The organism is Microbulbifer sp. THAF38 (genome assembly GCF_009363535.1).
Classification (GTDB): Bacteria; Pseudomonadota; Gammaproteobacteria; order Pseudomonadales; family Cellvibrionaceae; genus Microbulbifer.
Window position 1 is genome coordinate 2,758,148 of the sequence record NZ_CP045369.1, and the last position, 57,671, is coordinate 2,815,818.

The window sequence follows — 57,671 nt, forward strand, 5'->3', positions numbered from 1 at the left end:
CTTTTAGCATCGTTAACTTTGAGTTTAAGCTTGCGCTCAACAAAGCGTTTAATGCTCGCCATAAGCCGTTCGCCGGCACGTTTAGAGGAAACGACAATCACAAAATCATCCGCATAGCGGACAAAATCGTGCTGGCGTTTTTCCAGCTCTTTGTCGAGCAGGTCGAGTACAATATTGGAGAGCAGCGGCGATAAAGGGCCCCCTTGTGGCACCCCCTCATGACAGGCTTTCCAGCATCCATCTTCTACACTTCCTACACGCAAGTAACTTGCGATCAACTTGAGTAAACGCTTATCGCTGATTCTTTGGCCAAGTAAACTCATGAGGAAGTCATGGTTGACCCGGTCGAAGAACTTAGATAAATCGACATCTACGGCTATCCGCTTCCCGCCTTCGATATACTTCTGTAGCTTTTTCACCGCATGATGCTGTGATCGCTTTGGGCGGAACCCATAGCTGAACTCCGAAAAGGTTTTATCGAAACTGGGACCGATGATTTGGGCGATAGCCTGCTGTATAACACGATCAAAGATCGTAGGTATCCCGAGACCACGCTGGCCGCCATCTGGCTTGCGAATGTAGACGCGCCTGACGGGAAGCGGCTGGTAATGACCCTGTCGAATAGTCTCGATGAGGTCGTCGCCAACTGCCTTGAAGTGCTGCATAAAATTATCGACAGTAATCTCGTCAATGCCTGCGGCACCTTTGTTGCTTCGCACGTGTTTCCATGCAGCATTAAGATTTTCTTTGCTGAGGATGGTTTCAAGCAGATTTTCATTTGAGTTGAGTGTCATGGCAGTGCGCTACGTCAATTTTATATCCGGCTGGCAACATATCGGCAGGCTAGCCCTGTCTTTTAACTCGTGGATTTTGGGTTCAGGCCTTCACCGTATCCAAGGTATTAATCTTGGTATTAGGCTACTATGCCGTCGGCTGACTTCTGTTCAATCACCTTGGCCATTACTGGCCGAGGCGCCGCTGTGTTCCACCAATTTTGTTTACCCCCGCGATGGTGGCTAACGGGCTGGGCCTACTTATGAGTCAGCGGCCACGCTGACAGCTTTACAGCAGCAGGTTGAACAGATCTCCCCAGATAAGAACGTGAACTTTCACTACACAACTGCATCATTTACTCTACCCGTTAGACCACATGGCTTTGGTATCCTTGGCTACCTCGCCTCCAGGCTAAGCCTTATATGATGTTTCTGTCCGTCAGCTCGTAGTTTTGCTAGCGGCTTCCTCCCCACAAGACCTCGCGGTATTGCAGTTGCCATTCGCTAGTAGTTAGCATTTAATGGAAACCATTAAATGGTGATCCTCCTACAGAGGACTTTCACCCCATTAGTTCACGCCCATGCTGGGCGTACCAAACACGTCAATTAGGACGCTCGCAAGCTCGCGCCTATTACGCGGGCGTTGTTGTGGCGGTTATTTTTTAGGTAGTTTGAAGTTGTTACAAGCACCAATCTCTTCCTGAGCACATTTCTCCAGAGAGTTTTCCTGCAAGCTGGAACCGCAGTTTCGTTCAAGTGACTTCGTTTTAAGTCAACAAGTTCTGCAAGCCAGCTGCCTCATTGTGGAGTGCCAGCCAGGTAGTTAATTGGTGGGGAAAGTATGGTATTTTTCCTTTCAAATTTATCGAGCAGTGGCCAGCCAAAGGTGGCTGGCAAAGAGCAAGTCGGTTGTTCAGTGCGCGCTAGCTATAACTAGGCTAGGCTGGACAGTCTACGCTTCGCTTCGGCTGCCTTTGCTGGCAACGTTATCAACATAAGGACTGTTTGTGAAAATAGCTCAGGAATTGAATTCACGCCAAAAAGATATAGACCTTGAAGTCAAAGCTTTCGATGGTGCATCCATTTGGGTAAATTCAGAAGATTTTGGTATGGAAAAGAGCATTACCGAAAACTTCGAGTTCTATTTCAAGTTTCATAAGTTTTGCTTCAAGCACGCCGAGCTTGAGTATCTATATATTGAAACTACTCTTGGGATTGATTATCTCGGAGAAGAAGTTGGGTATTACTCCCTTTTCAGTGATTTAGACGGTGAGCCTGTTGATGATATGCTCGTAATTACAGATGAAGAACTTAAAAATAGCTAACAAGTTCAGGTTACGGAAAAGCGGACCTTCACCGAACGGAGTAAGATACGCTGCTTATCGAGATATTAGGAACAAATAGTATCAATGCATACACCAAACTACATGGATTCACACCACTACATGTCGCACACGCCTTATATGCCTCTCTCAAGAGTGAAAGGAGGTGAGTCATTTCTCTCGCTTAAGCTATCGGAAATTACTCCCTATGAAAAGTTTATTGAATATTTCCCACGCATTAAATGCGAACCATTAGAGTTTTTGTACCAAACGCATAGAACAATATGTGCAATGGACAAGTATCTTTATGAAGATCTAGTTCTACATTGTTGGAGATCTATAAGCTGGGCCGCATGGATTGCTTTAGTAACTCCTTATCCTGAAAGATATATGCTCAAATTCCTTAAGCGCACTGAGGGAAGAATTTCAGAGCAATGGAGTGTTAAGACTGCTATTTTAAGGCTCAGGAAAAGGAATCAAGGTAATGATGATTTAATTGCCAAGGCGAAAGTATTTGAAGGATATCTAGCTCGTTTACCATTTAAAAAAATACCTTTACGAAAAACGAATATCAAAGCACAGCTTGATCATAACATTGAAACCCAAATTAAATTGAGAAAAATTTACAGTGAAGGGGGCACGAATGCAGCAATTTCATACCTTCGTTGTCGCGAACCAAATGAACTAGAGATAAGCTATCAAGAATGGCTATCTAAACAAACTTAGCAAGTAAATGAGTATACGTTTCAGCCACAACAGCTTATTATCTATTAGCTCTAGGTGTATTTAGACTAAGTTTTATAATTGAACACTCTAGCTTATACATAGAATCATAATAGGATAAGTGGTGCAAATTTTTTTACCTACTCTTTATAGTGCAAAAGCACTTGCTCCGAGGATGGTCAAATGAAAGTGAAACGAATAGTTATAAATATCGCAGCTGAAAATCCAGATGATGCAAAAATATTCTATGAGTCTATCTTCGACCTTAATCTTGTTATGGATCACGGCTGGATCAAAACATATAGTTCAGGCGAAGAAATGACGACCCAGCTAAGTGTGGCATCTGAAGGCGGCTCCGGAACTGCTGTTCCTGACCTGTCGATTGAAGTTGATGATCTTGACATAGTATTAAAGAAGGTAATGACTGCCAACATTCAAATTGAATACGGGCCGACATCAGAACCCTGGGGCGTTCGCAGATTCTATATTCGTGACCCTTTTGGAAAACTTGTTAATGTACTCCAACACGAGCATTAAAAAATTACGCGATAAAAAGGCTAACTAATGGGACTATCAAACTGCTTTGACTATCCCTGCTGACGGCGCTAAGTACACATATGGAAAAATACTTCAAGTATAAAACTATGAGAAAGGCTTTACTATCTGTGATTCCATCCTTCTTCCAGAGGCCCGGTCGTGTAGCTCCATCCTACATATTCTGAGCATACGGGACGTAATTACCGAAAACTCCCAATTACCATAGGTAAAAAAGATCCTATCAAACTACCAAATGTACGGTAACAGGCGCCAACGAATCCGGTCCTGGTATTCTCGATAGCCTACGAGATGCTCTTGCAGTGTTTGATCTTCCCGTACTGTTCGCGCAACAAAAATTAGTACGCCTAATGCCGTTGGCACCAAGGCCCAAACAGAATCAAGTGCGAGTGGAAGGAACAGGTGGGCAACCAGTACACCAGCGTAGCCAGGATGTCGAATCAGGGCATAAGGGCCTGAAGAAATTACAGAATGGCCACGGTCCTCCTGAATACGAACAACAGATGAGAAAAATGGATTGGATTGAATAGCCCAATAGGCGAAACCATAACCCAATGCATAAATGAATAACGCAAAGATCTGAATCGATTGCGATATGGGGAGAGCGGGGCCGAAGCGAACAGCATCAAGGCCAGCCACGACGAACGTAGCTGGATACAAGGCTAGACAACCAAGGCTTGCAAGTACTACATCGATTCGATCGATACCCGGACCGGGAGCCACTCGCTCTCTGATAAGATTAGGATCGAGAAATGCCAAGCCTATTACCTTGAGCAGAAAGTAAATTCCCAGAACAGCCCACGCCATGGGCCATAAGAATTTTCCAGCGGCCCCGAATAGACACACTCCGAAGAGGAGTGCTTCGATGATGGTAAATACGATAGCACGAATCAAAGTCCTACCTTGTGGAATATTAGCCTATTAAAAAATCGGTATGCCAGAGCCATACTAGAAAATTGTGTGATAAATGAGCATAAAACCTAAGCTCTTTCCTGATTATATTGGAAGGTAGTGAATGTTATGAATGATGAAAAAAGACAAGGACTTCCAATACTGAAGCGCAAGGTTTTGAATCATCGGCTCATACTATTTTCTATAGGTTGAATGCAAGAGATAAAAGAGAAGAATAGACCTCAGATTATCGGCTGGAGTTTACAAACGTACAAAAACTCCAGCCGGATATGCTTTCGGTAGAATCTATAGATTAAGCCCCCGGTCTCTGAGGCGATGCACCTCGGTTGCTATCTGAAGGTTTTCCATGCTTCTTATCAGACCAATTACCGCCATTGACTGGCTGATTTGGAGCAAGCTTGGCTTTTTTGGCCGGAGTCTTTGCTGCTTTCTTCTTACCCATGATGTACCTCTCTTACTGAATTCACTGAACTTCCATGTTCACGGTAGCTGACGCGCTAAACTTTTTCGGACATATAGCTAGGAATTCTATAAATTATGACATATATACCAATTGGCAATATAAGATATAAACATGCGTCAATAGGTAAGTGAAAGTAATTCGCTTAATTCTGGCCCTATTAAGGCGTTTAGACCGGCCTTTAACTAACCAAAGAAGGGAGCTGATAATAATAGGCAAAGATCGTGCCCCTGGGATTGTCCGCAGCACCTCTGTCAAAACAGTTTAGGTTGGCGGACAGCTAACCTTGGTCGAAGATATGAAAGTGGCTCAAATTACTAATACGGAATTGGTAACCTAATCGTTAGGATAATCAGCGATTTAATTATCAGGTTATATCGCTTGCGGCTTAACATATCAAAAACGATAAGAATCTGATTCTCCTTTTAAGCTCGGCCGAGTATCAATACTGGGTACTGTAAATAGTATGGAGCCAGGACGAGATCGCTGAAGAACACAAATGAAATGGTGTGGTTAATGGGAAATTTCTATCCGAAAAGGGAAGATGCAATAGCAGATGTGAGAGCCTATATTGCTTGTAACAACTCGCGCAGAATACATACAACACTGGGGGACGTAACTCCCATCGAACTTGGGAAATGTGCTTAAAGAAGTGTTCGGTTGGAGTTGACCACAACACTTTTGGTACACCCGTTTAAAAACCAATCGCCTCCATTCAGCACATATGTACCAACTAATACCCCTGAAGGGTATACATTTTACTTAGGGCTGCCCAGCTTCTCGTACCTCAGGTTCAGATATACAATATGCACACTGTACGGTTCTAGTGTGCCAACAAGTAATTTAGGTTTGGGGAAAATATGTTAATGTTACTAGCGTTTATTGGTGGGACTGAATTACAGGGAGCCCGGTATGATCTTTATTCACATCATTACTGTGACCCTAAGCATTGTCTTACTCTTGGCATCAGAATCATAACCCCACCTTCTGTAACAGATTTCACATTTAAGTAACATTCACTCAATACTTTAACTACCCCACTTCATGAAAGGATTTAACATGGGTGCAGATATTTTTAATGATATAAAAATACAAGAGATGATTAAATTTTGCTCTACTGGCTATGATGCCTGGGATAAAATCATTAGAAAAGATGTTGCCAACAATTATGCTGCTGGTCGTGACCGTTCCGCCAAGGGGCAGGTTTACTGGAGCAATCTGAATAGTGAAGTTAGCTGTATTTTAGCTATCCATTCTTTCCTTAGAGAATACTTAACATCGAAAGTGCCAGCCAGTGAAATCGAACGACTAGACCAAATGCGAACCAATTTTAGGTTGGCTGCGGTCGACTATCAAAGGCGCTGCTCTACAACTCATCTAACAAATGATATAAACAAAAAAATCTCAAAGAACAACACTCTCATAAAAGATAGAGAAGACAATCTTGAGGTTTCAAATATATGTTTAGTCTCATCAATGCAGGATATTACGTCAAAAATTAATGGCGTTATTGCAACTTATCTTGCACTCATAGGCATGAGAAAGAATCTAGCTTCAGTGGATGCCTCTTGGAGCGAGTATTATAAAACGATCCGGCGTGATTTTCTGGCTGTCGCCTCAAATATAGTAGGCCTATTTGTACCAACGAGTGTGGGCAACTCAATCATTGTTGCCTGGATGTATAGTGATGTCAGAGATATTAGAAACTTCCAAAAAACAGGACAACAACTCGCTGAAAACAAGCAAGAAATCTTAAAGGCAGCGGGCAAATTTAATGGGGATACTTCCATCGGTGATTTTTATACCTATGTACTGGTAACCGCCTTAGCTGAGCACTACGGCTTTTCACCTAACAATGGAATAAGATACAATCCACAGCATCAACACTTAGATATGGCTAAAGGTATTGTAGGCTAATTTAGATCTATAGCTTATCTCACATTATATATGAGTAGGTTAATTTCAGTACAGAAACAGCATAAAACTACAACTGGGCTTGCTAATCTTGCGAGGTTGCGAGCCTGCTGTTCTTGACGCTACCATACTAAAAACGTTAATTAATACACCTTAAATCCCCATTCCTTATAATTTTAAGAAAGGTTACTTAGTTGGATAAGATACTAATTTTTGGAAATTCAGGCTCAGGCAAATCGACTCTAGCAAAGAAACTTTCAAAGAAAGGAGGGCTAGCCCACCTGGATTTAGACACCTTGGCATGGTTGCCAACCTCAACTCCGCAAAGAATGCCTTTGGAAAAATCAAGAGTTAAGATTGAGGCCTTTCTTAAAACGCATAAAAGCTGGGTAATAGAGGGCTGTTATACCGATTTGCTAGAGCTTCTTAGTGATCAGGCGACCGAGATTATATTTATGGATCTTAGTGTTGACCAATGTATTGAAAATGCCAGAAACAGGCCTTGGGAACCACATAAGTATGAATCCAAAGAAGCTCAGGATTCCAATCTAGATATGCTCGTTAACTGGATCAAGGAATATAAAAACAGGAATGATACTTTTTCTTACCAAGCCCATCTAAATTTTTACAATGTCTTTCAAAGGAAAAAAACAATTTACGCAGAGAATCAAGAGAACATATAAAACAACAACGAATCCACTCCCAATTATTAGGTTCTTTCTTGCATATAATAACTGTGCTTAACGATCTTAACTCTCCTGTAGGTGACCGCGAGGCCTGAATAGTAGATAGCTAACCAAAGCACCCACGCTAGCACCTACGAAAGGCATTAATAAATAATCCCAACTCCATGCTTTTGTGGCCAAGGCCACGGCGGGGTTTAAAATGCCGTATGAAGCATTATGGGATACAATCAACCCCAATAACAATGAGCTGCCGACAACAATCCCCGAAGTGGCTTTTCCAATATCCTTGTTATGGGCCGTAGCCATAACACCAAAGCTGAAAAATGCCGTACCCAGCCCCTCACCTATACCACTAAATATTGATGCCTTATGGGATACCAACCATCCCTCTTGCCCTAAAGGAACATAAATGGTCACCATTAGTAGCGCCAGAACTCCGCCACATACCTGAACGATTACGTAGCCGATAAAATCCTTAAAGCTTAACTTCTTAGAGATAAGCATGGAAAAAGAGATGGCAGGGTTGATATGGCAACCAGAAATCCCCCCTATGATATAGACACAGAGCCCCAACGCCAGTCCAGCAGCAATCGGCGTCGCTATAGGAAAAGGATTACTTGGTGTTAAAGAGGTCAATACCGCTGTCGCCAGTATGAAGGTACCGATGAGCTCTGCTGAAAGTTTTTGGACGAAGGAGTAGTTCATTGATTTACCCTCGACTAGTAAATGTTACTCTAAAAAAATTAAGAAATAACATAAGCGTCATCACTTATTTAAAAAGTATCAATATATTCAACTGCCTGTAGAACACAAAAAATGTGTGTATTCCAGTGAAAAAATCCGAACTAAAATCTAAAATTACTTTCCATCCGCTGTGCTTGGCACTAGACAAGGAGAGAAAGAGTAATATTTAGAGTCGCTTCCAAAGCGCATTTATAGAATACCCTCCTCCTCATAATCCACCTTCACATCTTTACCTGTCACAAATAATATACATACTACTAATCCCGCCAAAGCCAGGTAGGCATTCACAGTAAAGGCCCTATCTATACCGGAAGGCAGATCTGGGGCCATGGCAACGATGGTTGTGTTCATACCCAGCCCTATGGCGCCACCTGCTATTTGATACATATAAAGTATTGCCCCAGCCAGGCTTGCCCTGGAGGGGTCTACAACCGTTATTGCCGCAGTAGTTATAGTTGAATAAAAAAGCCCGACCCCCGCCCCCAGAATCATTAAGCCAGGTATAAGCACCGGATAGGTAGTATTTGTAGTCAGGTGTGAGAGCATAAACATTCCGACGCACATGCATATGGTACCGGCTGAAACGATTATCTTAGCCCCCAACTTCTCATATAGACTGCCCGAGATATAGGAAACAATGCCAAATACAGCCATCATTGGTAACAGGCCTATACCGGAAAAAGCGGCCGAGTAACCCCGAACCTTGGTGAGGAATTGTGGGATATACAGTAGAGCAGCAAAGAAAACCACAGAGAGCAGTAAGGTTGCCATGCCCGCCGCAAAGAATTTGTTATTTCTTGCCACATCCTCTGGGATTAGAGCATTCTTACCCGCATTGCGCTCCACAATAATAAAAAGCCCCAAGAACACCAAGAAAACTGCGAATAATGTGACAATCCAGGGGCTTTTAAAGCCAAGGTCTACCGCCAGATCCAAGGCAACAAGCAGACCAAACAAGGATACAGATAGTGTCGTTACGCCAGCGTAATCTATTTTTTCATCGACTTTTTCCGGACTGTCATCGGCGATCACTTTCCAGCAGACCAGACAAGCCAAAGCCGCAATGGGAATATTGATAAAAAAGATCCAGCGCCAGCTAGCTAAGTCGGTCAACACTCCCCCTAGCATTGGCCCTATGGCATTCGATGCACCACAGACTGTCATAATTAAACCGCCCGCCAACCCAGAGCGATCCTCGGGCATTAGCCCATAGATCATCCCTAATATGGCTGGCCACATCATGGCACCACCAATTCCCATTAATGCCCGTGATATCAATAGCATCCACATATCTACGGCTAGGCCACCAAGCAAAGAGAAGAACACAAAGATTGCAGTGCCTATAAAGAAGATGCGGCGACGCCCAAACATATCTGCCAGGCGTCCACCAGAGATAATAAGAACACCAAAAACCAGGGTATAGCCATTTATGACCCACTGGGCCGTTGTGATATCAGAGTTAAACTCCTTTTCCATAGCGGGTATCGCTACTGAGAAAGCGGTGAAATCATTCGCAATAAGGAATACCGCTAGACTGAGTGCTAACAAGCCAAGAAACTGGGTTTTTGTCAGGGGAGTCCTCGTTTCCGTCATTGTATTCTTCCTGGGGCTTGTTTCTATAGTTCAGATATTTAAATGTGGCCAAGAAAGTTTAAAGTTTGGTCTATTTCACTATTTAGTACTGATTTTTTTCGCGAGAACCTGACCTGAACATTTTTTCTTCTACTGCTTATATGCAAACTAATATGCCAACTGAAAAAGTTAAGATCTTCGACAGTCACTTCCATATCATTAGCCCTGGATTTCCACTGTACCCAAATGATGGATTCACTCCTGATTTTTTCACTACTAGCGACTATTTATCCCGACTTAAAGACTACGAGTTGATAGGTGGCGCAGTGGTTTCTGGATCCTTCCAGAAACAAGATAACACCTACCTTAGGGATGCACTGGCTAAGCTTGGCAAAAATTTCGTGGGCGTGATACAGCTACTAGCCGATACCGATGACGAGACGATCCTGGCATTAAGCACCAGCGGCGTCCGAGCCGTAAGGTTCAACCTCAAGCGTGGCGGCTCTGAGGACGTAGCAAAAATCAAGAATCTTGCTCAAAGAATCTATGAATTAGCCGGTTGGCATGTCGAGCTTTATGTTGATTCAACTCAGCTTGAACCTCTCGCACCCACCCTACTTGCCCTACCCTGCGTTTCTATTGATCACCTTGGACTGAGTAAAAGTGGCCTTGGATTGTTGCTGTCACTCGCAGAGAAAGGGGTAAAGGTCAAAGCGACTGGCTTTGGGCGTCTTGATTTCGATCCGGCTACCGCCATTACTGATTTTTACAAGGCAAATCCTGACGGCCTGATGTTTGGTTCAGATCTGCCTTCCACAAGGGCTCCAAGACCATTTAGAGACAAAGATGTGACTTTGATTCAAGAAACTCTGGGTGAACCTGGGGCCAATAAAGTCCTTTGGAAAAATGCTCAGGCGCTATACCTTCATCGGAATTAAGGGAGAAAGCCTTTTCGGAGAGGATACATTCCTTTCAGAACCCCATCAGGCATAGCACCATAAGATGTGAGGACCTTTAAGGGTTTTACTCTTCAACCTTTTCCTGATGTGCCTTACCGCTCACAAACAAAACAGACACAATGAGTGATGCCAAGGCTAGATATGCATTCACTGTAAATGCCCGGTCAATCCCGGTAGAGATATCTGGCGCCATAGCCACAATAGTGGTATTCATTCCCAGTCCCATTGCGCCTCCAGCAATTTGAAACATATAAAGAATCGCACCGGCAAGGCTGGCTCTGGTAGGGTCGACAGCGGTAATAGCTGCAGTTGTAATAGTTGGAAAGAAAAGGCTAACCCCAGCACCAAGAATAATTAAACCTGGAATTAACTGAATGTAAGAGGAGCCCTTATGCAGGTGCGACAATATAAACATGGACAGGCACATAAGCAGTACACCGATTGCCGCCATCAACCTGGCTCCTAGTTTTTCATACAGGTTCCCAGTGATAAATGAGCCTATACCCTGCACAATCATCATAGGCAACAACCCTAAACCAGCATATATTGCCGAGTAACCATGAACCTTAGATAAGTATTGGGGGATGAAAAAAAGTGCAGCGAAAAATATTACTGAGATCAGTAAGGTGGTAACCCCAGCGGCAAAAAATCTATGATTTCTGACAATATCCCTCGGTATCAACGCATCCAAATTTTCTCGCCTCTCCACCAAAATAAACAACCCAATAAATACCAGGAAGATTGATACCAAAGTCATGACTAGAGGACTTTTGAACCCGATATCTACCGCAAGATCTAATGCGACAAGAAGTCCAAACAAGGCTATCGATAAAGTGGCGACTCCCAAATAGTCAATTTTTTCTTCGACTTTTTCAACACTATCATTAGAAACCACCTTCCAGCACATCAGACAAGCAAGTATGGCGATAGGAACATTGATAAAAAATATCCAGCGCCAGCTTAGCCATTCAGTTAGAGCCCCACCAACCAAGGGTCCAATACAGTTGGAGAATCCACACACGGCAATAACCAACCCTCCGGCCAGGCCCGAACGATCTGACGGTATCATCCCATAGATCATGCCGAGAATTGCCGGCCACATCAGCGCACTGCCAACCCCCATTAAGGCTCTGGCACTTAGCAACATCCACATATCAACGGCTAGCCCACCGATAAGAGAGAAAAAAACAAATATTGCAGATCCAATGAAGAAAATTTTCCGTCGCCCAAACATGTCCGCCAGGCGGCCACCACTGATAATCATCACCCCAAAAACCAGGGTATAACCATTCATTACCCATTGGGCCGTAGTGATATCAGAATTGAACTCTTTCTCCATGGAGGGGATGGCTACAGAAAAGGCGGTAATATCGTTGGCGATCAGAAATATCGCAAAGCTCAATGCCATTAATCCAAGCAGTTGGCTTTTTAGGAGAGGGGTCTGGGATTCCACTATTTAACCCTGCCAAGGGCCCACTCTTGGCGGGCAAATATAGAGAAAGGTATCCTGACAGTTTGGCCTATTAGGGTATTGAGCAGCGGATTAGGTCAAAGATTGGCGCGCCTGGAGAGGCTGAGTGAAACCCCAGAGAAGAGAAAGCAGCTCCGCCGGGGAGCTGCAAAAGAGCTATTGCTGATTGTATTCCTGAATCGGTTGATAGTTAGGGTTGGCACCACAGGAAGAACGTACTACCAGTTCAGTCGGTAGCACTTCAGGCTCTGCTGTTTTATCACCGATCAATTGCATCATCTTCTCCACCATCAGCTCACCGCCTCGCTGGATATTCTGACGCACAGTCGTTAGTGGAGGCGTATAGAAAGGGGCGATGGGAATATCATCAAATCCAACTACTGCAATATCGTCAGGGACCTTATAGCCCTGGCTCTGCAAGGCCTTAATGGCGCCCATAGCGATGCTATCACTCGCTGCGAAGATCGCATCGAAGGTCAAACCTTCGGCTTTTAATAGGCCTGCAATGGACTGGTAACCACTTTCACTGGAGAAAGAAACCTTGATTTGGCGCGCACTAATATCAAGCCCTTCTTCGGCAAGGGCGGCTCTGTAGCCCTCGTAGCGCCCGTTAATCTCAGGGTGTGCAGTATCACCCAGAAAGAGGATTTTACGGCGGCCCTGCTTGAGCAGATGTTCGGTAGCCTGGCGCCCTCCCATCTGATTGTCACTACTTACGATACAGTAATCGAGACCTGGCTTGGCAGTCCCTCCCCATACCACCAACGGATCGCCCTGGCGCTGTAACTCACGCAGTGGGCTGTCATCGATACCCTGACCAATCACGATTACCCCATCGGCGCGGCGAGACCCCATTAAGTAGGCATGCCAATCGTCATTTGTAGCGATGCGGTTGGAGAACAGTAGATCGTACCGGTGCTCGGCCAGGCGATCGGCAATCGCACCAATCATGTCCAACATAAAAGGGTCGGAAAAGGTTTGGCCCCCGGCGCTGCCGGTATTGATCACCACAGAAATGGTATGGCTGCGCTTTAAACGCAGATTGCGTGCACTCTCGTTGATTTTGTAATTCATACTGCGCGCAATCTGCTGAATACGCTCCCGGGTCTTTTCATTGATCAGCGGGTTGTTATTCAGCGCGCGAGAAACAGTGGATTCAGAAACTCCCGCCAGCCGTGCAATATCGGACATGGAGACGGGAGAGGAGGAATCCTTAGGCATGCGTACTTCACCTTATTCGCGGGAAATACGCCATCTTAGGCGTGCTACAAGAGTTTGTAAAACTGCCGCTGCCAACTCATACCGCAAGCCTGGCAGAATTTTCAACTGTCCCACCCTCCACCGCACGACGGAAAAAGTACAGGCTGATCAGAATTACCGAGATCGGCACCAGTGATAGGTAAAAGGCCACCTGGCCATCAAAGGCTTCAAAAACCGAACCGGTAATCAGGGAACCCGTGGTGCCCCCCAGCGCAGAAAAAATCACCAGCAAGCCGGTCATTGCCGAGTGCTGATGGGTCGGTAGTGAACTCAGCATCACCGAGTTGATTGCCGGATAAATGGGCGCCATAAACAGGCCAATCAGTGGCAGAATAAAGGCCGCAATCGGCGCATTGAACCAGTTGATATCGGGGTTGGCCTGCACATCACTCGATAGCGGCAGAGTCAGCACCACCAATAGCGCCATTGCCAGCAGACAGACATTCAACACCGGATACCAGTGTAAACGCCGCATAATAGCCCCTGCCCCCAAACGGCCCAAGGCGAGCCCTGCAGCAAAAATACTGGCAGCCTGGACGCTCATCGCCGCTGGTAGCTTCAAAATTTCATTGTTAAACGTGGGCAGCCAGCTGCCGATACCCTGTTCGATCAACACATAGATAAAAACGGAAATGACATAAATGTAAACCAGGGGCTTGGCCATCAGTTTTATCATTGCCCAGAAGTCCTGCCGTGGACTGGTGCCCTCAACCCGGGTACCCGACTCATCCATTTTTGTCAGCGACAATAAAATAAAGGCAAACAGGCAAATCGCAGCCAGCACCCAATACACATTCAGCCAAGCTGTGGAACCTGGATTGGCTGAGTCAATAAAGGCACTAAACAGCCAATACCCACTAAGAACCCCCACCATAAATACCCCCTCCAGGGTATTTACCATACTCGCATGTTCATTTGGACCACGGGTTAACAGGCCCACAGTTGAATAAACCGCGACCTTCACCAAGGCAAAGGCGACTCCCACGGAAAGGAACAGTAGTTTTGCTGTCCAGAAACCTGGCAATAGGGGCATGGCAATACAAGCCCCGGTCACAATGGCGAGCCCCATCAGCATGGCCCGCTTAAATCCGAAACGCGGCAGTTGCGAAGCCACCAGAAAAGATACGATGCCGATAGGAATATCCTTAAAACCCTCCAATACACTGGCTGCAGATTTACTCACGCCGTAAGTATTAATCACCTGCAGTATCACAGTGCCGACACTGTTCAAGAGAATGGCGAACACAAAGTAAATGGCAAATAGGGAAAGCAGTATGCGCTGATTGTTCATAAGGAAATCTTTATCGGTCTATGGCTCAGGCGTACAGCCGTACCAGCCTGTTATTGTACATTTTTTGATCTTTCAGTGTGGGTTGATGACTGCAAATTTTCACGCCCCTACAACTCAGCAGTATGACTTACCACAAAAGAATTGCAATCGTTTGCAATATTTCAAGCTGCCAAACAGAGACCATTCAGCGATCGCCGGTCAGACTAGCGGGTTACTAGATAACAACAATGCTAATAAATTTATTATTATCAATGAGTTAAAGAATATTTTCACTCACAAATAGCACATAGTTACCGTACAAGGAGATTTTTTTACCCTCGCATTGCAATCGATTGCATTTCAATATGTACAAGCGATAGACTGCAGGCAGTTGCCCGAAGTGCTAATCACTTCGGCAAAGCGCCTAACCATCAGTTTCTGTGTAAGTGGTATGAAGAAAGAACAACAACATAAGCTTGAAATTCACCCTTGGGGCCTGCTGGAAAGAGAGTTTCAAGCGGATGACTACCCTCTTAACGCCACCCTATTCTCCCTGGGCAATGGTTTTATTGGCCTGAGAGGCACCTTTGAGGAAGGCTTTGAGCCCGAGCCCTTTTCTGATGGCTGTTACCTCAATGGGGTCTATGCCAGTGAACCTATTCGCTACGGCGAGGCTGCTTACGGCTACGCCCGCAATAATCAGCGCATGCTAACGGTACCGGACGGCAAGGGTATTCAAATCTGGATTGATGGGGAGCGTTTCAGCCTCGCGGAGGGCGAACTACTCGAATATGAGCGTCACTTGGATATGGCCAGTGCAACCCTTACGCGCAGCCTCACTTGGCGTTCACCTCTTGGGAAAACCCTCAGGCTCAAAACCCAGCGCCAAGTCTGCCTAACTGAAAAACACCTAGTGCTCATCCATGTTGAAGTCACTACACTGGATTTTGATGGGGAAATACGCCTGCTGACGGGGCTGGATGGCAATCTCGATCAAGCCGAGCACAGTGACGATCCACGCTTGGCCTCCCCCATCAATCAGGAAGATATCCAATGGCTGGATAAGGTCGCTGATGGTGACTACTTGGCATTGCCACTCTCAGTCAGAAGTAGCGGCTATGAGATTCGCTGCGCAGCCATACACCGCTTGCAGACTAGTGCGGGCCACACCGTGACCAATCTACGCCATGAAAACCGGGTAACCACCGAATATCGCTGCAATGCCCAGCGGGACAAGCCCCTATGCTTGACCAAATACCTTGCCTACTTCGCAGAGCAAAGGGCTGAGCCGATTGAAGCTGGACCATTACGCCAATACCTTGAACTCAGCGCCAATAAAAGTTTTGCCGAATATGCCAAGACCCAACGCATAGAGATGGATAAATTCTGGCAAGAATCCGATATTCAGGTATTTGGCAACGACAGCCTACAGCAAGGTATTCGATTTAATCTTTTCCACCTATTCCAATCCCTGGGCAGGGATGGACGTACGAATATCGCTGCTAAAGGGCTCTCGGGAGATGGTTACGACGGCCATTATTTCTGGGATACAGAAATCTATGTATTGCCGTTTTTTCTCTACACCCAGCCCAATATGGCCCGCCACCTGCTGGAATATCGTCACTCGATTCTGGATGCCGCCCGTGCCCGTGCCCGAGAGCTGGCGATCAGTAAAGGCGCCCTCTTTCCCTGGCGCACCATTGGCGGGGAGGAGTGCTCTGCATACTACCCTGCCGGCACCGCCCAGTTTCATATCAATGCGGATATCGCCTATGCAGTGCGCCACTACAGCCGAGTCACTGGTGATACGGAGTTTCTGAGGGAAAAAGGGGCGGAGCTGGTTATTGAGGGGGCCCGCCTATGGATGGAAATCGGCCACTTCAATCCTCGCCGCAACCACCAATTTTGTATTAATGAAGTCACTGGCCCGGATGAATATACCGCGTTGGTAGATAACAACTTCTATACCAACCTGATGGCCCGTGTGCATTTGGAGTATGCTGCAGAGCTATACCAGTGGTTGCAATCCTTTGATCCAGAAGCGTGCCTGGCCTTGGCCCAACGTATACAACTGGGCCCACAGGAGCCCATGCTTTGGGCAAAAGCCGCAAAGGCCATGTACCTCCCCTACGACCAATCCCAAGGTATCCACCCGCAGGATGATGGCTTCCTCGACAAGCCAGTGTGGGACTTTGAGCAGACACCGGCAAATCATTACCCCCTGCTACTGCATTACCATCCACTGGTAATTTATCGACATCAGGTTTGCAAGCAGGCAGATGTAGTCTTGGGACTATTGCTCGAAAGTTCCGAGTTTTCCATCGAACAAAAACGCCGCGACTTCGACTTTTACGAACCGCTCACTACACACGATTCCACCCTATCCGCCTGCATCCACAGCATTATTGCCAGCGAGGTGGGATACCCGGAAAAAGCGCTCGACTACTTCCAGCAAGTAGCACGAATGGACCTGGACAATCACCACAATAATACTCAGCACGGTATCCATACTGCCTGTATGGGCGGCACCTGGATGTGCATGGTGCAGGGCTTTGCCGGTATGCGCCTGCATGGTACCGAATTGCACTTCGCCCCGTTTGTACCCGAGGATATGGAAGGTTATCGCTTCCGCCTGCAATTCCGTGGTCGCACCCTGGAAGTGGACATCAATTGCAGTAATGCCAGCTATACCCTGATAACTGGCGAGCCCATCAACCTACATCACGTCCATGAACCCGTATTTCTCGCAGTAGGCAAAACCCAAACATTTGAGATAGCACCGCCAGTGGAGGTAACACCGTGATCTATCGTGCTGCAATTTTTGATCTGGATGGTGTACTCGCAGATACCGCACGACTGCACCTGAAAGCCTGGTACCAACTAGCCCAGGAACTCAAGCGCCCATGGGCTGAAGATACCAGTGAAAGGCTTAAGGGGCTGGAGCGTATGGCCTCACTGGAAGTGATTCTTGGGGAAGAGAGCGATCGGTTTAGTGAAAAGGAAAAGATCGATCTAGCTAGCAGAAAGAATAGTTATTATCAGAAACTGATTCGCAGCTTATCTCCAAAAGATCTGCTGCCCGGTGCCGGGGAGCTTCTCGCCTGGTTAAACGAGAAACAAATCCCCATTGCCCTGGCCTCAGCCAGTAAGAATGCGCAGGCCGTTTTACAAGCATTGGAGATATCACATTACTTCTCAACAATTGCCGATCCAGAGCAGTCCGCACCTAAACCCTGCCCGGATATTTTCCTCGCAGCAGCGCAAGGCCTACAAGTTGGACCTGAATTCTGTGTTGCCTTTGAAGATGCTGCTGCTGGAGTCGCTGCCATTAAAGCAGCACAGGGCATGACTGCTATCGGAGTAGGCCATGAGAATTCTCTAAGAAACGCCGACTATATTGTGAATAGCCTGAAAGAATTCGACCCCAGGGACTTCTTTCTCTCAGCGATTAGAGCAGCGGCCATAAGTTAGGATTACTTAGGCAAGCCACATGCTGTGGTAGTTAATGGTCTTTTAGTGTGCTTACTGCCTCACAATCCGGCACAATCTATTAAGCTTCCTATTCATTTTTTGATTCAGTTTTCTATTCAGCTTTATCCGTTTTTAGCTTCTCAGAAAAACGGATAAAGCTCGTCCCACAATACTTATCCTACGAAACATCCGCTTTACATAAGGTTTTTCTTTATAATTAACGAGCGCTTACATTTCGCGCAAAAATAAGCCCTACCAACAAGTGCCCGAAGAGCAAGGCGGTGAGCAATATAGGGGCAGAAAACAAATCCATCCATAGAGCAAAGATCGCGTAAAAGTGAGCCACCATCAGAAGGATCCAACTACAGTGGCCCAGCCAGCCTAAAAATTTACCGTGTAGCTTGGCAAAGTTATTAACCCCTAGCCCCCACATAAAGAAAGCCCAAATTAGGGCCCAACTAATAATAAAAGTTAACGCTATATTAATTAATATACCCAACATATCTATTGAATCAACCATCTTGTTCAGATAGCGCTAAAGCAATGTTTTTAATCGCTAGCTCCATGGATACCTCTCCATCTATATACGGCATCCAATATTGATCAAGGATAGATTTATAATCCCAGGAGCCGAGATAAAGCCCATTCATTTCCGCATAGGGGATGTAATTTTTAACATCTTCAGATATCTCACTCTTGATGACCTGTCCAACGGTATAAAACTGGATTGGGTGCCATATACCTTTCTTGTCACCGAGCCCCAATGGATTAAACTCTTTAGCGATGATCTTCTGTAGCTTACTCTGCCTTCTTACTGCATTGGCATGAGAGATTTCATGGAAAAACATTTCCAATGCAAACCAATCCGCATAATCGGGATAAGTACTATTGATAATAGACTGAAAGCTTCTCCCTGAGGTGGTGGCACCCTGTCGCATCCCGGGCTTATAGACAACATTTACTGTATGTCTTTTAACGACCAATTTTTCACCAAATAAACCTTCGAGCCTGTCAGAAATACTATCCCCATAGATATTCAGCTTTTCCCTTAAGCTTTGATACCATTCAAGATTACTCTTTCTATGCTGCTCCCAAAAATTTTTATCATAGAGCGTTGAAAGCGCATGCACATGATCATACAAGGTATTACTATCTGGTTTAGCACCGACAGCATCACCACTTAAAATCATCGCTGTTAAATCTGCTATTTCTTCATTGGACCTAATGATATGAACATTTCGAGCAGCCCCGTGCTTTATATAATCCCTAACAGCAGCATCAAAAAGATATAGCTCACTATCGGAGATGCCACTCTCCTTTTTGAAAGCCGTATAAAAATGCTCATCTCTTGCCAGCTCATAGATAAAGAGATGTAAATTCAACAAAGGTTCACTTTTAAAGCTCACTGATCGCCAACTACCCATCTGGTTACCTGGCTGGTCCTGTGCAAGAGCTGGGAAAGCTGAAAGAATTAAAAACAGGGCAAGTAATAAATGACGCACCATCAGAAAGCACCAGCTAGTTATATTTTATAGGCAAAAGGGGCGGGTGATTTTGATAAACCACCCTATTTTGGTAAGCGATGAATATAACTTCCAGACAGTGTTCTTTGCAAATCGGTACAATTGCTCAAATTAGGAGAAAAGCACCATTAGCATTCATGGATATAAGATCAATTGGGTGCAACGAAATATGGCTAGTTTTTTCCCCGTATCCTTACAAACCACGGTAGCATCCCAAACCTGAGTGGTTCGCCCCTTATGAACAGGTGTTGCAGTACATGAAACAACGCCATCACGTACCGTCCCCAGATGATTGGATTTGAGTTCAATTGTGGTAAAACCAGAGGCCTTCTCTGGCAGGTTTGCCAAGCAGCCAATACCACAAGCCGTATCGGCTAAAGAAACGACACTACCAGCATGCAAATAGCCATTTGGTGCCAGGTGAGACTCGGCAACCCCCATTTCTGCCTTCACCTCCCCCTCTGCAACCTTAACAAGCTCAATACCGAGAAGCCCGGGAAACTTGTTTTTGCAGATATTATTGTAATAGCTATGGTCCTTCATCATTATTCCTTGCCAAACTTTAAAAAATAAATTAAATCGTTAACACACTATCAATAGCTTGCAATATTACCAATATCAGTTTCTTTGGTTTTTCGCAATCTCAGAAAAAAGACTCTTTAACGAGATTTTAACTACCCCTTTGATAAAAGTATTGCACATTGCGCCCCCGTGAGGAGTCACTCCTTTTGAAACTCAATAATCAACCCAGGGCAAAGATGAGCTAACTCAAATAGTGTTTTTTTCTAGCTTTAACTTTAATTCCATACGCCATCAAATATTGATCTATAGCCCTGGTAGTCCGCTCATAGACCGCTTTATTAACTGCAGATGAGCCGATACTCTTAAAGTACATTCCCAGTCTCTTTCTAACGAAAGCGGCCACTTCAGGGAACTCTAAGCCCCCTTCACGCAAAATAAATTATTCTGAAATTTCTTTTTTCTATTTAGAGAGCACCTTATAACAAGGAATATATTCCTTGCCGGGTAATTTCATTCTTTGCTGCTTTACAAAGGACTCCAGCATAACATCAATACTGTGCATTATGCCTGGGTCGCCACGCAATTCATACGGGCCATTTTTTTCCACCATACGGATACCTTCGTCTTTTACATTGCCAGATACAACTCCGGAGAATGCGCGCCTTAGGTTAGCGGCTAATAGGTAGGGCTTCTGGTTTTTATGCAGGGCAAGATTCAGCATGCTCTCATGGGTTGGTGAAAACGGTTGCTGAAATTCATTGGCTACCTTCAGCTTCCAGTTGAAATAATAAGCATCGCCTATCTCCTTACGATAGGACTTGACCTCCTGTATGCCCGCAGCCATTTGTTTAGCCACTTCCTGAGGGTTATCAATGATGATTTGATATCTTGACCGCGCTTCTTTACCCAAAGTGGAAGCAATAAACTCATCAATACGTACAAAATATTCCGTGGCACTAGGAGGCCCAGTAAAAATTACAGGAAAAGGTTGATCCTTATTCTCTTCGTGAAGGAGTATTCCCAAGAGATAGATGATTTCTTCCGCAGTGCCTGCGCCTCCAGGAAAAACCACGATTCCATGACCTGCGCGCACAAAGGCCTCTAATCGCTTTTCAATATCAGGCAGAATAACTAACTGGTTCACAATTGCATTTGGCGCTTCTGCAGCGATGATGCCAGGTTCAGTAACACCAAGATACTGACCATGTCGATCGCGCTGCTTGGCATGGCCGATAGTGGCGCCTTTCATTGGTCCTTTCATGGCTCCCGGACCGCAGCCAGTACAAATATCTAGATGTCGCAAGGCCAATTCATAACCAACTTGTTTAGTATAATCGTATTCCTCAGATAAGATAGAATGCCCTCCCCAACACACCACTAATCTGGGGCCACGCACCCGGTCAAAGGTGCCGGCATTACGCATAATATGAAACACTGCATCAGTGATGCCCTGGGAAGAGGTTAAATCGTGCAGTGGGCTACCGGTGATCTCACTATTAACATAAATTATATCCCTGAGCACCGCGAACAAATGCTCAGCGATACCGTTAATAATTTTTCCATCCACAAAAGCACTGGCAGGAGCACTTTTCAGCTGAAGTTTTATACTGCGCTCTGTTGGGACAACAGAGATATCAAAATTGGAATAGGTTTCTAAAAGCTCCTTGCCATCATCCATGTTACCGCCGCTATTAAGAACCGCCAGAGAGCAGTTCCGGAAGGTCTGATATTGAGAGCCACGGCTTTCATTACTAAGTCGATTAATTTCATACTTGGATAAAATATCGAACTGCCCTGTTGGTGAGACGCTTGCATCGATAAGATCTGTTGACATGCAACCCTCTTATTAAACTGGAACTTTGACCTACACAGTGAATACCGTGCGGCAGCTATAGAAGTGTAATCTAACATTATGTTTACACTTATTTTTTTATTTTACACGAAGATGCCCGACTCCATACTCAAAAATAATTGACGTACAATTGATCAATTCAGAGGGGGACAGAAGGCCGAATAGAGCTCCAAAATACCTCTACTCGAACTGAAGACGTAAAGAGCATTGAATTGACTTAAATTACGTCTTGTAACTTTAATAAAGCAAGTGATGCTTGGAAGAAAGGCGGAAGAAAATACACTAGTCGGGGATCATTATAAGGCACAGAAATTTATGGAGAATATCCAGAATGTTCTTGCAATCTGCCTGCAAAAGTAATTTTTACGTCTATCCAATTGTATCAAGGTAGCCTAGATACACGAATTTGATAGTTCTGACTTGATCTGGCAAAGACCGCTTACAAGCCTTACTCTGCCAGGTCAAGTCAAAATCAGCATACATCTAGGAGTTAATTATCTTGAATAGCTTACCAAAAAGCTATTCAACTTTAGATAAAAGTTGATCCAGCTCTTCAAGTACAATCCACGGATCGGTTTCATCGTACAGATGCGAGGAGTATTTCATAATTACATGCTTGGCGTTGTCGCTAATCTTGGTAAGTTCAACTTGCGATTGATTCCAAGTCCTGTTGTAAGCATCTACATCTGCGTAACTCATTTTAGTCTGGCGGATTGCGTTATGTGGCAACCCTCTACTCATTACCGTGATTGGAATCTCTTTCTTTAACTCATAACGCTCTGGCTTTGATGCAGATTCTTCGAAATCTTCGAAGGAATGCTTTTCCTTCTCCCACTCCATTATCCACTGCATTGTTGCCCAGCCCTCCTTGGATAAAGAAGACTTCAGGTTTCCATACCAGGATTCATGGGCTGCATCCACAAACAGAAGGGCAGAAACCCTACTCGGGTTTTCACTTGCAAATGCCCTTGCCACTAAACCACCAAATGAATGGGCCACAAGAACTACGGAATCCCATTTTTTAAACTCCACGAACGCCTCAAGCTCAGCAGAAAGCGCATCCATCGATCTAACTTTTGGAACGGCATGTGCACTTTTTCCAGCTCCAGGTCGGTCGTAGATACAGAGCATAAAATCATCAGAAGAGAATTTATGAAAGGTATTTTTATAGGTACTATGCGCATCTAAACCCATACCTGAAACCATCAATACGACTTTTTTACCCTCACCTTCCTCTTTACAAAGATAGGATATGGTATTCCCACCAATGGTAACAAACTCATATTTATGCTCATCCTGCGCCCAAACTGAGCAACAAAGGATACTGAGCAAAAATGCGCTGTAAATTTTCATAATCATCCTTGGAACCTATAGTTAATATTAGATCTACCGTAATTATCAACGCCCTAATCATTGTTAAACCAGTAACCCCTGCCCCTCATTCGCATGATTCAAATACACTATTTACCCGACGCAGAAGCAGCTTTCAATACTCTACATTTAACTGAATAATATACCTCTCGAAAGAATAATTCGTACAACTTACCAATTTAGCTTGCAACATCTACAGGCACTATCCCAGAAAAGCTTTTCTGGGGAAATCACTATAATGTTGACTTTATAAAAGTCTCGTTAATTGCTAGGGACAATAATCAATCTTAATAATGCTGCAAATTTGACCAAATCGGGCGCTTTAGAGACAAGTGGTAAGAAGGCAGGCATAAAAAAGCCGCACAAAAATAGTGTGCGGCAAAGCTCAGAAAGCCTATGGGAGAGGCTTGAGTCGAACTAGAAATCGTAGGCGATACTTAACTTGATGTTTCGCGGCAGGATATAACGAACATTGGTTGCCTGAGGATCCCGTGGGTCTCCCTCGGTAATGCCCTCCTCATCGGTGAGGTTATCCAGTGCAAGCTGAACGGTAACATCGTTCAGGTAAGCCACTGCACCAAAATCTACTTTGGTATAACCCGGCAATGTCACCGAGTTTTTACTGTCATTGAAACGATCACCCACTCGGCTTACTCCACCAAACACCGCCATATCAATATTGTTGATCGTGAAATCGTAGTTTTGGCTTAGGCGTACTTGGTATTCGGGCTGACGCATCACCTGATTGCCTTTAAAGTCGCCACTGGTGATTTCTGGCTTCTGCAGAGTTGCATTCAGGCCCAGAGTGAAGTCTCCCCAGTGGGCCTTACCATCCAACTCAAGACCCAGAGCCTCTGTTTCCAGACGGGCACAAGTAGTGCTACCAATAATGCAATCCGGCATTCCCTGGGTTTCATTGTAGAAAAGGGTGGCAAACAGCGAGTAGTCTTGATCCTGCAGCTTGTAGCCCAGCTCATATTGGTCGATATCGATAATCAGATCGGAACCCGCGCGGAAGCTCTCGCCAAACTCGCGATAATTATCAAAGTCCGCAAATTTGAAGCCTGAGTTTACACGGAAGAAAGTTCCCATATTCTCAGCAAAGGCCCAATCTACTGCAGCTGTAAAGGCAGTACCCTCTTCATCGGCCTTATAGGTAGTAAAAATACCATCACGCGAACCATCATCTACTGAGTAGTTAGTTTGGCGATTTGCAGAGCGTACGCCCAAATCAAACGTGAAATCGCCTAAGTAGAATTCACCAGCAATGTAGAATGCGTTTTCGCGGGCATCACCTACCGCTTCAAGGTCGTAGCTCCAGCAGAGAACTGGGTCGAGCTCTTCATCATCACAAGATATATCGCCAGCTACCTGCTCACCATCATGACCAAGCACATAGTACGCTTGGTTTCCAAGGCTCCACCACTCATCAACTTCCCAGCTAGAGGTGTAGTAGCCTGCAGTCACCTTAAAGTCATCCCACTCTTTGGCTAGGCTGATATCGTTGGTCGTTGCCTCAATATCTTTTCGTACGACCCAAGCACCAAATTGCTGCAACAAAGTATCATTACTGACCTCAGCCCCAGACACGGTAGTAGCTGAAGTCACGCCTGTAGCATCGTCGTATCGCAACTCGCTGGGTAATACCGGACGACCATTGGGGACAAAGCCCAAAGTATCGGCATTACCGCTGGTCAAACCAAAACGCTCAGTAAGACTCCAGCCATTGCCGAGATCCAATTCCAGATAAGCGCCAGCTACGCTACCGTCCCAACCACGGCCTTCTCCCATATCAAAAGTTTCCCAGCGGGTTTCAGAGCCACCGTTTCCGTCGGCCTGGGAAATGGGTACTAAAACCTTGCGATTGCTGGGACCCACTTGGGTGTAGTCCGTTGCCAGGAAGGAAGCATTTGGCAGATACCAGGTGCCAGTATCTTTAGTATCTCGTACGTAGAAACCGGCTTTGCCGTTGTCCATTTCTTTAGTCAGGTGCAAGGTGAACTGGTGACCTTCTTCCGCATCAAAACCGGCATCGCGAATACCGGGTGAGGAACTCACATACCCACCCATCATGTAGTACACATCTTCGCTGAGCTTCCCGGTCAACAGGGCATCAGCCCTTTGAAGATCATAGTCCGAAGTGGTGTATTTAAAGCGACCCTCGGTCTCTTCGGTCCCCTCCTTCAAAATGAAATTGGTCGTGAGGCCCGGCTGGCCGTTAGAGTAGACCGGATTAGGGCCACCGCGCAGGCCTTCTACGCGCTGGATCGTCTCATCCACACGGAATAGAGAGGAATTTTCCATGAAAGAAAGAGTCGGTGCCGGGTAAAGTGGCAAGCCACTCATAGAGACCGTCACAAACGGAGCATCACTGCCGCCCGGAAATCCCCGCACATCAATGTTTGCACCAGATACGCCGCCAGAGCTTTCAACCCAAAGACCTGGGATAGACTTCAGCAAATCTGCAGTGCTAGACGGGGAAGCTTTACCGATTTCATCGTCACTCAGGGTTGTAATTGAAAAGCTCGCATCTAATTTTCTTATGCCTGCGCCGCCTGGGGTTCCCGTGGTAATCACCTCTTCCATCACTCTGTCTTCAGAGGCTCCCGGTGAAATAGAACCCTGGGCAACGGCATGACTCAAGAAGCCCAGCGGCATAGCACCAAAGGAAATGGCCAGCACTAGAGGTTTCTTCTTCATTAAACTCCCCTCTCATCGTCATTCTTATTGGATTTATGGAGTGCCTGGTGCCCACGCACAATGCAATCGTTTGCATTTTGTGTGGGCACCCGTCCTGTGAGACGACACATTTCGGTCACTATAAATTAGCATTGCAATCGATTGCAATACACTTTTAATGCCATTTTGTGGCTATTTTTGAGTTTTAGTCACATTGGCTAAATAAGTAGGCTTCTGCCAGATATTCTCCCCCAGGGTCTATACGCCGTAACTTAGGCGGGGGAAAGTTATTAATTGCTTTGAAAGGGGCAAGGGCGTTTCTACAGTTTGAATAGGCTACAAAGGTTGGGTGGGATGCTCCTGACCCAAAACCAGGGATGCTAGGTAGGGGCTATTGCCATCAATCGAGGAACCAATATGACCAGCTCTTCCTGTCAACACGCTGACAACCACTCCCATAAACACGGCCCCCATTGTGGACATGCCGCCATCCGACACGGAGACCATGTGTGTTACGTGCATAATGGCCACCTACATCATCCCCATAGGGGTCACTACGATGAACATGTACTGGAAGTGAGCAACAAGAACCCCGATGACTGCAACCCCATCACCACCAGCACTCATGCTACCCATGTTCACGGAGAACACTGCGGACACGAGCGCATTCCCCACGGCGACCATTTCGATTACCTGGTGGATGGACGTCTGCACCATGTCCATGGTGATCACTGTGACGATCACGGGCCAGTGGAAGTCATTCATGAGCGGTAGGCTAGAATGCCAAAAAACCACACCCTGGCGGAGATGCACAAGGAAGCTGGCACCCTCCATGAGCTGGCTCAGTTTCCCATTCGCTGGACGCAGCGGATAAAAGTCATTGGACTGATAGCAGCTATAGGTTTCTACAAACTATGTATTCTTCCATGGAAGAAAAGAGAGCGACAGCAGCTTTTTGCCAAGCTGGATCAGCTAAAAAACTTAACGATCAACCTCCCTACCCCATCGGCCACCCAACAAGACAGCAAGTATTTCCTGAGTGCGCAAGACCGCAAGTTCTTCTCAAAAAAGGGTTACTTACCCCCCTTTAGGGTAATTTCCAGTGAGGAGGCAGGCGCGCTAAAAGAGCTTGCTATTCGGGAGTACCAAAATGGCTTCGGCGGTGTGTCCTACTTAGGCAGCAGGGTTCGAGAAATAGAGAAAAAATACAACCGTTGGACTATCGAGTATGCGGGCCTATATCAAGCTCTGCGGCTCAAACCGTTTAGAGAGCTTTTGCGAAAACCTCAAATTGCGGAACGCTTAGCGAGCCTGCTCGGTGATGAAATTCTCTGCTGGCGCACACAGTTTTTCGATAAAATGCCGGGGGCAGAAGGCACTGCCTGGCACCAAAATGCAACATTTCGCGAAGCAGGCAAATATGCGAAATTACAACCCACGCAAGAAACATCTCCCGCATTGATTCAGCTGAATGCTTGGGTAGCCTTGAGCGATACCACTAAAGAGAATGGCTGCCTTCGCATTTTGCCCGGATCTTTCAAAGATGCCAGAATCAATTACCTCTATGAATTTATCCCGGAAAATGAACTTTTCTTCTTTTCGCTTTTACCGTTCTCCCCCTCCTACCTCTATAAAATAGGTAAAATTGCTCTGTATGGAAGACTTTTCTATAAAAGCGCGGTTATTTTATTCAGCGCAGAAAAACTTTTGGGGGATAACTTTTTTGACCAATTTGAAGTCAAGGACCTGGAAATGAAAGCCGGTGAGTGCCTGATTTTTTCATCTCTAAATATGCATGCCTCCTACCCCAACACTTCCAGCCACGATGAACGTTTCTCTTTTGTCGGACGCTGTACCGCTAACCATGTAAAAGTCGCTCCACATGGCAAAGATAGCTACCCAAGCCTTGAAGGACCAATAGAGTACACATTACCCACAGTAAGTACTTTTCAAGTATATGGAAAGGACACCTATGGACTAAACAAAATCCTGGATGATTGACTCTGCCCCATCAATAGTAATCCAGTATCTCAGAAGTCTTTGTGATTAAATTTCTGTTAAATGACGGACATAAGCGCGGCGCACTGCGGGCACAACACCGATAGTTTTAGCCAAAATCCACAGCCCACACTTCATCAGTAAGTTGTTAGAAGTCACTACTTTTCGGGCAAATTCAGTTTTCCTTATTACCTGTTTAGCTATTTTGTGACGCTCACAGGCATATTGCTCAACTTCCCCTCGAATAATTGCACTGGCTGCGGCTACAGCATCGGCAATTCCCAAGTTCATTCCCTTGCCACCCACTGGTGAATGACAATGGGCCGCATCTCCGGCAAGTAGGACTCTATTTTTGCAATAGGTTTCCGCCTGCCTGACGGATATCTGAAAGCTGCCCTGGCTATATATTTTTTTGATATCGAGAGGCTGTGGAAGGGCAGAAAGCGCATCCTCTTTGGAAGAAACCACCCTGACATGTCCCTGGCCTAGTGGCAAAACAATACTCAGACTGTTGCCCGGTTCTTGCAAGTTAACCGTGACCAGGCTGGGAGGCATGTGCCCGTTGACCTCTACATCGGCAATCGACCACTTTTCTGGTAAATCCTGTCCAGGATACCTTATTTTCATTTTCTGGCGGACCAGAGAGTGAACGCCATCAGCACCAATCACCCAGTCGAAAGTCTCCTTATCATGATTAGAATATTCCACTATTGCCGCGGCGTTTTGACTAACAATATTGGTTAATTGCAAACCGTACTGAACATCAACCCCCCGCTTCCTTAGCACACCAGCCAAAATCGCTTCTGTTCTATTCTGGGGAAGAAAAAGTCCGGCCTTCCCCTGAAATTCCTTAGAGGAAAAGTCGAGAAACAACAGGCGCCGTCCATTTCTCAGATATTGGAGCCCCCGCATCGGCACCGCCTCAGAGAATAAATCCGCGGGAACGCCAATACTACTCAGTAGTTCAATAGTGGAAGGGAAGATTCCAACAGCACGAGAGAGCTGAGAAGGCTGACTGCGGCGCTCAATGATCTGGCAATCAATACCTTGAAACGATAATGCACAAGCGGCGGTGAGGCCCGTTGTCCCCGCTCCAACAATCAGAACCTTCATCTATCACTCACCGATCAGCAGACTTCTCTAGAGCATAGAAGAGCCCTCTTTAAGCATCATCCTGGTAACCTGGTACAAACCAATACCTATTAATATTGCGTGAGGTCACACCACGGATGCTGAAATTGTCCATCTAATAGCCAACTTAGAGAACTTACGCGCAAAAGGGTCAGGGACTCCAGGAGGTGACTCTGGTGCAATCGTATGACATTTATCTAAGGGGGGAGGTTGCGGGCATTACCGTTATAATGGCGCCCCAGAAAATTTCTCTGGAGTCAACTTAATGCCTGAAATCCCGATTTTAGTAACGTTCCTTGGCGCATCTGTCCTGCTGGCAATCTCTCCTGGACCAGACCTACTCTTAATATCCACCTACTCGACAGCCCGGGGCTTTATCGCTGGTTTTTTGCTCAGTATGGGTGTGTTTCTGGCAGGGCTAGCACAAACGTTCCTTGTGGCCTTTGGTCTCGGACACATCATGGAGACTATTCCTGTTGTTGCCCTTGCGGTAAAGACACTAGGAGCACTGTACCTGGCATGGCTGGGAATTCACTTAATACGCCAGTGGCGCTCGAATTTAGGGGGCACTCAAAGCCAAGCAGTCACTGAGTCTCTTAGCGCCTCACAACTCATCAGCAGAGGGCTGATCAACAACTTAATAAACCCAAAGGCTTTAGTATTTTTCAGTTTATTTTTACCGCAATTTACCAGTCATGCCCAGCCCATCACCCAGCAAATACTGCTACTAGGTTTTCTTCTCAGCACCATTGCACTCACTGTAAACACAATAATTGCCTTCTCTTTTAGCAAACTGAGGCAGACACTGAGCAATCAATCAGCATTCAGCCGACACTTCGACGGCTTATTGGGTATGTTATTCCTTGGCCTGGCCGGTCGCCTGGCATCAGAACACTGAGATCTAGAAACGGGGGATGGGAGAATAAGCAATAAAGAAATACAAGCGCGAGGTATCTTGCCGTCAAGGCAAGCAAGTAGCTATGATCCACTCAGTGAAGCGGGTCATTTCAGCAGTTAATTAACAAGAGTATGCAGTAATGGATAACTACAAACCATGGGGACTAGAAAGAAATACCTTTCTAATGCTTTTACACCTGAGCCAACTGGCCTGGATAATTATCCCTGGAGCGGGATTTGTATTACCTGTCATTATGTGGGCAACCACTAAAGATCAAGTCATTGAAGTTGATCGCCATGGCAAGATGATTTTCAATTGGATGATCAGCTTATTTATCTACTCCATCGTAAGCACTATTCTCATTATCTTAGGCGTCGGTCTCTTAGGGTTGTTAGCTCTAGCCTTAATCAATGTAATCTTTATCCTTATTGGCGCTATTCGAGCAAACGATGGGATATTCTGGCGTTACCCACTCAGCATTCGCTTTTTTAAATAAACTCAAAGATATCCCCTGCCCTTAATCACAAGGCTTTGCCAATTATCTTTGCACTTTTTAAACAGCGGAATATGAAAGCCAGGGAAAACCCTGGCTTTCTTCTAGTCGATGACTAGAGGTGCAAGCTGAGGCTAATATATATAAATAGCCAGCCTACTGCTTTTATCGTAAAGATAAAGCCGGTTATTAATAGTAACCAGCAATATCATCAACGATTGGGCCAAGTGCTTTATAGGCGTTAGAAATATCTTTACCGCCAGAACGCTCACCACAAGCCATGCCGCCACACTCATTCCAATCGGGATCAGAGAACCAATCGTACTGAGTGACATTGGAGCCGTACATCCAGGGGTAAGCCATAATGGTGGAGAACTTGTTGTCTACACCGTGACCCATACCATAGGAGTAAACGCCACCGGAAGTGTCACCCTGCTTGGTGGAGTGAGTCAGACCCATGTTGTGGCCCAGCTCATGCACGAAGGTGTTATAACCACAGTCAACACCGGTCACGCTGTAAGCACGCTCTTTAGCGCTGTTGTACATGGTGCCGTTGCTACCTTGGCCAACCCAGGCAATACCACAAGTAATGTAGGTGCCGCCATTTTGAACAACTTCTTCTGCTTTAGTTAAGAAAACCACCATGTCAGCTTTCTTGGAAGAGCGCCAGCTATTCACAGAGCTGTGGAAAGTGATCAGGTCCAGAGTTTCCTCATTAACGCGGAAATCAGAACTGGAAGCTTTCCAGCTATCAACCAGGTTCAGCTGAATATCAATACCATTCCTTTTGAAGGAATTGTTGGCATAGCTGATGTAGTTGTCGATTTTCGCAGAAATGTCACCAGTGTGCTGTGCAGCTGGATCGGTGTACATAATAGCGATGTCAACGGTTTTAGCACTTGCAGCGCCAGAAACTGTCAGTGCGGCAACAGCTGCCGCCAGGCTTTTCTTTAAACTCATTATAGACTCCTTTTATTATAAGTAGTGTATAAGCTACTTTTTACAATCAATAAATTCATTGATTGCCTGATAGTATGTTAGCTATACGCTATTAATACCCTGACTCGACTAAAAGATCGTCCTGAATTTTTTAACCGCCTGTGAAGATAAACTTCTGGTATCCGCAGGATTTACATCAGCTCTCCTTAGCTTGATTATCGATTTGGAAGATTACCCCCCAATCAATTCTTTCTACTCAAAATCATTTAGAGGAACGTCATTATCATTCCAGGTTTTTTTACGTTCGGCCTCGGATGACATGTCCTTATCATGCTTCTCAACATGATTGGATATCAGTGCACCATTGGGGGCAATCCATGCATATCCATCTCGAGCTTCCAATGAGTAGGACCCAGCAGGAGTATTGAGCTGAGCATAGACAGAATTTTTACCGATGGTAAAAGTTGCTCCATGTAAGCGGGCCTGCCCCAAGAAGTTCACCTGCAAACTTTTATTGCCACTGGCATGCTGCTCGACTTCGCCTACCTGGGCATCATAACTGCCTTCAATACCGGGCAAATCAATATCGATATAATCCCCAACCTCTAGGCTTCTCAGCATTTCTACATCGATCTCTAAATATGTCTCGCCTTTGAGGTCCACAGGTAGGCGATCATTCTCATGCAGAAACTCTTTTGCCAACTCGGATTCTGACCACAGAGGGCGTCCAGATTCATCAAGTTCTTCTTCAGCAATAGCAACTTCCTCAGCAACTCCTGAGGAAACAGCCTCAACCGGAACTCTGTCTACCACCATTTTGGGCTCAGGTAACTTGGCAGATTGACTCTCGGGAGCGGGCTGATTTTTCAACCAGAAAAAATAACCTGCACCTAAAGCAAGAACTAATACAGGAAATGCCAGCTTCTTCATGGCTCATACCCCAAATAATTATTCATCTAAAAACGCCTTAAAAAAAGGCACAAAAACAGCTTTATGATCCCTTGCACCAAATAAAATTGAGGTAAGAGCTGAGACAGCGAAGCCGCCCCATGAAGGACGCGCTATAGTACCAACACCTCAAAATTTATTTGGAAAGCACTTCACAGAAGAAAGTAAAAACCAAAAAATTTTTCCAATATATGCCCCTGAATAGCAACACCCTCATAGGGACAGCCGTAAGTCATCTAGCGCGACCGAAAGTTCAAAAATATTTTCAAAATTTTTAATTTCGACACCAAAGGACAAGAACTGGGAAGGCATTCTGAAAAACACATAAAAAATTTATCAGGAGGTGACGCCTCAACACCAGAAAAGATTGAGTAATTTTTGAGGCACCTCTCATTTATAGTCACCCTACCTTTCACAGGTTGAAAACAATCACACCTCAGCTGTGGCGTTACAACATCAGACATCTAAAAATTCTCGTGACAGAAATCATGCCAACAATGAGAACCACTTGTGATAAACGATTGATGCCCTGCATAAAACTTCAAACTGTGAATTATCCGACAACATCTAATTTACAAAGATTCAGTCAAAGGCACTGAGAGCTCCTTACTTTTCTTTCAGAACTCTCTCGGAACATCAAGAAATGCATGACTCACCTGTATCAATCCAATTTTTGACACACTCAAAAAATCGAGGCGCGACAAACTGCACCTCCAAAGGGCACCTGGATTTTTTATCTTTATGCGTCATTTTGGTTTTCATGCACTCCTCTACTGTCCTTCACGACAAAAACCTGCCACAAGTTTGAGAAAGTATCTGTGCCCAATAACACTCGCTGCCCCTTACTCGGGGCCATCCCTCAACCGTATGCTCATCAACACCAATCAACTGCCGCACTGAAATTCTTCTTGAGCAAGAAAACAAATGGAGGGCCCGCTTTAGAAAATCAGCTGGAGGAGATGAAAAAAAACGGATTGATATAAAAGCCAGGCAAAGCAACTGCAACAAAATTATTGGCATTTGGTGAAAAAGTTTCTCAGAAACAGCGGGGTTCACGCTCTGAAGGAGACATATGCCTGATAAATTGGCTTTAGGGAGAATGGTTTCAACTGGAACTATTTTTAGATTAGAGGCTGCAGGTTTTCTTATTCTGTGACACAGACTACGCCACTTAGCCCCACCTACACACAAAGAATGAATGCAACTACAGAAGGTGGCAAAATCGGAAACTTGTCTTACCATTATCTTTCTTCTAGGTAAAATTTTTTCACTGCAAGCTTAAGAGTTGAGTTCAGTGCTTCAAAATTGAGCACTTGATTAGGTTAAGACTTAACCCTTCTTAGCACTCCCTCTACTCTTGAGACGCTTTACACCGACTTCCACGCAATAAATTTTCAAAATTTTTTCACAAAATTGTCAAAGGGGCTGACTGCAACTTGAACAGTCCTTCTATAGTTTGCATCTTAGTGGTAGTAACAAGATCAAAAGACTCACCTGATAATCTTTTACTTTTGTTCTGAAAGGGAAGTACTTAATCAACAAAGACAGGTATGTACAGGTTAATTTTTGCACTTTTTATATTGCAACTGCAAAGTTGACTTCCGGCATCGGAATCATATAACGGTAGGGGCTAAAGCCTAACTCTAGGATTTACTTAGCTCTGCCTAGTGGACCGATAAATTATCCGAAACATCGTGCGCACTCGATGGTGCCGGCACAACATCCATTGAAAAAACTATAAAGGTGTGCTTCGGAGCTGCGGAAGATGGACTCAACTTTATCCAAAGTCATTCAGCGGTACTCTTAACAGAGTAGCGCGACATTATTGGCAGCAAAGTGTAAAGGTCACTAATGATCTGAGAGAAGTATTAATGAACGCTGCTATTACAAGTTGCGGCATTAAAAGTGTGAGGGTAAGCCATAATTGTAGTAATCTTATAATGTTTGTGGCTTGCCTTTCATTACTGGACTGCCCTCCCCCCCCGAATTAGTATCCGGCCTATAATAAAATCACAAGAACAGGAAATATCAGCTTCTTCACAGCTCATCACTTAAAACTTTATTGAAATAATACTTAAAAGCTAACTACCAGAACAGAAGCCATTAACCTACCCCCCAACCTCCAGCCAGAATAACCCTTCACCCAATATTTAATGTACCCAACCAGTTTTAGGAAAAGAATGATGACAAGGACTCCAACTACTTTTCAACAATATCTCACACACAAGAAAAACATTAAGAAACCTCAACAAACACCCATTATTCGTCATCAGGCCATTACCAAAAAAAGAAGTAATCACCCAAACAAAATAATGGAAATTTTCCCCACGCTAAAACAACCAATAAATGCAGTTAAAAAAGGGAGGACAAAGTCCTCCCAAAAACAATGGTGTCAGTCGTCAAATAAATGATCGAGAAAGAAAGAGAGGAAAATTAGGGTTAATTGTAACCTGCTATATCGTCGACAATCGGCCCCAAGGCTCTTTGTGCATCAGCATTATTTCTGATACCACAAGGAGATCCGTTACAGATTTTATCTGGATTAGAGAATGTATCGAGCCTCTCTGCATCGCCGAATGACTGAGGGTACCCCATGATTGTAGAAAAGCTATTATCTACACCATAACCTAAGCCATAGTAATAGACACCGCCGCTGGTATCGCCCTGCCTGCGGGAATGATTCAGCCCCATGTTGTGACCGAGCTCATGAACAAATGTCAGGTCAGTCGCCCCACAATCCACAGCAGTAATGCTATATGCAAGCCTATTTGAGCCAAGATCCATCACGCCATTACTACCTGTCCCTACGTATCCAACGCCACAGGTTAAGTAAGTTCCCTCTTCGGTAACTACACGATTCGCTTTACCCAGTAAAATAACCATGTCAGCTTCATACAGATCACGCTGCTGTTGGGCATAGCCATAGTCGAACCACTCCTCCCAGGTTGGAGTAGTATCAACATCCAAATATGTGGCTCCAGAAAACTCCGCAAGATTATCACCTGTCACCAAGAGATCGGACGATGAATATTGGCGTAAATCGACAAGCTCAAGCTGAATATCTAGATCATTATTCTCATAGATACGATTAGCTGTGCTAATCAAACTATCCACTCTGGTAGAGATATCTCCTGTGAGCTGAGCAGCTGGATCTGTGTACCAGACTGCGACTTTTACCGTATCTGCTATTGCGGCACCCGAAAAAGTCAAAGCTGCTATCGCAGCAGCCAAAGTGTTTTTCAAATTCATGATAGTTCCTTTTATTTTTAAGTTGCTTTCCCCAAGTTTTTCATAGATACAAATGAAACCGGTTACATTTGTAAGCAAATTACATCTTCCACAAAAAACTCAAATACCCTAACTCGACATTGAGAAGCTCCGTTCCTGACTGCCGCCTGAGAAAATTACTATTAATCTTCTGGTATCTTTCAGGCACCTCAAGCAGTACTCCCTGTACTGCCTATCAGCTCAATTCATTGAGCTAAAAAGTTACAACATCTACTTAACTGAAGAAAGATTAGGGTTTACCTCCTCTTCCACATGACTCCTGGTTAAATCTTTTTTCGAAGCCACCCAGGCATAATTTCCCTGCGCCTCCAGGGAGTATGAGCCTGAAGGCAATGTTAAGTTGCCATATACCGAGTTTTTACCAATTGTGAAATTTACAAAATACACACTGCCATAACCGGGCAAGTTCATTTGCACACTTTTATTACCGCTTGCGTGCTCCTGAACTTTATCCACTTGAGCATCGTAGCTTCCCTTCACTCCAGGCATTTCTATATCAACATAGTCTCCAAGAGATAAATTCCTTAGAGCTTCTACATCGATCTCAAGATATGTCTCTCCATTTAAATCGAGCGGCAAGCGTCCTGACTCATGTAAAACCTGCCTTGCGACATCCGATTCTGCCCACATCAAGGCACTATCAGGGTTCGCCTCTTGCTCTTGAGCAGAAGGCATCTCTACCACTTCTTCTGTAGATTTAGTTTCATTTGGAACAATTTTCTTGGAGGGAGGGGGGACTGATTTTTCAGTGACAGGTTGTGGGCTATCTGTTTGACTCTTTGCCCAGAAGAAATACCCTCCCGCACAGAGAAGGGCAATCAGTGGAATTATTTTTTTCATTAGCTTCTCACTGCAAGATATTTATGTTAACTCAAAGAAAGCTCCCAACGGTGGTGATTACTTAATGAGTTGCACCAAAATCGAGACTTAACTTTTCTTAACATGGACCACTATGCTGAGACGCTTAATGCTAATTTCCACGCAATTAATTTTTCAGAAATATTTCACAAAAATAACATCTCTGTATGGATAGCCTGCAAGCATTTTCCGACCTTCCCTGCTGGTTAAGAAAAGATATCGACAGATTCCCGAAAAATGACAACAACATTAGCTCAGATTTTTTTTGCCGACAAAGAAAAAAGGCCAGCAATACGGGGGAGAATTGCTGGCCTTAACTGTTCAAAAAGTGACTTTAGGGTTGGCTTTTATTGCCAAGGGAATTCCTAATGCCTAAGCATGGGTCACTCGCTGCCCTCCCCCCTCAAAAAAGCGCTCAAAAAATACGCTAGCAAATCCGCTGATAACAATTGCCAACAATAATAACCACAAGAAGTCCTGGGGTTTGTCCTGAGCTGCGGGCTCTTTTACTTGTTCTAGTTTCTGCCCACTCACTTGCTGAGACGCAGGAGCACTAGCGGTAACATTCTCCACTGCCTGGCTGCCCACAAGCGGGGCAAGACCAAAACCAAGCGCTTGCTCGCCAATAAAGTCAGTAAACTTCTCATTGTCTGTTGCGATATCGTACTGATTGGCAAGTTCGGTGTAAGTCTCCACCATTTTCTTAAGCGTTTCGGCATCGGCAGGCCAGTAGCCCTTGCGCACTGCTTCCAGCATGCGCTCCAGCATTTGTGCCAGAGCTTCCGCATTGTGCGTCTCAAAGAACTCACGCATATCCATTTGGTATTTATCATTCACGTAGACCTCAAACATCTCCTGCCATTGGTCATCGCGGATAGTTTCTGGGGTCATCACTTCCCAGCCCCACATATTGTTCACGCGATCCAGGATTGCTGTTGCGCCGGCATAGCCGGATTCCTGCATTGCCTCAATCCAGCGGGGGTGGAAGTAACGGCTGCGCATTTCCTGGTTGACAAACTCTCCTAAGGTCTGGGTTTTAATGTTGTCCTTACGGCGCAAGTTGGAGACATACATCTCCGGTGTCTTGCCGTCTAGATTACGCACCGCAAGTCCCATACCACCAAAATACTGGAAGGGATCATCGTTGGTCATCATGGCGTAGAGGTTGGTGGAGCGTGAGAAAATCACCCCATCGGTGCCGGAAAGTACCTTGCCATAGAGAGCAACATTGCGTTGGTCTTCGCTCCAGCGGGATTCATCCTTGCCATAAGCAAAGCCCATGCGACGCATATACAGATCGGCCAGTTTATCGTCTGTCTCCCAGCTGTCGGAAGCCAGGCTGGCACCATTCAGGCCCGTACCATAATTGCCACTTTCATTGGAGAAAATACGCACAGAGGAAAGATAGCGCGCGTCCTCTTCAGAACTCCCTTCCTCCTTTAGTTGCTTTAATAAGGCCTGGCTGTGGCGATAAACAAAATTGTTCTCCTCCTTCATCTGCGCCACTTTATCGATGGCTTCCGCCAGCCACAGCATCACATTAGGGAAAGCGTCGCGATAGAGGCCGGTAGCAGAGATCACCACATCAATACGAGGGCGCTTTAATTCAGAATAGGGAATCACTTCAGTTCCGGTAACATTACCCTGCTGATTCCATTTGGGCTTGAGGCCCAATGCATGCAGTATTTGCGCTTCAAGCGCACCTTGGTGGCGCATGGTCTCCAGGGACCAAAGGGAAAATGCCAGCTTATCCGGGAAGCGACCGTGCTTTTCCCGATAGTCGGCAATGGTCTGCTCCATCAGTTGAACACCGGCTGCATAGGCTTCCTTGGACGGCACCTTAGCCGGGTTAAATCCTATCAGGTTGCGACCAGTAGGCACCGCCTGCGGGTTGCGAATAGGATCACCCCCATGGCTCACTGGAATGTACTCACCATCGAGTGCCAGCATCAGGTTTTCTAGCTCAGCGATACCGGCAAAGTTATCGGCATACTCCCGGCCCAGCTCCAGTTGATTTTGCAGCTCTTCTGAAAGTTCCGGCAACTTGCGTCCAGCCAGGAAAGCATCCAAAAGCTGATAACCCGGCTGTGCTTCTAAGGCGACTACATTGCGCTCATCCAGCACCTGATCCTGCGGTAAACCCAAGCCCTGGTCGCTCTCATATTGGCCGGCGGCGGAGATAAAGTTTTCACCCAGCATTTGCAACATGGTACTGGTGAGATGCTCTGACTTGGGCAACTGACCGAAACGATGGATACCCAATGGCTGGCTCATTTCAGCCAGTTGGGCCAAGTGGTCCTGAAGACGACTGAGCTGGCCATCGAAATCAGCCTGCAGGGTTTCAGCGCTGATTTCCAGATCCTTGAGCATGTTCAGCTTGTCCGCCAGGGCAATAATACGCTCCTGGGTGTTCAAACGGGTTTGCCCTTCTTCCAGAATCAGGTAATTACCAATCAACTCAGAGAGTTCAGCCACTTCGGCGTAAAGACCCGCTTTAGCGAAGCCCGGAGTCAGGTGGCTGATCATGGTCGCGCGGCCGCGACGCTTGGCCTGCATGGCCTCGCCCACATTATCGATAATGTAGGGATAGAACACCGGGATATTGCCCAGGGCCAAATTTGGCGCGTCGTACACAGAGAGTCCACGCTCCTTACCCGTTAGCCACTCCTGGGAACCATGAGTGCCCAAATGAATATAGGCATCGGCCCCGAAAGTTTTGCGCGCGTAGAGATAAACCGCCAGGTAAGCATGATTTACCGGCGTTTTCATATCGTGATACAGGGAGGCATGGTCTTTGGCATTCTCCGCGCGCACCCCCTGTGGCAGAACAATCAAGTTACCCAATGTCATACGTGGGATTACGAACGCCCGCTCACCGTTATGATCTGCCAACATGGCGTTATCTTCCGGATTACCCCAGCGATCCACAATAGGATCGCGCACAGAAGCCGGCAAACGATTAAACCAATCGACGTAGGTTGAAAGTGGCATCCAGTCAGCCAAACCTTTATCAATCAGTGCAGCGCTGTCTTCACGGCGATAATAAGGGCGCAGCAATTGGCCGGCCCAATCGATTAGGGTCTTGGAGTCCTGCTGCTTTATTTGATAGCCACGCTCAGCCATGGCTTTGGCGATAGACTCAATAGAAGAAGGTACATTGAGGAAGGCCGCACCAATATTCTTCTCACCGGGAGGGTAGTTCCAAATAAAGGTAGCCACCTTTTTCTGGCTGTTTTTCTTGTAACCAAGTGAGGCATGGCTCCAGGCGCGTTCTACCAGCGCATTGAGCTGGTCTGCCATCACAACCTTATTGCCACCTTCACTTGCAGCGATAATTACCGGATCGATACTACCGGTATCTTCGGGCATTACCAGGAAGAAAGGCGTTAACGAAGGAGAAACCCCACTATTATCGGCAAGGTAATCCTCTTCACTGCCCTCGGTATAATTCAGGGCGTGAATCACCGGGACACCCAGCTTCTCGAACTCTGCGCGACGCTTACTCACATAATGGAGAGAGCGGTAATTGATCATCAAATCAATACGCGTTTGCCCCGCTTCGTCTTGCAGTAAATCCGGATAGGAAAGCGGCAGATCTTCTCCTTCAAAGAAAAAAGCAAAGGCCTTAGCGCCTTTCTCTTCCAGTCCAGCTAAGATTGCATCCACCACCTGCTGCTGCTCGTAATCCACCACCGAGCGATGAATAGCTACCGCAATAACCGGCTGGTCTGTAGATGCCTGCAGCCAATTAAAAAACACCTCTTCACTATCAGTCACCAGATTCGGCAGGCGCGGGTGATAAAAGCCCACTTTAGGCACAATAATTGGTTCAGCTACAGACTGCGCAGAGAGGCCAAAGACTCTGGCGGAGAGGAACTGCATTAAATGCCGGTAGTTTTGTCGCCCAGCATTATTAAAATACGCAGCGATGGATTGGTGCTGTTCAGAGGTCAGCCCCTGATTCATAGAGACGTTATCGGCATCCCCCAGAGCAACCACTGGTACATTGGGGTACTGGGTTAGCAGCGGCTGGTATTTACCAAACATAAATTGGGAGAGTGCCGGATTGATACCGTCAAGCAACACCAGGCTGGAAGATCCCCAGGCCTGTGCTATCTGCTCTTCACTCCTCCCTTTGCTGTTAAATATCTCCAGGGTAAACGGCTGGTCCGCAGCCAAATCAGATAACAGCGCTCCTTTGGCTTTCGCGGTATGGCTGGACATCATCAGCAAAACTTTGGGTTTATCGCTGGCCTGCACCATCACCGTAGTGAAAGCTACTAGCGCCAAGCATGCTAACTGCATGCAAACCTTTTTCAACATCGCTATTTACCCCCCACTGCTTTGTCTTTAGCGGACTCTTCTTTTCCTTCCGGCACATAGACCAGACTGCCATCGGCCATCTGGTAAGCAACACCAGCGCGAGTGCCCTCTCCCGAGCCAATTTCGCCAGTGGATTTGTACTGCTTAATTTCTTCCCCATCTTTTACGATGACTTCCATATTGGGCTCGCCAGCATTCTTGATCACCGTGACCTTTTCGTCGGAAAAAACGTTTAATGGGTTTTGAGCAATAGCGATGAGCAGCGCGGCGATAATCACCAGAAAGACATCAATCAAATTAACCGCACTCAAAATCGGGTTGAGCTCTTCATCTTCATCCAGGAAGCGCATCAGGCAACCTCCTTCAATTTCCGAATGTTTATCAGCTCAGCGGCAAACCAACGCTTCTTTACCGAGGCAGGCCAGAAAGTCAGGGTGGAAATTGCGAGGCCCCAGATCACAGCGGCAAAAGCGATAATCAGGTTTTCACTAATCCCCTGGATATTGCCATCGGCCAGGGCACGCAACGCCGGCCCCATAGGAATCATGGTGGCGATCAAGCCCAGCATGGGCGCGATGCGAGTGGCCATGCGCAACATTTCCAGTTTCTTCAGCGCAAATACTTCCAGCTCGTCATCACATGCCAAAGGATGTCGCACGTAATAATTGTGCACCTGATAGCCGGGCAGGCCCTCTTTCCGACCTTGCTTTAAGGCCAAGCTGTAGGCACCAGCATTGCGGCGGCGCAGCATCCATAGGGAGAGAAAGCGCCCCGTTGCGTACAACGAGTAAACAAAAAGAACCAGAATCGCCAGTAAAACCGGGGCCATAAACAAGTCGGCCACATCCGCCATCAGGTTCTCAATCATCGAAATATTCATTGCAAGCCTCCTCAGCCCAGCACTTTCGCTCTGTATCAATGGCCGCGGAAACTAGCGGAACTCCCCACTAACGTCAAATTTAATCTAATTGATATTGATTCGTATTTAGCTTTACATTAAGAAAATCATCCATATAATCCCCTCCAGCTGATAGCCGAGCTGATTTATCTCACCTATTGCTAACAGATACGGCTAACAGACAAAGCTGAAGTACAAAATTCACCCCAAGGACAACACCATGAAACTTCGCCCTCTCGCAGCGGCCTTACTGGGCTTGGCCTCCGCCACTAACCTGCATGCCGAAACCTCAAGTTCGGCTGCCAGCAGCGGCCTGGAACTGATCGTTGTCAGTGGCCGCGCGGAAAAACCGCTGAAAGATGTCGCAGGAAGCGTTTCTGTTGTCACCAATGATGAAATTGAACAGCTGCAGCTGAACGATATGAGCCAGCTGTTCCAATACGAGCCCGGAGTGGAAGTTACCGGTGCCGCCGGCAGCGCACAAAATATCCTGGTACGCGGCATGGGTGGCGATCGGGTACTGATTATCAAAGACGGTATGCGGGTTAACGAAGGCTATGGAGCCAATGGTAAAAATGACATCGTGGGCCGCGGCTTTATTGAAATAGATACCTTGAAACAGGTAGAGGTGGCCAAGGGCGCTGCGTCTTCTTTATACGGTTCTGACGCTCTGGCCGGCATCGTGGTATTCACCACCAAAGATGCCAGCGACTATCTGGAGGATGGAGAGCAGTTCGGCGGTGCGATTAAAACCGGATACACTGGTATTACCAATCAATCACACATCTCCCCTACCCTGGCTCTTCGCACCGGCAACTTTGAACAACTGCTGCATACCACCTTTCGCGATGGCGAAGAGCAACAAAATTTCGACGAGAACCAGGACCCCTTCGATATTGAATCCAAGAGTCTGCTCTACAAGGCCAAGTACAACTTGGGCGGCGAGGACTTTGTCAGTTTCAGCATCGATCACTGGAATCAGGAAAGCACCGGCAATAGCGCCGATGGCCTGCTCCACTACTTCCGTGGACTGGCCGATTACGGCTACAGCATCGTCAGGGAAGAATCGAACTCCGACAAAGAGGTCCGCGCTTACCAACTGCGCTACCACAGCGAGACCCCTAGTGCAGTCTATGACCAGTTAAATATCAGCCTGTATAAAAACGAATCCGAACAGCAAGACGAGCAGTATGGCCAGCTGGACATCAATGCCCCGATGTTCGGAGTTCTTGAAATTCGTGATATGTGGGAAACTGGCCTTTATAGCCAAGAGACTATTGGCTTTCTCTCCAATGCCAGCAAAGCCCTGAATGAGACTCACACCCTGGGATATGGCCTCGATCTGGAAAAAACCGAAAGCCGCCGTACCGTGCACCAGTACCGTGAAGTGGAAGGCAGTTCCACTTTGGATGTGACCACCGAAAAATTCCCGGAAAATACCGTCTCCCGCGCGGGCTTATTCCTGAACGATGAAATGACTTTTGCCAATGGCCAGCTGATTGTAACCCCCGGGGTACGCTACGACTGGTACGAAATGGACCCCGATGGTACAGAGAAAGCTGACGGCACAGCCTTTGCCACGATCGAAGAGAGCAACTTCTCCTTCAACCTGGGTGCCTTATACAAAATCAACTCCCGCTTGTCTGCCTTCGCGCAGTATGGCCAGGGATTCAAAGTACCGGCCTATGACCTGGCCTATATCGAGCATTATCTGCAACCAACTTCTACCTATGCTTATGAAGTATTGCCAGCGGACGACCTGTCCCCTGAAACCAGCGATACTTTTGAGCTCGGCTTGCGTGGACACCTGGGCCCAATCGCCTTCAGCGCTGCCGCCTTCTATACCGAGTACGACGACTTCCTAGAAACAGCACTCATTGACAGCGAAACTTTCTTTAACAACGATGGCAGTTTCTCCCACGTATTTGAGCAATACCAATACCAGAACATCGACTCTGTAACGATCAAAGGGGTTGAACTGAGCGCGAACTGGTATCTGACACCTGCATTCGAGCTATTTGCTAATGCCAGCTATCAGCGAGGTGAAAATGATACTACCGGCGAATACCTCACCAGTATCAGCCCGCTTTCCGGTGTAGTGGGTGCCAGCTACACAAGCGCGCAGCTTTCCAGCCAAGTGCTGGTGCGCTGGGCGGACCGCATGGAACGCGTCAATGAAGGCGAAGTAAAGACTCCAAATTATGGCTCTGTAGACTGGACGCTGGGCTATCAGTTGATGGAGCAGGTATCGCTCAACCTGGCCGTCAACAATCTATTCGACAAAGAGTATGTGCCCTACCTGAATGTCGCTGGCTGGGATGAAGACAGTGATATCTACGTAAACTCTGCTCCGGGCCGTACTTTCTCTGCATCGCTCAAGTACGACTTTTAAAGTTCATATTTTGATTATTAACCAGGCGAGATAGTGGACGCCGGGTTGATGCGACGCAAGGAAGCGTCGTCGCTGGTCACTGCCAGCAAAGCCCCTGAAATACAAGTCACTCTGCGCTTTTGCGCAATTTCAGGGGCCTAATCACACAGGTCAAGGATGACCTTTTTTTGATTAGCGGAGAACGCACGCTCCACTATTCATACTCTCCTATAAGTCCCTTGCGGCCGCCCCCATGCGGCCTTTTTTTATTCTCTTGCATCAATACAATATTTACCTGCGAAATAGGTTAATTAAGAGGCTCAATATCAGGCTAACAATAATCATCGAGACAATGGGAAAATAAAAACGCGTGCGCCCAGATTCAATACGAATATCCCCCGGCAACCGACCAAACCAATTAAATAGCCAGGGGGCAAAGTGCAGTGCTACACCTATTACTAGAAGAATCAACCCAGTAATCATCAGCCAGCGTGACATAGCGCCCTCTCATTTTGCTCTATTCAAGTTCCAATAAAATTTGTTTACTCCTCCAACCCCTTGAGTACACAGGATTAGGCAGCTAACATAAGTGACCAACTGACACTTAGTGAAGCAATGAACGAGAAAGAATTCCTCGCAGCTTACAACAAAGGTAGCTTTGAAGCCCCTCTAGTTACCGTAGATGCCGTCTTGTTTACTTATCAAGATGGACAACTCAAAGTATTGCTGGTGGAACGCTCCAATCATCCCGAGAAAGGGAAATGGGCGCTACCGGGCGGTTTTATTTCCGAGAGCGAAGATAAGACCCTAGAGGATACGGTCACCCGAAAGCTCAAGGAGAAAACCGGGGTTGTCCCTCCTTATGTTGAGCAGCTAGGCACCTTTGGTGGCGCCTGCAGAGATAAGCGGGGCTGGTCTGTAACCATCTGTTACACGGCTCTGATCGCTTACCAGGCCTGTGAAAGCAAATTAGAAACGATCTCCGATGTCGCCTGGCTTCCTATCGAGAAAGTCAAGAAAATGCACTTGGCCTTTGACCATCTCAAAATTATCAATAAGGCACATGAACGCCTTATTCAAAAGGCTCTATACAGCATTATCCCCGCCTACGCACTGCCAAGGAAATTCACCCTGCCCGAGCTTCAACAAGTGCATGAAGTCATTATTGGCAAGCCTCTACAGAAAAAATCATTCCGCAGGAGAATTGAGCAGGCGGAACTTCTGGTAGATACCGGTGAAAAACGCACTGAGCGAGGTCGTCCAGCCACGCTGTACAGTTTGCGTGCCGGCTCTGGGAAATATACGTTTGTGCGGAATCTGGAGCAATAACCCTGCCCTATGGCCACTGATTTAATTTAATAATCACACTCAAGCAGATTTAAGAAGGATTTTGCAGGTGAATATTGAAACAATAGACAAAGTAAAAGGCTGTTTAGTCGGACTCGCTTGCGGTGATGCCGTGGGCACCACGCTGGAGTTTAAACGCAAGGGGGATTTCACCCCTCTTTCGGATATGGAAGGTGGAGGTCCATTTGGGTTAGAAAAAGGGCAATGGACCGATGATACTTCCATGGCGCTCTGCCTGGGACACAGTTTACTCCAGAAAAAAGGCTTCAGTGCAACTGATCAGATGAATCGTTACTGTAACTGGTACCAGTATGGGTATATGAGCTCTACGGGTGAGTGTTTCGATATTGGTGCAACAGTTTCATCCGCTCTAAATCGATACCTGCAAACAGGTGATCCTTTTAGTGGTTCAACATCTACTCGCTCCTCAGGTAATGGATCACTCATGCGCTTAGCGCCAATTCCCATATTTTTTTCTTCAACAGTTTCAGACGCTATTTATTTTGCAGGGGAAAGTTCCAGAACCACTCATGGCTCGGACGAGTGCATCGAAAGCTGTAAACTGTTCTGCAACCTTATACTTTCCACATTTAATGGCATCGAAAGAAGCAACCTTCTAAGTTCTATCGAACAAACTCCAACTACCGAAAAGGTAAAAAACATTGCCAGTGGGCAATTTCTAGACCAGCGCTATGAAGAGTTGACCGGAAGTGGTTACGTGATTGAATCCCTGATATCAGCGCTTTGGTGTTTTTTCAATACCAATAGTTTTCGGGAAGCTATTCTTTTGGCCGCCAATATTGGCAACGATGCCGATACAACGGCGGCCATATGCGGACAAATAGCCGGAGCTTACTACGGAGTTTCTGGAATACCTGAGCAATGGACCCGGCAAATTTCTTTGTCGGAAGAAATTCACACCTTGGCAGAAGATCTCTATAAGGTTGGGCTATCAGTCGCCAATGAATGGTAAAGCCGGCATAAGCCGGCTCTTGACGCTATGTGATAAGAAGGGCTCAGACAGCTATTGCCAGCATCCCCTCCTGAGTGGGTATTTCTGCCAGTAAGCGGACGGCCTCAAAGTCCTGATCGATCAACAGCTTGCCATCGCGAAATACCGGGCGAAGTTGATTCACACATTCCCCTAATTGCTGTTCGCGGATCGTTTGGTACTGGCCATCGTGAACGCTTCCATAAAACTATATGACAAGAGTTCTACCAACCATCGTTGCGACGAAAGATCTATGGATCAATAAAAGAGCTACAAAAGGATCTGGATGAATGGCTCGTATTTTACAATAATGATCGAACTCATCAGGGTAAAAAGTGTTGGGGTCGCACAACGATAGCAACCCTTGAAGAGGGTAAAAGTATCTGGAAGGAGAAGCTCGTAAACTGAACTTGACCTGACAGAGCACCTTCTGAAAAACCGGTAACTGTCAGATCAAGTCTGAACTACTACAAATTAATAATTTGATATGTTTATTTATCTATCAATTTTGAGCGTCACCATTACCGTTACCGTTACCGCCTCGAGGAGGTTCTGAAATTTTAAGTACCGTCCAATTTTTTGCTAGGAGTTGACCTTGTAAAGTTTGCTCCTCATATCTGACGTAGGCATCGGGCCCAAACCTTAGATGGTCGGGTCCAACTGGATAAGCTATGAGTGCCCCCGTGTTAGCATAGGTGCTTAAAGAAGTGGCCATTTGGGTGTTTATCAATGGCGCATTTCTATTTTGTCCATATCTAGGATCATAACGCCTTCCTTGTTCTGCAGAAAAACGATAGGGCTGAGCATCAGTATTTAGACGATAGCCTTGATCAGCAAGTTCGGCGCTAATTGCACCTCTCAAAGAGGGGTCGTATGTAAGTAGGTTTTGATTACCAATTAATGATAATTGTCTCTGAGCCCCAGCATTGGAATAAAGTCTATCATTAACCTCAATAGGTTCTTCAACTGCTACCATCATGCCGGGAATATTTAAAATTGCAGCTGCAGTATTTCTTGCAGCTGTTCTTATATCCTGAGATTGTGCGCCATGCCTTTCTCCCATTATAAGAAGTGCACACCTGTCTCCTTCATGATACATAAGTATCGGAGGTGGCATTTGAAAGTCGGCTCCAGTGTCCGGTATTTGTGCCATAGCATCGCTCATTGTGGCGACCACATAAATATTGTACTGATCTATTGCACTCCAAATTGCGCGAGCATTAGGTAATTCACTAAGTTGTATTACTGGCATCATTAATTCCTATCTTAAAAAATTACAGAGTGTTCAATAAGCTACATTGACATAGCTAGCAGAAGTCTAGGGATAACTAGAAAGGTTTTTTGTTCTTATGCTTCTCCTTTTTTATACGCTTGGCATTTACCTTGTATCTTAATCCCTAGCTTGATTACATATACATTTATTTCATGGTGAATAGATCAAGCATAGAGAAGCCGCTAACGAGCGGTGTAGAAAACAGATTAACCAAGCCCTCTACCCAATCAATTGTCGCCCATCTTAATTGCTGAAGATGTTTTCTAGAGAACTAGAATTATCTCAATACATAAAAATTTGGTTTCTTGTAAGCGGCCTTAAATCACCGCCAAATGGCTAGAATGAAATGGCTGGAAACGGCCGAGAAAAACGGCAAAATCGTAATCTCTTTGCATTGCAGCAAACTCCTTGCTGTATTTTTCTCTCCCCAGTCTAACCAGAAAAGTCCATGAATTCATTGACCTTTTATCACTAAAGGTCAACCTGAACTTTATGTTATTTTTTTTCACCTTTTTGATTAACCATCTCAAGAGCATACTGATAGGCTTCTTTGACATCGTCCTTAAGTGAATTCACACCGATACCACTCAATACTTCCTTATAGCTAGTAATGGATGGATTCTGTAGCCACTTCATCATCACACTATTCTTTAACATGATGTTGCTAAGCCTTTCATCCCTTAAGGAGTCAAATTTCCCCTGTAAAATATGGATTCCTTGAAGCTCCACCGCATTTCTAACAATTTGCTTGGAAATGTTACTAACATCCGGCTGAAAAGTATTTTTAGTTTGGTTGCTCATTATCTTCACCTTGTCCCTTTTTTTCGTCATCCAGTTCAAAACCAGTAGTTGATATATCCGAGAAGGATTTTGTCAATGCATCATTGACCTCCTGGCAGATGTCTATGATTGACTGCTGCAGTTCTTTACCCAGGTCAACATCAGTCCCTTTGCTGCTAATCAGCTTATCCAGCTGGTCTTCAAAATCTGGAGGGAGGTAACTTTTACTTGTGGGTTTACTGTTAGACATAAGTTGAAATCCTTAACGCATAAACATTGAAAGCAACAGCATCAAGAAACTTTGAATAACGGCCACAATCAACTGTATATGTGCAACGATAATTATAAGTAGAAAGATGAGGTTGAATGGTTGGGTCAACCATTTCTGAAAAGCTTTTCCAACAACTGTAGAGGTTTGTAAGGCTGTATCCCTTACATGATCGGCTGCACTTTGAACCAAAAAAGAGGAAGACATACGCTTCCCTTCTTTTGCCGCCCCCCCCTCGTCTTTCATAAAATTACAAATCAACTATTTTGTTTAGCTGCTTAGTCATCAACAACATACGCTGATTTCGTGCATTGACTTGATCTTGTAGTGTCGTTTCCACAGCACTATTAATAGAACGCTGCAAGTAGGCACTAGACATCACATCAATCAGCCTCCCCTTTCCTGCGGAAAGCTCCCTGAGTGTTGGTGTATCATCATCCTTCGCCATCTGTTCATCCTCTCAGACAGTAAATTAGAAGGTGTCTCTAAATGTGCGCGCCCCAACCGCCGACATTTGCAAGATTGAATTGGCTGTTGCCTGCATTTGAGTTGCGCCGGTATGGGTAAATTCACGCACCTGTAGTTTAGATAGCGCAGACAAGTCACGTAGGCCATCCAAATGAAGGCTTAGTGCAGAAGAAGTAGCCATCTGATCTGCCACTTTAGTGGCCAGGCGATCTCGGAAAGAATCTTTCATAACTTGCTCCTTTATATTAAGGGGTAGCGATAAATCGCTACCCCTTTAAGGTCTAAGACCTTACTTACCACCATCCATGATGTAATTGACAGCCTTAGCACCTGCCGCCGCCATTTGGGTCATGGCATTGGAAGTTGCTTGCATTTGTGTTGCACCGGTGTGAGTGAACTCACGAACCTGCAGCTTGGAAAGCGCAGACAAGTCGCGCAGACCATCCAAATTCAGACTTTGCGCTGAAGAACTGGTAGTCTGGTCAGACACTTTAGGATCAACACGGTCGCGGTAAGGAGAAGGTTGAATACCGTCTACAGTATTGGTTTCATCAGACATAATTTTTTCCTTTCAATCAGATTATTAAGTCACCCAGTTATTGGGTTCTATCACTGTATGGAAAATCCCAATCACTAATAATCGGGAAATTTTTCTCCATCAGCGATTAGATAGCTGTACAGTATCTTTCTGCCCCTCCCCTTTACTACCATTACCCAAAATAGCATTTACCGCAGTAGCCCCAGCCGCAGCCATTTGTGTCATGGCATTGGATGTGGCCTGCATCTGGGTAGAACTGGTATGAGTAAATTCACGTACCTGTAATTTGGAGAGAGCGGACAGATCGCGCAATCCATCTAGATTTAGGCTTTTTGCAGCACTAGAAGTGGTTTCATCAGATACTTTGGGGTCGAGCCGATCCCGGTAAGGCGAGGGATCAATTCCTTCCAAGTTACTATCAGTTTCATCAGACATGTTTTTTCCTTCTCTTAGAGTGTTGCTAGGTATGTAGCCAGATCACTCTAAACAGCGATTTAAAACCAGTTAATCAGGAATTATTTCCTCATTTTGACCTAGAGAGACATCAATAGGCTTCATGATTAATATCCAGTCAAGGAGCAATCATGAAGCGATCGAGCAATAGATGGTTTTTCACTCTCTCCGTAATAGCCCTTATTGGAACCATTATTTATGCATGCAAGGTTCCCAAAAATCGACTCCAAAGTATTCAGGAAGTGGGTATATTAACTGTAGCCACACGAATGGATGGAGTGGGATGCTTCTATCACCGCGATCAACTGGCAGGATTAGAATGCGATTTACTGCAAGCCTATGCGGAAAATTTGGGGGTAGATGTAGAGTTCAAGAGAGCGGCTTCTATCAACGAAACTCTGGCTATGGCAAGAGAGAAAAAGGCAGATATAGCAACTTCAGACCTAACATATACTAACAGACGAGGAGAACAAGTCACTTTTAGCCATGCACTGTTTGAGACAAGGGAAGTACTGGTACAACGAAAAGAAAATGCTTTAACACAGTTCGAGGAACTAAAAGGAAAAACTCTAACCATCCACCTAGATAGCGCCTATATTGAAGAAGTTAAAGACAAAGCTTTATTACAAAAAATCCCCTTGAGATTCCCCAGCCACCCAGAGAATACGGCAGCCATAAGCATAGATCCCGCAGATAATAAAGTATCGGTTCTTGAGTTGATTGATGCTGTGAGCATGGGGGAAATAGATTTTACTATCGCCGACGAACATATCGTTAATGGAAGTAATGGTTACAGCGATAACCTAGATACCTCGCTAGTGTTTGGGGAAAACCGCTGGGTAGCCTTTGCACTAACCAAGGATCACGATACCTCCCTTGTTAACAATCTCAATCAATGGCTGGAAAGTGAAGAAGCCCAAACGATAGTCAGAGAATACCTGAGCCTGTTAAAAACACAGGGAGCAGACAACCTACGAGGCTATACCCTCCCCAAAGGTAGACTAAGCCCCTGGGATAGGCTCTTCAAGCGCTATGCCAGTGAACCGTTCGATTGGGTATGGCTTGCCGCGCAAACCTCGACAGAATCTAACTTTAGACCCAATGCCGTATCCCTTGCGGGAGCGCAAGGTCTAATGCAATTAATGCCGGAAACCGCCAAGGAAGTGGGAGTAAAGGATAGCTTTAACCCGACACAAAATATCCGGGGTGGTTCCAAATACAACCAGAAGCAATATCGACGCTGGAAAAATTTACCCAAACGAGAGGCCATGGCTTTTACCTTTGCTTCCTATAACGCTGGTGCCGGACACGTACTGGACGCCCGCCGGTTAGCACTACAAGATGGAGCAAATCCCGACCAATGGTTTTCAACCTCCAGCAGTAAAGGCGTTGAAGATTATATTGCTCTTCTGCAAAAAGCGGAGTACTACAACAGTCCAATGGCTAAATATGGTTATTGCCGTGGCACAGAAACCCGTCAGTATGTGCGAAGGATATTTCAACAGGAAGCCAGTTATCGATCTCAGCTTAAGGGCCTTTTGAAAAATGAGGAATTAATTCCTGATGGGCATGAACAATTCTCAGATACACCATATAAACTCTGACAATCTGATGAGGAAAGGCTCATGAGGAAACAAAACTACCTGGATTTTTATTTTGATCTGGATGGGATCGTTACACGACGACAGTTCTGGCTGCTTTTTGTAATACCAGTGCTTTGTATCCAGTTTATTACCGGTCTAATTCTAGAGTATAGCAACTTTAATTTCAGCGATGGCATTTGGAAGACTGCAGAAATATTTATGGCGGTCATCAGTGTACCTGTACAGTTAAGCTTAATTTGGGCTTCTGTAACCGTATGCAGCAAACGTCTCCGAAGCTCTGGATTACCCCGCCGTATGCTGATCGTTGCCCTGCCAGGCATTGGGGCAATATGGGTTTGTGCAGAGTTGTTTTTTGCTCCCAATGCAGCTAAACGCTCAGATAAAGACAAACTACTGGAGCCAGAGGATACCTTATATAATCGACCTGATATGCAGTAAGAAATTTGTGCCCAGCCTAATAACTGGGCACACTTACCCAAAATAATTAAGGTTAATATTTTTCATCATAAACTATAGTGTTAGCTAGAAAAAAGACGGACAACAACTGAACCTTTAGAAATTATATACAGACTTGCCCCCCACAATAAAGCAATACATTATAGAGCAAAAAATAGACACCCCAAATCATGGGTTAAGTAAATACTTCTTCATGACTTGGATCCAGCTATTCTCACGCAATATTATAGAAAAAAGTCAGGCAATAGTGAGCAGATTCAAGTCAGAGCTAATCGATGATTAATGGAAGTTGGTCAAACCTTTTATTCCTAATTTAAAACGAAGGAAGGGAGGACTAAAACCCATTGATAATCGAGCCTGCTTCAAAGGCATCCTCTGGTTTTTGCGTTCTGGAGCGCGATGGGAAGATCTTCCTTCACACTTTCCACCACCGAGTACATGCTTGAGAAGGCTTTAATTTTGGTAAGAACAAGGAGCTTGATTGTAGGCAGGGAGAAGATTTCTGGAACTCTTAGATCAACAGTTTTTGCTTAACTGGGAGGAGGCCTTATACGAAAGCAGCTTTGCACCATCAAAATAAGGGACATTCATAATCTGGAAAATTAAGCGAGGCAAGAGTTCAAAGTGGATAGTGATGATTGATGGAAAATTTATTCCGCTTGGAGACACTACTACTTCGACCTTACCAGCAGAAGTGAAGCCATTACCCCCATCACTTGATATTACGTATAAAAATACAAAGATTCATCGCTTTGTTTTTCATAAAACGTGGACTCCGATCCTCTTCGTGATTGCCTGTTGATTCGTGGAATCGACCTTATTTGTCCCTATAGGAAAATGGCCTCAAGGCAGAATATTAGAAAGCTCAGAAGGTATGTTCATTTTTAAAAATTTGAGTAGATTTGTTCATGGTCCGAAAATTACCGACGCTTAATTGTTAGGTGGCGGCTACATTTGTCTTCTTATCCTGATTTTTCTATATTTCATCCATGTTAATTAATTTAAAGAAGTCATGGAGCAGCTTCTAGGATGTAGCAATAGCATGCTGCAATCCTCACGGAATACTTACCCTTCATTAATTAACATGAAATCATTCCCTATACAATCAAACTAAGGAAGATATCAGAATATCTGCTCACAATATAAAACATGAGCAAAGACTATTATGAAACATAAATCACCCTTGAAACTTGACGACAAAATTAAAGGCCGCCTTCTGGACAGTGATTTACCGTGGGAATTCTCTGAATACGACTGCAGCATCAACTACTATGAAAGCAAGGACAAACAAAAAATAGCCAAAAATAAGTATACTTTCAAAGATCTACTTGGGGACTTTATTACTTTAAGCGAACCTAATGGGATTAAATATAGAGTTGGCAGCTTATCCAAAGACAATTATGAAAGCTTCTACATAATAGGAATTAACAAAAAAAATTTACTTACAGAGCTTTACAAATTAAAAATACCTAACGCCTACTCTTCAATGCCATGGTACAACAGAAATACCAAAATAAACGAACTCATAAACAAAAAGGCAATGAGCACTCTACCAGAAGAAGACAAAAGAGAAATAAAAAATAATAAAGATAGCAAAAGCTTAGGAACAATCACGGTTGACAGTTATTATGATAAGCTACGTAAAATATTGAATGGTAAAGGCAATACAACAGCAATTCTCAACCTAAACTCAAGCACACCCGAATTAATCATATATTTGGGAATTCTTCCATGTCTTCACTTTAAAAAATCTAACTCTTCAGGTAATTCCTGCCACTTTATACTCAACGGAATGGCCAACCTAATTAACTATACAAACAACAATATGAACCTTAAGTTTGAAAGAAAATCCCTATTTCAATATATATATCTATACTATTGCCAAAGAGAAGACCTAGAAAAAAAACTACACTCTTACCCAGGTAAAATTGGGTTTGACCATGAAGGAGAAAGCCACAATCCTAGAGAATTCAACTATACATTTTCCACTATAAAACTTTGTGAGAATTTACGCCGTAAAGAAATCCATCACTTGGAAGACCGTGCAAAGCTAGAATATATCTTCCACTGGAAGAAAGCACAAAAACTAAACCTGGATTATGAAATAGCTCAACTAAAGGAGATAAAAATCTTAGTCGAAAACCTAACAAAAAGTTTAGAAATAATTAATCAAAATATAATCTCAGAAAGTATGCTTCCTAAGAAAGGTAGCCCCAAGTTAAAAGACCTAACCTATATGGATGATACTGGAAGGATTTTCGATTACTTAGAAACTGCTTATAAAGCATACGCCGGCTCAGAAAGTGAAAACCAAGCAAGACTTATAGTTCTCGCTTACAAAATGAATACAAAGGTTGAAAACTTAAAATCCTGCTCAATAGAGGATATAGTTACCAAACTTAAAGAGTTTGGAGGAAACGAAAGCTTCCTGAAAGATTCTTTAGACATATTTTCTGGCACATGCGAGACCCCCTCCAGGAATTACCAACCAGAAAACAACCCCTTTTTAGACGGTTTTTTAAATCATACCCAGAAAACCAATGAAGATGAAAACCCCTCAAACCCAAACAGTAATAATGAAAATTATCCAGCCAGTAAATATGCTTGAAATTTAATCTGATGCATTTATCAAAATTTCTTACCACCATGCATCTAAACAATAGATACAGTTAGCAAAAGAAGAATTGGCTGGCAGGTTCTACGCCTACACAAATCAAATAAAAGTCGTCGATGGGTTACTGCCAGCCTTACAGAAACTAAGATGTATTTGGCGCATTATACTCTATTACCTACACCTTCTTAGGATAAGAAAGTAGATTTAAGTCAAAATTAACTGGTGAGCATTAGAAGATTAAATCCACCCTCCGAACTAACTACAACAAAAATTCACTTTCTTAGAAGATAAATTTTTCTTTGAACTTATCCCATGGTTATAGACTACGATGCAAGTATCTAACTTTACTCGATACATCAACGAAGCACTTGATGGAGAAAGCCTTAATTTTGGCAAAATTACCGAGTTTGATTATAATTTTGAAGATTTTTTTCTGGAACACCTGAATCAACAGTTTTTATTTAATCGGCAATAGATTTTTTCTAATGCATATTTACGCGATGGGCTCTAAGGCCGAGCAAACCAGACGAGATGTAAAATTTAAAATAGTTGTAGTCACATAATCGTAGAGGTATCCCACTAAAAAACACTATTACCACGACCTTATTAGATAACCCTTAAAACTAGACATCAATAGATTATTACTTTCTTACACAAGCACTTAACTATGGATACATACCATTATGACTCCTGAAATAATTAACTAAACAATATAACTTTATCTTGCTTACACTCCTCCGTCAAATTTAAACCTAAACACAAAAATTTATTACACACATTTAGAGACAGCCGCTCTAAAACTCACCCTCCGGCATTATCAATCACGCTGTTACTTTTAGCTACTTACTTATTATTGTCTTGTGCCAGCTAGGTTTTCTCCTCATCCCACTTCTAAAATTTCAAAGGTCATAAAAACATACCTTAACACACTGGGAAACGTTTCACTCTACGCCAAATGATATCGTTAATCGTACTCTCGCTGCATGCTTTATCTTACAAGGACGATGATATGCAGCAAGGGAACAAAAATCGTAACCACAATGTTGAGATTGATCATAAGAAACTACCAGATCTGATGCAGGAACTTATCGGGCTGATTGGTTACGCTGACATGTATATTCTGGTTACCACTTTTGGGGGGCAGGATGTTTACATCCCTAAATATCCGGCTAGGAGCAAGCTGATTGATATACTGCCCATCCAATCACTACAAACCCTCAGTAACTCTTATGGCGGTACCTATCTAACCCTGCCTACTTCACGACAAATTGATATTCAGGCTCGCAATCGAGAGATCTTATGCGCTCTGTATAATGGCGAATCTCGATCAGCAGTTGCCAAAAGGTTCGGAATTGGAGTAAGACAAGTAGCGAATATAAAAGCAACCGCAAAACTCAATAGATGCATCTAAAACAAAAGTATTAAAATAGTTTTACTTGAAACCTAAAATATAGAGAGTCGGTCAACTCGTAATTTCTATCTCAGCAATTAATGCCCCTAACAGGCTGTGATGGCTTACTAGCCTGCGTAAAACCAAACTAATTTATTAGCCGACTTGGCTATCAAGGCCTATCAAGATGACTCAGACACCACTAAGAAAGAGACTCTGTATAAAAAGTGGAGAGTGCCTATTGCATTTGGAAAAGCGACGTTGTTGTCAATAACCCTACTGATATACTGTTAGGCACACCCACCTACCTCAAGGGTCACCTAAAGTGAGAAGGATCTCTTTTTATACAATATTATTAGCGTTCATTTGCGCAGTCATCTCTGCTACAAGCCTCGCTGATACTTTTCTATCCCGGGGCGCGATCCCCGTAATCGACAAAATTAAGATTAGTAAGGTCGCAGGCCCTATTCCATATCCATGGGGTATAGCCTTGCTTCCTAATGGTTCTCTAATCATTACTCAACGAGATGGTAAGCTACGCACTATAACCAACAATACCCTTTCCGAGGCGATTGATTTTCCAGCGCAGGTTTTCTTTGAGGGACAGGGAGGGCTTCTGGATGTAATAGCCAGCCCAAACTTTGACAAAGATCAGCTACTGTATTTCAGTTACGCTAGTGGCAATACCGAAAGTAACCGCCTAACTATTGGCAGAGGAAGATGGCAAAGTGGCCAGCTGGTTGACTTTCAAGAGATATTCAAGGCAGCTCAAGGTAAAAAGAATAGCGCGCATTTTGGTTCGAGATTTGCCTTTCTCCCTGACGGTACCCTGCTGGCCAGTATTGGGGACGGCGGTAATCCGCCACAGGATTTTCTCGACGTCTTTGCCCGTGAGCAGGGTCAAAATCTACAAACACACTTTGGCTCAATAATCCGTATTAAATCTGATGGTTCAGTACCTGATGACAACCCCTTTGTAAATACCAAAGGCGCTCTCCCAGAGATTTGGAGTTTTGGCCACCGCAATCCTCAGGGGCTTGCTATCGACCCTGAAAGCCAGGTTATCTGGTCCTCAGAGCATGGTCCTGCAGCTGGAGACGAATTAAACCAAGTCCAAAAAGGGGCTAACTACGGCTGGCCCAGAGTAACCTTTGGTAGGGATTATCGAGATGGGTCCAACATCTCTTTCAAAATTGCCAGCCCAGAATTTACCTCTCCTTTCCTTGCCTGGATTGATACCCATGCCCCCGGCGGTCTCACAGTTTATACCGGCACAGCATTTCCACAGTGGCGTGGACACCTCCT

Annotated in this window: 51 protein-coding genes and 1 pseudogene (2 of these 52 running past the window's edge); 22 read left to right on the plus strand and 30 right to left on the minus strand. The window is 45.1% G+C overall.

The genetic code is table 11. The features are described 5' to 3' along the window. Window positions 1-794, minus strand: partial view of a group II intron reverse transcriptase/maturase gene (gene ltrA, locus FIU95_RS11635; protein ID WP_152452240.1) — the 5' portion only. 478 nt of this gene lie to the left of the window's left edge; 794 of the gene's 1,272 nt are visible here — the first part of the coding sequence; the start codon lies at window positions 792-794; the stop codon falls past the left edge of the window. A 986-nt stretch (window positions 795-1,780) separates the two neighbouring features. Here ltrA and FIU95_RS11640 point away from each other — a divergent pair. From FIU95_RS11640 to FIU95_RS11650, 3 genes are all read left to right on the plus strand, one after another. Beyond that, window positions 1,781-2,098 carry a hypothetical protein gene (locus FIU95_RS11640; protein ID WP_152453938.1) on the plus strand — a complete coding sequence of 106 codons (318 nt, stop codon included), beginning with the start codon at window positions 1,781-1,783 and terminating at the stop codon, window positions 2,096-2,098. A gap of 84 nt (window positions 2,099-2,182) precedes the next feature. Next, window positions 2,183-2,821: a hypothetical protein gene (locus tag FIU95_RS11645; RefSeq protein ID WP_152453939.1), complete on the plus strand. Its 639-nt coding sequence runs from the start codon at window positions 2,183-2,185 to the stop codon at window positions 2,819-2,821. A gap of 180 nt (window positions 2,822-3,001) precedes the next feature. Beyond that, window positions 3,002-3,355, plus strand: a complete 354-nt coding sequence (locus FIU95_RS11650) for a VOC family protein (protein WP_152453940.1) — start codon at window positions 3,002-3,004, stop codon at window positions 3,353-3,355. Between the two features lie 246 nt (window positions 3,356-3,601). Here FIU95_RS11650 and FIU95_RS11655 read toward each other — a convergent pair whose 3' ends face one another. Continuing rightward, entirely contained in the window at window positions 3,602-4,267 is a 666-nt protein-coding gene (locus FIU95_RS11655; RefSeq protein ID WP_152453941.1) for an isoprenylcysteine carboxylmethyltransferase family protein, read from the minus strand. A 1,537-nt stretch (window positions 4,268-5,804) separates the two neighbouring features. On the opposite strand from FIU95_RS11655, the gene FIU95_RS11660 reads away from it, so the two are divergent. Together FIU95_RS11660 and FIU95_RS11665 are read left to right on the plus strand one after the other, a co-directional pair. After that, window positions 5,805-6,662 (plus strand): hypothetical protein, encoded by an 858-nt coding sequence (locus tag FIU95_RS11660; protein WP_152453942.1) that lies wholly within the window; start codon window positions 5,805-5,807, stop codon window positions 6,660-6,662. 191 nt (window positions 6,663-6,853) lie between these two features. Beyond that, window positions 6,854-7,342 (plus strand): AAA family ATPase, encoded by a 489-nt coding sequence (locus FIU95_RS11665; RefSeq protein ID WP_152453943.1) that lies wholly within the window; start codon window positions 6,854-6,856, stop codon window positions 7,340-7,342. Between the two features lie 66 nt (window positions 7,343-7,408). Here FIU95_RS11665 and FIU95_RS11670 read toward each other — a convergent pair whose 3' ends face one another. Together FIU95_RS11670 and FIU95_RS11675 are read right to left on the minus strand one after the other, a co-directional pair. Further along, window positions 7,409-8,050 (minus strand): MIP/aquaporin family protein, encoded by a 642-nt coding sequence (locus FIU95_RS11670; protein WP_152453944.1) that lies wholly within the window; start codon window positions 8,048-8,050, stop codon window positions 7,409-7,411. Between the two features lie 228 nt (window positions 8,051-8,278). Then, window positions 8,279-9,682 carry an MFS transporter gene (locus FIU95_RS11675; RefSeq protein WP_152453945.1) on the minus strand — a complete coding sequence of 468 codons (1,404 nt, stop codon included), beginning with the start codon at window positions 9,680-9,682 and terminating at the stop codon, window positions 8,279-8,281. Window positions 9,683-9,834: 152 nt separating this feature from the next. Between FIU95_RS11675 and FIU95_RS11680 the strand changes: the two genes are divergently transcribed. Beyond that, window positions 9,835-10,599 (plus strand): amidohydrolase family protein, encoded by a 765-nt coding sequence (locus FIU95_RS11680; RefSeq protein ID WP_152453946.1) that lies wholly within the window; start codon window positions 9,835-9,837, stop codon window positions 10,597-10,599. An 85-nt stretch (window positions 10,600-10,684) separates the two neighbouring features. On the opposite strand, the gene FIU95_RS11685 is transcribed toward FIU95_RS11680, so the two are convergent. From FIU95_RS11685 to FIU95_RS11695, 3 genes are all read right to left on the minus strand, one after another. Then, window positions 10,685-12,028 carry an MFS transporter gene (locus FIU95_RS11685; RefSeq protein ID WP_253869111.1) on the minus strand — a complete coding sequence of 448 codons (1,344 nt, stop codon included), beginning with the start codon at window positions 12,026-12,028 and terminating at the stop codon, window positions 10,685-10,687. 219 nt (window positions 12,029-12,247) lie between these two features. Then, window positions 12,248-13,312 (minus strand): LacI family DNA-binding transcriptional regulator, encoded by a 1,065-nt coding sequence (locus FIU95_RS11690; protein WP_152453948.1) that lies wholly within the window; start codon window positions 13,310-13,312, stop codon window positions 12,248-12,250. Window positions 13,313-13,388: 76 nt separating this feature from the next. Then, entirely contained in the window at window positions 13,389-14,642 is a 1,254-nt protein-coding gene (locus FIU95_RS11695) for a sugar MFS transporter (RefSeq protein ID WP_152453949.1), read from the minus strand. A gap of 430 nt (window positions 14,643-15,072) precedes the next feature. Between FIU95_RS11695 and FIU95_RS11700 the strand changes: the two genes are divergently transcribed. Both FIU95_RS11700 and pgmB read left to right on the plus strand, forming a co-directional pair. Continuing rightward, on the plus strand, window positions 15,073-17,424 hold the full coding sequence (locus tag FIU95_RS11700; protein ID WP_152453950.1) for a glycoside hydrolase family 65 protein: 2,352 nt from the start codon (window positions 15,073-15,075) through the stop codon (window positions 17,422-17,424). After that, window positions 17,421-18,092 carry a beta-phosphoglucomutase gene (gene pgmB / locus FIU95_RS11705; RefSeq protein ID WP_152453951.1) on the plus strand — a complete coding sequence of 224 codons (672 nt, stop codon included), beginning with the start codon at window positions 17,421-17,423 and terminating at the stop codon, window positions 18,090-18,092. The genes FIU95_RS11700 and pgmB overlap by 4 nt, the downstream gene beginning before the upstream one ends. Window positions 18,093-18,604: 512 nt before the next feature. Here the strand turns inward: pgmB and FIU95_RS11710 are convergent. The 6 genes from FIU95_RS11710 to FIU95_RS21330 all read right to left on the minus strand — a co-directional run bounded on the left by FIU95_RS11710 (window position 18,605) and on the right by FIU95_RS21330 (window position 26,561). Further along, complete coding sequence (locus FIU95_RS11710) at window positions 18,605-19,597, minus strand: hypothetical protein (RefSeq protein WP_152453952.1); 993 nt, start codon at window positions 19,595-19,597, stop codon at window positions 18,605-18,607. A 153-nt stretch (window positions 19,598-19,750) separates the two neighbouring features. Further along, window positions 19,751-20,161 (minus strand): PaaI family thioesterase, encoded by a 411-nt coding sequence (locus FIU95_RS11715; RefSeq protein WP_253868591.1) that lies wholly within the window; start codon window positions 20,159-20,161, stop codon window positions 19,751-19,753. A gap of 436 nt (window positions 20,162-20,597) precedes the next feature. Beyond that, on the minus strand, window positions 20,598-21,971 hold the full coding sequence (gene ppnN, locus FIU95_RS11720; protein WP_152453953.1) for a nucleotide 5'-monophosphate nucleosidase PpnN: 1,374 nt from the start codon (window positions 21,969-21,971) through the stop codon (window positions 20,598-20,600). A gap of 537 nt (window positions 21,972-22,508) precedes the next feature. After that, a complete protein-coding gene (locus tag FIU95_RS11725) occupies window positions 22,509-23,342 on the minus strand; it encodes an alpha/beta hydrolase (protein ID WP_152453954.1) in 834 nt (277 codons plus the stop codon). Between the two features lie 435 nt (window positions 23,343-23,777). Then, the gene (locus tag FIU95_RS11730) at window positions 23,778-26,060 is read right to left on the minus strand and encodes a TonB-dependent receptor (protein ID WP_152453955.1); all 2,283 of its coding nucleotides are present in this window, start codon (window positions 26,058-26,060) and stop codon (window positions 23,778-23,780) included. 315 nt (window positions 26,061-26,375) lie between these two features. Continuing rightward, complete coding sequence (locus FIU95_RS21330) at window positions 26,376-26,561, minus strand: hypothetical protein (protein ID WP_216646238.1); 186 nt, start codon at window positions 26,559-26,561, stop codon at window positions 26,376-26,378. Between FIU95_RS21330 and FIU95_RS11735 the strand changes: the two genes are divergently transcribed. Together FIU95_RS11735 and FIU95_RS11740 are read left to right on the plus strand one after the other, a co-directional pair. Continuing rightward, the gene (locus FIU95_RS11735) at window positions 26,556-26,813 is read left to right on the plus strand and encodes a hypothetical protein (protein ID WP_216646375.1); all 258 of its coding nucleotides are present in this window, start codon (window positions 26,556-26,558) and stop codon (window positions 26,811-26,813) included. The genes FIU95_RS21330 and FIU95_RS11735 overlap by 6 nt on opposite strands. 6 nt (window positions 26,814-26,819) lie before the next feature. Next, window positions 26,820-28,040 carry a phytanoyl-CoA dioxygenase family protein gene (locus FIU95_RS11740; protein ID WP_152453957.1) on the plus strand — a complete coding sequence of 407 codons (1,221 nt, stop codon included), beginning with the start codon at window positions 26,820-26,822 and terminating at the stop codon, window positions 28,038-28,040. 45 nt (window positions 28,041-28,085) lie between these two features. On the opposite strand, the gene FIU95_RS11745 is transcribed toward FIU95_RS11740, so the two are convergent. Further along, a complete protein-coding gene (locus tag FIU95_RS11745; protein ID WP_152453958.1) occupies window positions 28,086-29,150 on the minus strand; it encodes an NAD(P)/FAD-dependent oxidoreductase in 1,065 nt (354 codons plus the stop codon). A gap of 283 nt (window positions 29,151-29,433) precedes the next feature. Here FIU95_RS11745 and FIU95_RS11750 point away from each other — a divergent pair, with 283 nt between their 5' ends. Both FIU95_RS11750 and FIU95_RS11755 read left to right on the plus strand, forming a co-directional pair. After that, window positions 29,434-30,066, plus strand: coding sequence for a LysE family translocator (locus FIU95_RS11750; RefSeq protein ID WP_152453959.1), 633 nt, complete (start codon window positions 29,434-29,436; stop codon window positions 30,064-30,066). Between the two features lie 139 nt (window positions 30,067-30,205). Next, window positions 30,206-30,562, plus strand: coding sequence for a DUF4870 domain-containing protein (locus FIU95_RS11755; protein ID WP_152453960.1), 357 nt, complete (start codon window positions 30,206-30,208; stop codon window positions 30,560-30,562). 186 nt (window positions 30,563-30,748) lie between these two features. Here the strand turns inward: FIU95_RS11755 and FIU95_RS11760 are convergent, their stop codons facing one another. The 7 genes from FIU95_RS11760 to FIU95_RS11790 all read right to left on the minus strand — a co-directional run bounded on the left by FIU95_RS11760 (window position 30,749) and on the right by FIU95_RS11790 (window position 41,795). After that, window positions 30,749-31,519: a reprolysin-like metallopeptidase gene (locus FIU95_RS11760; protein ID WP_152453961.1), complete on the minus strand. Its 771-nt coding sequence runs from the start codon at window positions 31,517-31,519 to the stop codon at window positions 30,749-30,751. Window positions 31,520-31,750: 231 nt separating this feature from the next. Then, window positions 31,751-32,428 (minus strand): hypothetical protein, encoded by a 678-nt coding sequence (locus tag FIU95_RS11765; RefSeq protein WP_152453962.1) that lies wholly within the window; start codon window positions 32,426-32,428, stop codon window positions 31,751-31,753. Window positions 32,429-34,885: 2,457 nt separating this feature from the next. Next, window positions 34,886-35,773: a zinc-dependent metalloprotease family protein gene (locus tag FIU95_RS11770; RefSeq protein ID WP_253868593.1), complete on the minus strand. Its 888-nt coding sequence runs from the start codon at window positions 35,771-35,773 to the stop codon at window positions 34,886-34,888. Window positions 35,774-35,944: 171 nt separating this feature from the next. Further along, window positions 35,945-36,574: a hypothetical protein gene (locus tag FIU95_RS11775; RefSeq protein ID WP_152453963.1), complete on the minus strand. Its 630-nt coding sequence runs from the start codon at window positions 36,572-36,574 to the stop codon at window positions 35,945-35,947. 390 nt (window positions 36,575-36,964) lie between these two features. Continuing rightward, the gene (cobN, locus tag FIU95_RS11780; RefSeq protein ID WP_253868595.1) at window positions 36,965-40,915 is read right to left on the minus strand and encodes a cobaltochelatase subunit CobN; all 3,951 of its coding nucleotides are present in this window, start codon (window positions 40,913-40,915) and stop codon (window positions 36,965-36,967) included. 2 nt (window positions 40,916-40,917) lie between these two features. Next, entirely contained in the window at window positions 40,918-41,265 is a 348-nt protein-coding gene (locus tag FIU95_RS11785; RefSeq protein WP_152453965.1) for a DUF2149 domain-containing protein, read from the minus strand. Beyond that, the gene (locus FIU95_RS11790; RefSeq protein WP_152453966.1) at window positions 41,265-41,795 is read right to left on the minus strand and encodes a MotA/TolQ/ExbB proton channel family protein; all 531 of its coding nucleotides are present in this window, start codon (window positions 41,793-41,795) and stop codon (window positions 41,265-41,267) included. The genes FIU95_RS11785 and FIU95_RS11790 overlap by 1 nt, the downstream gene beginning before the upstream one ends. A 238-nt stretch (window positions 41,796-42,033) precedes the next feature. Between FIU95_RS11790 and FIU95_RS11795 the strand changes: the two genes are divergently transcribed. Then, window positions 42,034-44,205, plus strand: a complete 2,172-nt coding sequence (locus FIU95_RS11795) for a TonB-dependent hemoglobin/transferrin/lactoferrin family receptor (RefSeq protein WP_152453967.1) — start codon at window positions 42,034-42,036, stop codon at window positions 44,203-44,205. 270 nt (window positions 44,206-44,475) lie between these two features. On the opposite strand, the gene FIU95_RS11800 is transcribed toward FIU95_RS11795, so the two are convergent. Next, complete coding sequence (locus tag FIU95_RS11800) at window positions 44,476-44,682, minus strand: DUF2905 domain-containing protein (protein ID WP_152453968.1); 207 nt, start codon at window positions 44,680-44,682, stop codon at window positions 44,476-44,478. A gap of 117 nt (window positions 44,683-44,799) precedes the next feature. On the opposite strand from FIU95_RS11800, the gene FIU95_RS11805 reads away from it, so the two are divergent. The 3 genes and pseudogenes from FIU95_RS11805 to FIU95_RS11815 all read left to right on the plus strand — a co-directional run. Next, window positions 44,800-45,513 carry an NUDIX domain-containing protein gene (locus tag FIU95_RS11805; RefSeq protein WP_152453969.1) on the plus strand — a complete coding sequence of 238 codons (714 nt, stop codon included), beginning with the start codon at window positions 44,800-44,802 and terminating at the stop codon, window positions 45,511-45,513. Between the two features lie 67 nt (window positions 45,514-45,580). Next, window positions 45,581-46,504, plus strand: coding sequence for an ADP-ribosylglycohydrolase family protein (locus FIU95_RS11810; protein WP_253868597.1), 924 nt, complete (start codon window positions 45,581-45,583; stop codon window positions 46,502-46,504). A gap of 210 nt (window positions 46,505-46,714) precedes the next feature. Then, window positions 46,715-46,930: pseudogene (locus FIU95_RS11815) on the plus strand (integrase core domain-containing protein); the annotation flags it as partial. Window positions 46,931-47,024: 94 nt separating this feature from the next. Here the strand turns inward: FIU95_RS11815 and FIU95_RS11820 are convergent. From FIU95_RS11820 to FIU95_RS11860, 8 genes are all read right to left on the minus strand, one after another. Continuing rightward, on the minus strand, window positions 47,025-47,777 hold the full coding sequence (locus FIU95_RS11820; RefSeq protein ID WP_152453970.1) for a hypothetical protein: 753 nt from the start codon (window positions 47,775-47,777) through the stop codon (window positions 47,025-47,027). Window positions 47,778-48,290: 513 nt separating this feature from the next. Continuing rightward, the gene (locus FIU95_RS11830) at window positions 48,291-48,596 is read right to left on the minus strand and encodes a hypothetical protein (protein ID WP_152453971.1); all 306 of its coding nucleotides are present in this window, start codon (window positions 48,594-48,596) and stop codon (window positions 48,291-48,293) included. Next, window positions 48,580-48,825: a hypothetical protein gene (locus tag FIU95_RS11835; RefSeq protein WP_152453972.1), complete on the minus strand. Its 246-nt coding sequence runs from the start codon at window positions 48,823-48,825 to the stop codon at window positions 48,580-48,582. Before FIU95_RS11835 ends, FIU95_RS11830 begins: the two co-directional genes overlap by 17 nt. A gap of 12 nt (window positions 48,826-48,837) precedes the next feature. Continuing rightward, the gene (locus tag FIU95_RS11840; protein ID WP_152453973.1) at window positions 48,838-49,089 is read right to left on the minus strand and encodes a hypothetical protein; all 252 of its coding nucleotides are present in this window, start codon (window positions 49,087-49,089) and stop codon (window positions 48,838-48,840) included. A gap of 4 nt (window positions 49,090-49,093) precedes the next feature. Then, window positions 49,094-49,291 (minus strand): hypothetical protein, encoded by a 198-nt coding sequence (locus FIU95_RS11845; protein ID WP_152453974.1) that lies wholly within the window; start codon window positions 49,289-49,291, stop codon window positions 49,094-49,096. A 24-nt stretch (window positions 49,292-49,315) separates the two neighbouring features. Further along, entirely contained in the window at window positions 49,316-49,540 is a 225-nt protein-coding gene (locus FIU95_RS11850; RefSeq protein ID WP_152453975.1) for a hypothetical protein, read from the minus strand. Window positions 49,541-49,600: 60 nt separating this feature from the next. Beyond that, window positions 49,601-49,870: a hypothetical protein gene (locus FIU95_RS11855; protein ID WP_152453976.1), complete on the minus strand. Its 270-nt coding sequence runs from the start codon at window positions 49,868-49,870 to the stop codon at window positions 49,601-49,603. 99 nt (window positions 49,871-49,969) lie between these two features. Then, window positions 49,970-50,284, minus strand: coding sequence for a hypothetical protein (locus FIU95_RS11860; RefSeq protein ID WP_152453977.1), 315 nt, complete (start codon window positions 50,282-50,284; stop codon window positions 49,970-49,972). A gap of 149 nt (window positions 50,285-50,433) precedes the next feature. On the opposite strand from FIU95_RS11860, the gene FIU95_RS21625 reads away from it, so the two are divergent. The 6 genes from FIU95_RS21625 to FIU95_RS11890 all read left to right on the plus strand — a co-directional run. After that, a complete protein-coding gene (locus FIU95_RS21625) occupies window positions 50,434-51,906 on the plus strand; it encodes a transglycosylase SLT domain-containing protein (RefSeq protein ID WP_152453978.1) in 1,473 nt (490 codons plus the stop codon). Window positions 51,907-51,927: 21 nt separating this feature from the next. Beyond that, window positions 51,928-52,344, plus strand: coding sequence for a hypothetical protein (locus tag FIU95_RS11870; protein ID WP_152453979.1), 417 nt, complete (start codon window positions 51,928-51,930; stop codon window positions 52,342-52,344). Between the two features lie 307 nt (window positions 52,345-52,651). Then, window positions 52,652-52,819 (plus strand): transposase, encoded by a 168-nt coding sequence (locus tag FIU95_RS21745; RefSeq protein WP_152453980.1) that lies wholly within the window; start codon window positions 52,652-52,654, stop codon window positions 52,817-52,819. A 708-nt stretch (window positions 52,820-53,527) separates the two neighbouring features. Beyond that, on the plus strand, window positions 53,528-54,970 hold the full coding sequence (locus tag FIU95_RS11880) for a hypothetical protein (protein ID WP_152453981.1): 1,443 nt from the start codon (window positions 53,528-53,530) through the stop codon (window positions 54,968-54,970). A 1,015-nt stretch (window positions 54,971-55,985) separates the two neighbouring features. Continuing rightward, window positions 55,986-56,387 (plus strand): hypothetical protein, encoded by a 402-nt coding sequence (locus FIU95_RS11885; protein WP_152453982.1) that lies wholly within the window; start codon window positions 55,986-55,988, stop codon window positions 56,385-56,387. 304 nt (window positions 56,388-56,691) lie between these two features. Then, window positions 56,692-57,671 carry the 5' portion of a PQQ-dependent sugar dehydrogenase gene (locus FIU95_RS11890; RefSeq protein WP_152453983.1) on the plus strand. Its footprint extends 184 nt past the window's final position, so only the first 980 of its 1,164 coding nucleotides appear in the window; its start codon is at window positions 56,692-56,694; its stop codon lies beyond the right edge, outside the window.

Excerpts from the sequence above, each read along its gene's own strand:
- FIU95_RS21625 (WP_152453978.1), top strand. The coding sequence starts at position 50,434 with ATGAAGCGATCGAGCAATAGATGGTTTTTCACTCTCTCCGTAATAGCC.
- FIU95_RS11840 (WP_152453973.1), bottom strand. The coding sequence starts at position 49,089 with ATGAAAGACGAGGGGGGGGCGGCAAAAGAAGGGAAGCGTATGTCTTCC.
- FIU95_RS11745 (WP_152453958.1), bottom strand. The coding sequence starts at position 29,150 with ATGAAGGTTCTGATTGTTGGAGCGGGGACAACGGGCCTCACCGCCGCT.
- cobN (WP_253868595.1), bottom strand. The coding sequence starts at position 40,915 with ATGTTGAAAAAGGTTTGCATGCAGTTAGCATGCTTGGCGCTAGTAGCT.
- FIU95_RS11795 (WP_152453967.1), top strand. The coding sequence starts at position 42,034 with ATGAAACTTCGCCCTCTCGCAGCGGCCTTACTGGGCTTGGCCTCCGCC.
- FIU95_RS11835 (WP_152453972.1), bottom strand. The coding sequence starts at position 48,825 with ATGTCTAACAGTAAACCCACAAGTAAAAGTTACCTCCCTCCAGATTTT.
- FIU95_RS11670 (WP_152453944.1), bottom strand. The coding sequence starts at position 8,050 with ATGAACTACTCCTTCGTCCAAAAACTTTCAGCAGAGCTCATCGGTACC.
- FIU95_RS11870 (WP_152453979.1), top strand. The coding sequence starts at position 51,928 with ATGAGGAAACAAAACTACCTGGATTTTTATTTTGATCTGGATGGGATC.
- FIU95_RS11855 (WP_152453976.1), bottom strand. The coding sequence starts at position 49,870 with ATGTCTGATGAAACCAATACTGTAGACGGTATTCAACCTTCTCCTTAC.
- FIU95_RS11700 (WP_152453950.1), top strand. The coding sequence starts at position 15,073 with ATGAAGAAAGAACAACAACATAAGCTTGAAATTCACCCTTGGGGCCTG.
- FIU95_RS11800 (WP_152453968.1), bottom strand. The coding sequence starts at position 44,682 with ATGTCACGCTGGCTGATGATTACTGGGTTGATTCTTCTAGTAATAGGT.
- FIU95_RS11710 (WP_152453952.1), bottom strand. The coding sequence starts at position 19,597 with ATGGTGCGTCATTTATTACTTGCCCTGTTTTTAATTCTTTCAGCTTTC.
- FIU95_RS11730 (WP_152453955.1), bottom strand. The coding sequence starts at position 26,060 with ATGAAGAAGAAACCTCTAGTGCTGGCCATTTCCTTTGGTGCTATGCCG.
- FIU95_RS11845 (WP_152453974.1), bottom strand. The coding sequence starts at position 49,291 with ATGGCGAAGGATGATGATACACCAACACTCAGGGAGCTTTCCGCAGGA.
- FIU95_RS11645 (WP_152453939.1), top strand. The coding sequence starts at position 2,183 with ATGCATACACCAAACTACATGGATTCACACCACTACATGTCGCACACG.
- FIU95_RS11850 (WP_152453975.1), bottom strand. The coding sequence starts at position 49,540 with ATGAAAGATTCTTTCCGAGATCGCCTGGCCACTAAAGTGGCAGATCAG.
- FIU95_RS11725 (WP_152453954.1), bottom strand. The coding sequence starts at position 23,342 with ATGAAAATTTACAGCGCATTTTTGCTCAGTATCCTTTGTTGCTCAGTT.
- FIU95_RS11715 (WP_253868591.1), bottom strand. The coding sequence starts at position 20,161 with ATGATGAAGGACCATAGCTATTACAATAATATCTGCAAAAACAAGTTT.
- FIU95_RS11880 (WP_152453981.1), top strand. The coding sequence starts at position 53,528 with ATGAAACATAAATCACCCTTGAAACTTGACGACAAAATTAAAGGCCGC.
- FIU95_RS11885 (WP_152453982.1), top strand. The coding sequence starts at position 55,986 with ATGCAGCAAGGGAACAAAAATCGTAACCACAATGTTGAGATTGATCAT.
- FIU95_RS11805 (WP_152453969.1), top strand. The coding sequence starts at position 44,800 with ATGAACGAGAAAGAATTCCTCGCAGCTTACAACAAAGGTAGCTTTGAA.
- FIU95_RS21330 (WP_216646238.1), bottom strand. The coding sequence starts at position 26,561 with ATGCACGTAACACACATGGTCTCCGTGTCGGATGGCGGCATGTCCACA.
- FIU95_RS11680 (WP_152453946.1), top strand. The coding sequence starts at position 9,835 with ATGCCAACTGAAAAAGTTAAGATCTTCGACAGTCACTTCCATATCATT.
- FIU95_RS11790 (WP_152453966.1), bottom strand. The coding sequence starts at position 41,795 with ATGAATATTTCGATGATTGAGAACCTGATGGCGGATGTGGCCGACTTG.
- FIU95_RS11650 (WP_152453940.1), top strand. The coding sequence starts at position 3,002 with ATGAAAGTGAAACGAATAGTTATAAATATCGCAGCTGAAAATCCAGAT.
- FIU95_RS11660 (WP_152453942.1), top strand. The coding sequence starts at position 5,805 with ATGGGTGCAGATATTTTTAATGATATAAAAATACAAGAGATGATTAAA.
- FIU95_RS11765 (WP_152453962.1), bottom strand. The coding sequence starts at position 32,428 with ATGAAGAAGCTGGCATTTCCTGTATTAGTTCTTGCTTTAGGTGCAGGT.
- FIU95_RS11690 (WP_152453948.1), bottom strand. The coding sequence starts at position 13,312 with ATGCCTAAGGATTCCTCCTCTCCCGTCTCCATGTCCGATATTGCACGG.
- ppnN (WP_152453953.1), bottom strand. The coding sequence starts at position 21,971 with ATGTCAACAGATCTTATCGATGCAAGCGTCTCACCAACAGGGCAGTTC.
- FIU95_RS11760 (WP_152453961.1), bottom strand. The coding sequence starts at position 31,519 with ATGAGTTTAAAGAAAAGCCTGGCGGCAGCTGTTGCCGCACTGACAGTT.
- FIU95_RS11685 (WP_253869111.1), bottom strand. The coding sequence starts at position 12,028 with ATGGCATTGAGCTTTGCGATATTTCTGATCGCCAACGATATTACCGCC.
- FIU95_RS11785 (WP_152453965.1), bottom strand. The coding sequence starts at position 41,265 with ATGCGCTTCCTGGATGAAGATGAAGAGCTCAACCCGATTTTGAGTGCG.
- FIU95_RS11820 (WP_152453970.1), bottom strand. The coding sequence starts at position 47,777 with ATGATGCCAGTAATACAACTTAGTGAATTACCTAATGCTCGCGCAATT.
- FIU95_RS11750 (WP_152453959.1), top strand. The coding sequence starts at position 29,434 with ATGCCTGAAATCCCGATTTTAGTAACGTTCCTTGGCGCATCTGTCCTG.
- FIU95_RS11695 (WP_152453949.1), bottom strand. The coding sequence starts at position 14,642 with ATGAACAATCAGCGCATACTGCTTTCCCTATTTGCCATTTACTTTGTG.
- FIU95_RS11740 (WP_152453957.1), top strand. The coding sequence starts at position 26,820 with ATGCCAAAAAACCACACCCTGGCGGAGATGCACAAGGAAGCTGGCACC.
- FIU95_RS11830 (WP_152453971.1), bottom strand. The coding sequence starts at position 48,596 with ATGAGCAACCAAACTAAAAATACTTTTCAGCCGGATGTTAGTAACATT.
- FIU95_RS11755 (WP_152453960.1), top strand. The coding sequence starts at position 30,206 with ATGGATAACTACAAACCATGGGGACTAGAAAGAAATACCTTTCTAATG.
- FIU95_RS11675 (WP_152453945.1), bottom strand. The coding sequence starts at position 9,682 with ATGACGGAAACGAGGACTCCCCTGACAAAAACCCAGTTTCTTGGCTTG.
- FIU95_RS11775 (WP_152453963.1), bottom strand. The coding sequence starts at position 36,574 with ATGAAAAAAATAATTCCACTGATTGCCCTTCTCTGTGCGGGAGGGTAT.
- FIU95_RS11860 (WP_152453977.1), bottom strand. The coding sequence starts at position 50,284 with ATGTCTGATGAAACTGATAGTAACTTGGAAGGAATTGATCCCTCGCCT.